This is a genomic window from Rahnella sp. 1L-D-7-B-C2 (genome assembly GCF_057290995.1).
Genome location: NZ_JBXAVQ010000001.1, coordinates 748,786 through 793,271, shown reverse-complemented (window position 1 = coordinate 793,271; position 44,486 = coordinate 748,786). Strand labels below are relative to the sequence as shown.

Below are 44,486 nucleotides of genomic sequence, written 5' to 3'. Positions count from 1 at the left end.
GTGGCATAAGAAAACGGCTCCCTGTGGTGGAAGCCGTTATAGTGCCGCAGTTTAAGGATCGGTCAACCGATCCTTAACTGATCGGCATTGCTCGCTTCGGCGGGGTTTTTTGCTTTCTGCGTAACAGACAAGCTGCCTGACGAATTGATCCGTATCGCGGAACACTCGTGTTGTGAAACAGGCAGCTTTTCGTTGTGATGAAATACATAACCGTAGTGGGCGGGCGTTAACCGCCTGACAAATTCTTAGGGCTGCCAAATTGGCGGCCTTTTTTTATGCCTCAATGACTACGCACCCAACCGGCTAACCGGAGGGGGAGATTATGAGAATGGACAAATTGACTACAGGCATTGCGTACGGAGCATCCGCCGGTAGCGTCCTGAACGGCCTGTTAAATGCATTTAGTCCGGATCAGTGGAACGCTATAGGTGTGCTGGCAGGTATATCGGTCGCGCTCCTCACATACCTGACGAATCTGTATTTCAAAATCAAAGAAGACCGCCGAAAAGCACTCAGGGGTGAATGATGACATTTCAGCCGGGAGTTAAAAGCAAACTCAGCAAAGCTGTAATTGCTATGATCATTTCTGGCGCTGGCGCATCGGCTATCCTCGGACAATTTCTTGATGAAAAGGAAGGTAATAGCCTGACGGCTTATCAAGATGGCGTGGGGATCTGGACTATTTGCCGCGGCGTTACCCGCATTGATGGACGCCCTGTTTACAAAGGCATGAAGCTGACTGCTGCGAAGTGCGCCGATGTGAACAAATTGGAATCCGATAAGGCGATAGCGTGGGTTAAAAATAATGTCACTGTCACGCTGACTCAGCCGCAAATTGCCGGTATCGCATCGTTTTGCCCCTACAACATTGGACCGGCGAAATGCTTCACTTCGACGTTCTACAAAAAACTAAATGCCGGAGATAAACGTGGTGCCTGTGCTGAGATAAAGCGGTGGGTGCGCGATGGCGGTAAAGACTGCAATGTCCGGGCAAATAATTGCCTTGGGCAGGTGATACGCCGTGATCAGGAAAGCGAACTGACCTGCTGGGGGCTGGATGAATAACAATTTATCGATTGTGCTGGCCTTCGTGGCTGGCGCTGCGATCACCTGGTGGATTGAAGGGCTGCGCTGGGATGCTGACGTATCAAAGTTGAAAGATTCACACACTGCAGAGCTGAAGAAATTCAGCGATCAGGCAGTGATTGACCTGACCAACGAGAAGAAGCACACCGAGGCGGCACAAACCGCACTGGCGGCGCTCGATGCCAAACACACGAAGGAATTAGCCGATGAACAGGCCAATAATGACAGGCTGCGCGCTGATGTCGCTGCTGGCACTCGCCGGGTGCGGATCGCAGCAGCAAACCTTGCAACCTGCGAGCTCGTCGGGAACAGCACTACCGGAACCGGCGGCGTGGGCGATGCAGCACAAGTCGAACTCTCTGGTGCTGGTGGACGGGCTGTTCTCGATCTCCGAGCCAGCGCCATCAAGGACGACAAAGTAATTCAATACCTTCAGGGCTATGCCGCTGAAGCCCAGCAGAGATGCAGAGTTAACTAAATCGTGGCTTGCTAAGGAGAAGATGAAGTTCCGAAATATCCTATTCACTGCTTACAATTAGCCTGCTAATTTTATTGTTAAGTGAATAAGGAGGTTGATATGGCAGAGAAAGACGCATACTCGATTTTATTGGAAGCATCTCATGGAAAACTTTGCTCAGCAGACCTCTACAAAGGGAAACCGATCAGCTCCGTAATCAATGTTGCGCTTGATGCGATAATTGATTTAGAGAACGAAATTGATAGATTGAAATTTTTGCTTAGACAGAAAAAAATCAAATACTAACCGCCTAAGGGCGGTTTTTTTATGCCCATCGTAGTGAGTGCTATGTGCGCTCAGTCCAATGTGCTGTAGAGTCCGTTCGTCTAATCAGCATTATCGATGGCTTTAAGTGAGAGCCATTGAAAATGCATATGTAAGTTTGATTGCTAAGGAATTGAGATGGCAGGAATAAAAGACCTATCAGCTGCTCTGCAATCTTTAAAGAAGCAAATTCCTTTTGCGACAGCGCAGGCATTAACCAGTGTAGCCAAACAAATAGCTGCTGCAGAGAAGACGGCTTTTGAGCGCAAGCTTGAGAATCCGCCCCCCTTCACTGTTAATGCCGTTGGCTCTGTTGGAGCGAGGCGGGATAGTTTGACCGCGAAGGTTTTTGTTCATGACATTGCTGCCGGTTATCTCGAACCGTTTGAGTTTGGCGGTGTGCACAAGCTCAATGGCCAGGCGCTGCTTAACCCCAAAGACATTAAGCTGAACAAGTACGGCAACCTGTCACGCAACAAACTCTCCCAACTCAAAGCTAAGTCAAACGTCTTCATTGGTGATGTCGATGGCATCAACGGCGTATGGCAGCGAGTCAAGCCTAAGAAGGGGCGCAAAGGCAAGAAGCGACAGAAGCGGTCAGCCAATGGCACACGGCGCGCCCGTGATAAAAACCCCATGCCAAAGCTGCTGATCCGGTTCGGTGATGCTCTGCCCGTTAAACCTACGCTGGGATATATGGACAGAGCTGAGAAGATGGCTGCTGCCCTGATGCCTGGCGCCATCAGCAAGGCTATCGATGAAGCATTGAAGACTGCCAAGTGAGAATGTATCTCAATAAAAAATGGGTCCTTCCCCGGTCCTTTCTATTGCACGGGCATTGCGCGCCGCGTTCTACGTCTAGCTATGAAATTTTGAAATTTGGGTAACAGGTAACAGATGAGGTAACAGATGAACCAGTCAGATTTTGCCAAACTTCACGGCGTCAGTCGTAAGACAGTAACGACGTGGAAGGCCCGCGGTTGGTTGGTTCTGGCCGGTGATGACATCGACGTTGATGCGTCAAATGCCAATATAAAACAGTACCGGAAAACTGTTACCCGACCTGAGAAAAATAATGAAAAAAATGCAGCAGGTAACAAACAGGGTAACAAGTCTCAGGGTAACAACTCAGGTAACAGATCGGGCACCTACCAGGAAGAGTCACCGACAAAAATTGTAGAGCGAATGATCGCTACGAACGGCGCCAAGATGACGCTCGATCAGGCCCGGACGCTGAAAGAAAATTTCCTCGCTTTACTTACCCGGCTCGAATACGAAATTAAATCCGGCCAGGTACTTCCCTACAAAGAGATGATTGCTGCCGTTGGTCAAGAGTATTCACGCATGCGCACACGTCTTATTGCGATTGCTCCGGAACACGGCCCCCGTTTACGGGTGCTTGCCTCAACCACCAATGATGCGGAGTTCGTTGCGGCGCTGCAGGAGGTGGTTCATGAGGCAATAGAGGAGTTGAGCCTTGATGCAGATGACAAACGAGGCGGCGACTGATTCCGTTGCGTGGGCCAATTTCGTCGGAGAGTTGAAACAACGCCGGACAGATGTTGCGCCGCCTGAGCCTCTCTCTTTAAGCCAGTGGGCCAATACATACGCGGTACTGTCAAAAGAGACCAGCGCACAAACTGGGCGTTTCCGCTCCTTTGGTTATCAGGATGGCATGATGGACGCCATTACCGATCCGCTGGTGACGCAAGTTTCTGTTATGAAATCAGCCCGCGTGGGATACACCAAGATTCTTGACCATGTCGTCGGCTATTACCTTCAGCATGACCCGTCGCCGATTCTGGTGGTTCAGCCTCGCGTCGAGGATGCAGAGGATTATAGCAAAACCGAAATTGCTCCCATGCTGCGCGATACGCCGGTTCTTGCCGCCATTGCCGGCAACAGTAAAGCGAAAGACAGTAATCAGACCATCCTGAAAAAACAGTTTCTCAACGGCTCAAACCTGACGCTGGTGGGGGCTAATAGTCCGGGTGGCTTTCGTCGTATCACATGCCGCGTCATTTTGTTTGATGAGGTGGACGGATATCCCTCCGGCGGTGCTGGTACTGAGGGTGACCAGATTGCTCTGGGTATCAAACGTTCAGAAACTTTCTGGAACCGCAAGATAGTGCTGGGTTCGACCCCAACGGTCAAAGGTATATCACGTATTGAAAAAGCGTATAGCGAAAGTGATCAGCGTAAATTCAACGTACCTTGTCCACACTGCGGTGAGTTTCAGATTCTGGAATGGGGCGGTCCCGATACACCTTATGGCATCAAGTGGGACAAGGATGAAGAAGGTAATGGGTTGCCGGAAACGGCCTACTACGTCTGCCGGCATTCCGGATGCGTGATTCATCACAACGACTTATCAGTGATGGTGAAGCGGGGAGAGTGGCGTGCTACGCGGCCTTTCAGGGGGCATGCGGGATTTCATATCTGGGCGGGTTACAGTCTTTTCCCGAATGCCGCCTGGAAACACCTGGTGGCCGAATGGCTGAGGGTGAAAGACGATGCGTTGATGCGTCAGACATTTATTAACCTTGTCTTAGGTGAAGTTTACGAAGACCGCGGTGAAAAAGCGCTGAGTGAAAGAAAACTGGTTGAACGGTGTGAGGTCTACGCCGCAGAAGTGCCTGACGGCGTAGCGGCGATCACTGCCGGTATTGATACACAGGACGGGCGCTTTGAGATTGAAGTGGTGGGTTGGGGCCGCAACGAGGAAAGCTGGTCGATTGCCTATGACGTTATCGAAGGGGATCTTGAAACTGATGAGCCCTGGAAAAGGCTTGATGCCTATCTCAAACAGGTATGGCGACGCGCCGACGGTCGCGGTTTTACTTTGATGGCAGCGTGCATGGACTCAGGCGGGCATCATACACAGAAGGTTTATGAGTTTGCCAAAGAGCGACTGGGTCGTCGGATCTGGGCAATCAAAGGTGAGTCCGCTCGTGGGGGTAAACGTTCACCGGTATGGCCGACTAAAAAGCCAACTTCTCGCAGCAAGGCGCAGTTTAGACCGATCATCCTGGGCGTCAATGCGGCAAAAGATTCGGTTAGAGCCCGGTTGCATATTGAGCCACCGGAAGCTGGTAACGCTTCTGCAGGATTTATGCATTATCCCGTGGATCGTGACCTTAACTATTTCGGCCAGTTATTGGCTGAGCGGTCGGTAACGAAAACGGCCGGCGGACAACGCTACCGCGTTTGGGAGCAGTTGCCGGGCAGGGCTAACGAAGCACTGGACTGCCGGGTCTATTCCTATGGCGCACTGTGCGGCCTGATGTATATGGGTCTGAAACTCAATGGATTAGCAGACAGTATTACTGCTGACGCCGGTAAGCTTTTACCTCCGCCGGTCGATCCAGAAGAGAAACAAAATCTGCGCCTGCCGGGCGTCATTATCTCAGAACCTGAGAAACCACCGCGTAAACCTTTGCATAAGCGCCTCGCTTAAGGACCTCTATGTTTAATCCCAACTCCAGTCTATTGGCTGGTGCGATGACGCGTGACCAATTACAGACTGCATTGACCAGCGCCCAGCAGGCTTATCTCGAACTTTCGACGGGCGCAAAGGGCGTGTCTTTCTCTTACACACAGGGAGATGGCACGCGCTCGGTCTCTTATCAACAGACAGATATTGGGCAGCTCACTGCGCTGATCCAACTTCTTCAGGCTCAGTTAGGCATCGTTAAACGTCCACGCGTGACGTTAAGGTTTCGGTATTGATGAAAAGCGGAGAGGTCAGAATTCTCGGGCCAAACGGCAGGCCATTACCCCCATCGAATCGAAAGGCATCCATGCTTAACGGATCGGGGCGCGTGCCTTATGACGCGGCGGATTCCTTCAGCGATGCGATGGCGAACTGGCAGCCCGCGCTTTGGTCGCCGGATAATGAAGTTAACATTTACCGCGACCGAATCGTTTCCCGCGTTCGCGACATGGCACGTAATGATGGTTGGGCATCAGGCAGCGTAACTCGCATTTTGGATAATGCGGTTGGGGCTAATTTTCGTCCGATAGCTAAAGTGGATTACCGCGCTCTTTCGCTTCAAACCGGCCTGAAAACCTTTGATGCCAAATGGGCCGATGAGTACGGGCGAGCCGTAGAGGCTGCCTGGCGCACCTGGGCAAATGACCCCGGACGCTATTGTGACGTTGAGAGAAAAAAAACAGTTTCCCAGATGCTGCGGTTGGCTTTCCGCCACAAGTTGGTGGACGGCGATGCGCTGGCTGTTCTGCAATATCGTACCGATCGGCTCGGGAATGGCCGCGCGCGTTACGCCACCACCATACAAATTATTGATCCCGATCGGTTGAGCAACCCACAGCAGGTGTTCGACATGCTGAACATTCGCGGCGGGGTGGAAATTGACGACGACGGCGTGCCGGTGGCGTATCACATCCGCAAAGCCCACATGGGCGACTGGTGGAGCGCTGAAAAAACCATGACGTGGGAACGCGTGAGGCGTGAGACCGCGTGGGGGCGTCCGATCGTTGTGCATGATTTTGACGGTGATCGCGCAGCACAGCATCGCGGCAGCAGCATTTTCACGCCGATCGTTCAGCGTTTGAAAATGCTGATCAAATACGATGAGGTTGAGCTGGAGTCCTCAATCCTGAATGCCGTATTTGGGGCGTACATTACTTCACCCTATGACCCAGGCTTATTCGCGGATTCACTTCAGACGGATGACGTGCTGGCTTATCAGGACATGCGTACTGAGTATCACGACGATAAGCGCATTTCTCTGCAAAGTGGCGCGCGTATGCCAATCCTTGCACCGGGTGAAAAAATCGACACGGTTAACGCGGCGCGCCCCACCAGTAATTTCGCAGCGTTCGAGAGCGCAGCATTACGCAACGTGGCCGCTGCACTGGGTATTTCCACCCAGCAGTTGACGCAGGACTGGTCTGACGTGAATTACAGCTCAGCCCGCTCCGCGATGCTGGAAGCGTGGAAAACCCTGACCCGCCGGCGTGATGATTTTGCCAGCGGCTTTGCTCAACCCATATTCAGCAGCTTTATCGAAGAACTTCACGATCTCGGTGAGGTTCCTCTTCCTGCTGGCGCGCCGGAATTTTTGGCGGCTAAAGCGGCCTATTGCCGCGCGCAGTGGATGGGACCCGGTCGCGGCTGGGTTGACCCCGTTGCTGAGAAAAAAGGCGCGATCCTTGGTATGGACTCCGGCATGTCTACGTTGGAAATGGAGGTGTCAGAGAACGTCGGCGAAGACTGGGAAGAGCTTCTCGATCAGCGAGCGCGTGAAGTCGAGGCGTTCAAAGAGCGAGGTTTGCCCGTGCCCTCATGGGGACAGGCGGACACCTTTGCTCCTGAAACAATTAAAGATCCGGAGGCACAGTGAATTTACCCCATTTAGCGCAGCGCTTGTTTAACACCCCGCTGGCGCTGCACCCCCGCAAAGCCGAAGTTGTGATGGCCGCGCTGACTGACCGTTTCGGCCTGACGCGTATTCAGTCTATGTCGGACTGGGATGACGATGACGACAGCACATTTACCCGACAGGCCCGTGATACGGGCTATGACGTGGTAGAGGGTGTCGCGGTGATCCCGATTCAGGGCACGCTGGTGCAGAAGCTGGGCACGCTGCGGCCCTACAGCGGCATGACCGGGTATGACGGCATCCGGGCCTGTTTCCTTCAGGCGTTGAACGACAGCGATGTTAAAGCCATTTGCCTTGATATCGACTCGCCGGGCGGTGAAGTGGCCGGGTGTTTTGATCTGGCCGACGTCATTTATGCCTCACGCGGCAGTAAACCCATCTGGGCAATACTGTCGGAAAGCGCTTACTCAGCAGCCTACGCGCTGGCAAGCGCCGCCGACAAAATTATCGTTCCGCGTACCGGCGGTGTGGGATCGGTGGGTGTCATCGTCATGCACGTTGACTGGTCGCAGAAGATTAAAAGTGACGGACTGCAGGTCACGATCATCACCTACGGGGACCGTAAGGCTGAGTCCAATCCGTATGAGCCATTAAGCGACACGGCACGTAAAGCCATTCAGTCAGACATTGATGAAATGGGGCGCCTGTTCGTGAGTACCGTCTCCCGCAATCGCGGGATAGCAGAAAGAACCGTCCGTGATACCGAAGCCGCCTGTTTTCTGGGCAGCGACGGTGTGCAACTGGGGCTGGCCGATCAGGTGTCCTCACCGGATGCGGCATTCCGCGATTTATTACAATTGGTTGGAGAGTGAAGATGTCAATGAAAATTAAGGGTTTTGCGCACCTGTTTGGCCATTCTGCTAAATCTTCAGAAGAAGATGAAGACGAGAAAGAAAAGTCCAAAAAGGCAAAAGGCCGTCGTGCTGAAGAGGACGAAAACGACGACGAGAAAGACAAGGAAGACAAGGGCAAGTCAAAAAAATCTAAGCGTGCAGAAGAAGAGGATGATTCTGACGACGAAGATGATAACGACAAGGAAAAGTCTAAAAAAGCCAAAGGTCGCGGTGCGGAAGATGACGATGACGACGCGGATGCTGGCGAAGGCGACGACGATGACGGTGACGATGATGAAGACGATCGTGACGTCAAAAAAGGCCGCCGCGCCGAGCGTAACCGTATCTCCCGCATTCTCGGCAGCAAATATGCAGCGGGTAAAGGTCCGCTGGCCGTTTCGCTGGCCATCACCACCGGCATGAGCTCGGCCGCCGCTATCCGCGTTCTGGCAAGCTCCGGCCCGATGCAGGCACCGCAGCAGTCTCGTCGTCTATCTCTGGACGAGCGCATGTCCAAAGTAGAAAACCATCAGTTGGGCAATGATGATGCGGGGCCGTCAGGGAATGCAAACACAGTGGTCACCCGTGCGGCCGCTCTCTATAACCAGGTTAAGGGTAAAAAATAATGACTGTGACTTCAGTGGGGCAAAATGCCTGGGTGCCGGGCGTACAGCATGACACCTTCATCCCGGATCAGTTGTTGTCCGGCCCTCTGCAGGTGGTCTCCGATACGGTGACTATCCTGACCGGTTCTACGGCAACCTATAAACGCGGTACCGTACTGGGTGTGATCACCGCTTCCGGGAAATACACCCTGAGCGTGGCGACAGCAACCGACGGCAGCCAGGTTCCGCAGGCCATTCTGGCCGATGATGTGAATGCCACCGTGGCGGACACGTTAGCCGGCGTTTATCTGATGGCCGAAATCAACAAGAACCGCATTACCTTCGATCCGAGCTGGACGCTCGCTACGCTCAAACCTGCGCTCCGTCCGTTTGGTATCTTCCTGCGCGACAGCGTTCAGGCTCCTGCCAGCTAAACACCCGTTTTAATTTAATCGCCTTCTCCGTATGCCCTTCACCGGGCAGGACGTTGTGCGTCTTTTATTTATCCCGGTCAGCAGACCGGGACACAGAGAGAACAAACCATGTCCCAAACTATTTACGATACCGTGTCGCTGGTCGGGTTGGTGCCCAATCTGATGACGTCGCAAAACTTCATCCTCGACCGATTTTTCCCCAACATCGTGACCAGTGACGATGAGTATGTGGCGATTGACGTAGACATTGGTCTGCGCCGCATGGCCCCGTTCTGCTCACCGCTGGTCGAAGGTAAGTTGGTGGAAAGCCGTCGTTACCAGACCGACAAGTTCAAGCCTGCGTACATCAAAGACAAGCGCGCCCCTGACCTGCGTAAACCGATCCGCCGCCAGATTGGTGAGCGCATTGGTGGCGAATATACCGCCGCAGAACGTGAAATGCTGAACATCCAGTTCGAGATGAGCGACCAGATTGATATTTTGAATCGTCGCCTCGAGTGGATGGGTTGCAGCGCGATTGCCACCGGTACCGTCACCATCAAAGGCGACGGATTCCCAACCACCGTCGTCGATTTTGGTCGCGACCCGGCCTTGACCATTGCGCTGAGCGGCTCCGACAAATGGCCGACCAGCGTTGCGGTGGGGGCAACTAACACCCAGCCGACGGACGACATTGAAGAATGGCAGGCGCTGATCCTGCAAAAATCTGGCGCACAGGCGACGGACATTATCTTCACAAATGCCTCTTGGCGCGCGTTCAAGCTGGATACGTCGCTGAAAGGTGCCATCATCCTGCCGGCGCAGAACCCGTCCGGCAACATCATTAACCCAGGCGCGCAGATTGCGAAGGGTGCGGTGTGTAAAGGTTACTGGGGCCAGTACACGCTCTGGCTTTACAACGACTGGTTCATTGACCCGGACACGGGCATCGAAAATCCGATGATCGCAGACGGCTCAGTGATTATGTCGGGCCCGGATCTGATGGGCACCCGTGCATTTGGCGCAATCATCGATCCCGCCTTCAATTATGGGCCGATGGCGTATGCACCAAAAAGCTGGCTGCAGCATGATCCGGCGCAGCGCTTCCTGCTGATGCAGTCTTCCCCGATTGTTATCCCGAGCCGGGTTAACGCGGCCCTTTGTGCGAAGGTGGTCTGATCATGGCAAATGAAAAAAAAACCAATCCGGCCGCTGAGGCCGCTGACCTGATCACCGTAGTGGTGCTCAAAGGAAAAAGCGTTCGGCATGACGGGGAGAGCTACACGCAGAATACCCGCGTTGACCTCTCTCAAAGTGATGCCAGCCGTCTTATCGCTTCCGGCTTTGTGAAAACGCTGGATTCGGTGAAACAGGAAATGGAAGCGGCGTCCGGTCATGAAGTCAGTATCTCTAAAGAAGACGGGCAGTCCACGATCACCTCGGACGCGCCTTCTGTCGTTAAAACCGAGAGCGGGGAAGCCTGATAATGGGGGTCAACTGGGATCGGCATTTACTCAAGCCGTTGCACGGCGTATTTGGTGACCCGGTTGATTTCCGTCCCGCGGGTGGAGCTGCCTATACCATCAGCGGGATTTTCGACCGAGCGTATACGCCGGACGTGGAACCACTGGAAGACGGCAGCACCATCAACACCACGTCACCTGTGCTTGGCGTGCTCGACAGCGAGTTTTTACTCCCGCCGAAAAGGGGCGATCGGGTTTTCATTGGCCTGGTCGGCGGTGAGCAGGTGAATACCTTGTTTACCATTTCTGATATTCAGCCGGACAGCCACGGTGGCTCAAAGCTCATTCTTAACAGGGTGAAGGTATGAATGCTGCAGCATTGCGGATACTGATTATCGGCGCGCTGATCGGCAAAACGGACGCCGCCGGGCGCGTTTATTCACCGCGGGACTGGTCGACGTCGGAAGATATGTACCCGGCTATTCTCGTACAAACTCCTTTCGATCTCAAAAACTCCCTCGGGCGCAATGTTCCGCAATTTACGACGGTGACCACTGTCCGAATTACCGGCCGGCTGCAGGAGCTTGATGAGGTTGACCAGGACAACGGGGCCGAGAAAGCGGAAGTGGCGCTCGAGAAGCTGCGCGAACAAATTGAGCGTGCTGTGATCAACAGCTATGAGCTCACCCGCCAGACTCAGCAGTTTTTACAGGTGCGCTCCACTATCGATGTCAACGCCGGTGGTGAAGGGCATACGGCCCAGTTGCTGATGGAACTGGATATCGAGTATTACCAGGGCCCGGAAGATTTCTACCCTATCGACACCACTCCGCTTGAGGGTATCGACGTCACGATTAAACAGCCCGACGGTACACCTGAAGTCTATGCGACCTTCGATCTGCCTCAATAACATTCTGGAGTCACCCATGTTTCTAAAACCGACCGCCGGGCGCACAGTGCGCGATCCGGTTAAAGGCACCCTATTGCCCGAAGAAGGGGCAGAAGTGCAGAAAAGCACCTTTTGGGATCGCCGGCTTCGCGACGGTGACGTCGTCAATGCAGATGCTGTGCCGCAGGCTAAGCCTGTGTCCACGGCAAAAGCGGCGGATACCACCACAGACGGCGATAAAACTACCGCTACAACTGATACGGGGAGTGCCCGCTAATGGATTTTCAAAATATCCCTTCCAATCTTCGCACGCCGCTTTTCTTTGCCGAGTTTGATAATTCTCAGGCGAACACGGCCACAGCAACACAGCGCACGCTGATCATCGGTCAGGCGTTAACAAACGCAGGCGTGCAGCTCAATGTTCCTGTTATTGAATCCTCCGCGTCCAATACGGCTGGGATTTACGGTGCGGGCTCAATGCTCCACAACGAGATGGTCGCGTATCTGGCGAACGACGTGGCGGGTGAAATCTATTTACTGCCGCTTGCGGACGGCGATGCCCAGACGGCAGCAACCGGAAAGGTAACCTTAACGACTGCGCCATCGGAAACCGGAGTGATCTCGTTATACATTGCAGGGCAGCGGGTGCAGGCCACGGTGATGAGCACTGACACCGTGACCGTAATGGCGGCGTCGCTGGTCGCGGCAATCACTGCGAAAACATCACTCCCTGTTACGGCCGCCGCCGCCGCCGGCGTGGTGACGTTGACCGCTAAAAATAAAGGCGCGCACGGCAACGGCATTGATTTGCGTCTTAATTATCAGGGCAGTGCGGGTGGCGAAAGTACGCCTGCCGGGCTTGGTATCACTCTCACCGCCATGACCGGCGGCGCGGGCGCACCGGATATGACCACTGCGCTGGCAAACATGGGCGATCGCACTTTTGATTTCATCGTCACGCCTTATACGGATACGACGTCTCTTGATGCTCTAAAAGGGCTGCTTTCCGACAGCACCGGCCGCTGGAGCTACGCGCAGCAACTTTATGGTCACGTCTTCGGCGCGGCATCAGGCACGTACGGTCAACTGACCACCGTCGGTGAAGCCCGTAACGATCAGCATGCTACGTTACTGGGCGTCAATGACTCTCCGACCCCGGCGCATGTCTGGGCGGCTGCGGTTACTGGCGCAGTGGCAGGCAGCTTGCGTAACGATCCCGGTCGTCCGCTGCAAACGCTGACCGTCAGTGGTGTTTTAGCGCCGCCATTAGCATCCCGCTTTGAACTGACCGAGCGTAACAACCTGCTTTACAGCGGGATCTCGACCTTTACCGTCGCCGATGACAATACGGTGCAGGTTGAAAATCTGATTACTACGTATCAGACCAACAAATACGGCGACGCAGACGACAGTTATCTGCAGGTCGAGACGTTGTTCCTGCTGATGTTTGTGACGCGCTTTATCAGAACGCAGGTGACGTCTAAATTCGCCCGTATGAAGCTGGCGGCCGACGGTACTCGCTTTGCACCGGGCTCGGCTATCGTGACGCCTAACATCATCCGTGCGGAACTCATCGCCCAGTACACGCAGCTGGAATACAACGGTTATGTGCAGGATACCAAAGCCTTCGCCGCCGGTTTAGTGGTGACCAAAAGCACCTCCAACCCTAACCGGGTCGACGTGTTGTGGGATGGTGTTCTGATCAACCAGCTGCGCGTGTTCGCTCTCCTCAACCAGTTCCGCCTGCAAGCCGCGGCATAAGGAATCATCATGGCAGATACATCTAACCGCCTCGCGGGGACAGCGTTTGTGACGACTAACGGCATCTCGATCATGGTCGCCGGCCAGTTCAAATACAGCCCTTCAAAGCTCAAGCGTGAAACCCTGACCGGGATGGACTATGTGCACGGCTACAAAGAGAAGCCGTCTGCGCCGTTCATCTCCTGTCAGGTTCGCGACAGCGGGGGCACGACGGTTGCAGATTTTACCGACATGACTAATGTGACCGTCGTGGCTGAGCTGGCAAACGGTAAAACCATTATCGGTACCGGCATGTGGACGGTTGAATCGCAGGAAGTGGACAGTGAAGACGCGGTCTTCGACGTCCGCTGGGAAGGCTTTGACGTGGTGGAGAGCTGATCGTGGAAGAACAGGATAAAACCATCCTTATCCCACTGGAAAAACCGCTGGCTGATGCCAGCGGTAAACTGGTCTGGGAAAGTATTGAGTTGCATGAGCCCGCGCTTATCGAGGTGAACCAGTTTTTTGAAAAACAAAAAACGAATGGAGCGCTGACCGCGATGGGGCACCTTATTTCACTGTTGTCTGGCATTCCACCACAGGTTGTCAAACGCATTCCGTTCACCGTTTTCAAGCGGTGTGAAGTATTTCTTCTTCGCTTTTTAAATTACACGCCTGAAACACTCGTCCCCGGCGCAGTGCCCGCGTGCAGTGTGCAAATTGCTCTGGAAACCCTGCTTGAAGACGCGTCGGGGAAACAGTCCTGGAGCCATATTGGACTGAGTGAGCCAAACCTCGAACAGGTGGATCAGTTTTACAAGGCGCAGAGTGCGACCAGCGGTTTGGCGGCAATGGCGGTACTAATCTCGGAGCTTTCAGACATCGCTCCGGAAGTGGTGAACCGGCTTAAATTTACCGATTACAAACGCTGCGAGGGTTACTTGCTGGGTTTTTTAAACTACTCCCCGACGGCGGTCGCTGGCGGGATCTGATTGCTGACGTTTCTTATTACTACGGTTGGGGGCCAGCAGATGGCTGGCGCCTGACGTGGAGTCGGTTACTTTGGTGGAAATCTCAGGCGCATCGAATTAACCGCGTGAAGGAAAAATAACCATGGCTAAGGCGTTTGATTTCCAGCTAACGGCGGACGACCGGGTTTCTGAGTCAATTCAGAGCATAGATGACGCTGTTAAAAAGCTGCTCCCACAGCTGGATAATGCGCGGACGGGATTGCAGCTTGGTGGCCGGCAGTCCTCTGAGGGGGTGGATGAAATCAGTGGGCGCCTTGGGAATTTGGCAAAAAATGCCCGAGACGGCGTTCAATTTGTCGGCGATCTTGTACCGCCCCTGAAAATGGTCGGTGGCCTGACGCTGGGGCTGGGCGGGCTGGCCACCGTCGTTAACGCGGTAAAGTCAGGCATTCAGGATTATGCGAACGCCGGTTACAAAATTGACACGACGGCCAAAAATATCAGCACAACGACCCGCGCCTATCAGGAACTGACCGGGGCAATGATCGAGAACGGGTCCGCGCGCGATGCGGCAGAGGGGTCAGTTTCTGGACTTTATCAGCGCGCAAATGATGCGCTGAATATGCGCGATGACGGCTTTCTGGCGCTGACTTCTCAGCTGGGCATCAAGATCAGCAAAACAAAGGAAGGCGTCGCGGATGTTGCGAAACTTATGGATGATCTGAATAAGGTCATGCTCCAGCAGTCTCCGGCAAGACAGGCGCTCATTGCACAGGTGGGGGGCTTCTCGCCTGAGTTGTTGAGTTTCTTGCGACAAAGTACTGACCAGGTGCAAAAACTGAAAGATCAGGCCCAGCGTGACGGGCTGATCTTTTCAGATAAAGATGTTCAAAATGCGTTGGCCTTTCGTAACCAGGTTAATCAAATTTCCGCCTCATGGGACGGGATGCTGATGAAAGGGCAGGCATGGCTAGGTCAGGCGCCGATTGTTCAAAAAAGCTTTGATGATGTCTCCCAAATGATGCAGCACGGCATGGATGCGGCGACCGTCGGCTCTTTGCTCACATGGAACAGCGGGGGAAAGCAGGCCGATCAACTGCGAAGCGCTGAACAAGACGAGAAGTTTAAAGAGACGCTTTCGATTAAAGAGAAACTGGATCTGCGACTCGGCTACGCGTCAGGTGATTTGCTGAAAAAGCTAAATAGCTACTACGGTCCGGTTGAGGCGGCGAACCAGCTTCAGCAGGATGTAAAAGGCCTTTACGTGCAACCCCCGTATTCACCAGGCACAAACTCACCACCAATGTCATATAACCAGTCCGGTGGTGGCAATGCTCGCGGTATTAGAAACAATAATCCTGGTAACTTGCGGGTTGCCCCGAACGCGGTCGGAAATGATGGCGCATTTGCCGTTTTTGATAAGCCGGATGATGGCTTAGCGGCCATGAGCCGGCAGTTACAGCTTTATGGCGATCGCGGGAATAATACCCCCTACGGCATTATTCATACTTACGCCCCCAGTAGCGAAAACAATACGCAGGCATATATCAACGCTGTCACGGGTGATACGGGATTTGGTGCTCATGAGCAACTTGACCTAAGTGACCCCGCTACCCTTAAGCGTATGATGGCCGCCATGATCCGTCATGAAAATGGGAGCCAGCCGTACAGCGAAAAGGACATCGACAGCGGCATAAATCAATCAATGACAGACCCGAAGTGGCAGGGGCTTCGCGACCCGACTCGCCTTGCTTACCAGCGCGATCAGTATTCTGATTGGTTACTAAATGGCCCGTCATCTGATGAGTCTGTCTCCATTAATCAGCCAGAAAAAGCAGATGTGCCCAACATTAACGCTCCTGCTACCGCCTCTCCGAATGGGGCTGTGCTGGATACCCAGAAACTGGGAGAAGTAATTTCTACTGCGCTGAAAGACAGTAAAAGTGAGATAGAAGTAACGCTTATCAACGGACGAACCGGAGAGCGAAAAAAAGTTTCCGGAACTGGCGGAAAAGTTACCACGGCGATGTCGCCACCATGAAACCATCAACCTGACCCGCTTCGGCGGGTTTTCCTTTTTTGGGGGATAGGATGCCACTGATTCAAGATGCGCTGTCTTCATTGCTGGGTTTTTCAGGCGACACATGGCATTGGCGAGATCATATTCATCCCGCCTCATTTCGCGGCGTGCCGTTTGCAGTCGTGGACGGTGATGGAAGCTTTGGCCGCCGGCAGGCCGTGCATGAATACCCTTATCGCGATTCGGTTTGGGTGGAGGATATGGGGCGCTCTACCCGCCGCCTGACGCTGTCCGGTTTTATTATTCAAAGCAGCCTGGTTTACAGCGCGCCGGACGTGATGACCCAGCGTGATAATTTGATTGCCGCCTGCGAAAGCCTGGGCGCCGGTACGTTGGTCCATCCGACGCTGGGCGAGCTGACGGTGAGCATTCCAGAAGGCGGGCTGCGGCTACGCGAAAGCAAAGACTCAGCGCGCGTGTTTGAATTTACCCTGACAGTTATTGAGTCGGGGCTGCGGGTGTTCGCGGTGACCGGCGCGGTTTCTGCGGCTTCGACTGTACAAACATCCTGGCTGGCGCTGGCGGCTAAATCGGCGGCCACGTTTATTGCCGAGGTCAATTCTGATATTCGCACGATAAATCAGGCGATAAAAACGCTCAAAAGTACGGTTTCTTTCTGGACCAGCATGGTAACACGCACCGCCAATGAAGCGACAAACCTCAGTAACACCCTGAAATCGACGTTCGGCAGTACCCGATATGGACGTTATAACACCGGGACGGTGGGCGGCAGCGCGTCGGGTGCAACCGCCGCCGCGTCATCAGATGCCGACACCGATGATTATGAACTGCTGGTTTCACAAAAGATGGCCGGGTCAGTGGAGGACAGAGCACAAACGCAGGCCTCTACCGCCAGTCTGCTGTCCTCAACCAGCATAGCGGCCTACGCCAGCGGCGCGCAGGCCGTGATTAACGCGTTATTGGCCAGTGAGGCAAAAGGACTGGATCTGGTTCGCATGTTCGAAGCGCTGACTGGTTTTTCTGACACAACTTACCGGCCTGACAGCAGCGACAGCAGCATCACCCGGTCAACACAGATTTACCTGATCACGCTGTCCGCGGGGGCGATGGCCTATGCCGCTTCTCAATATGAACCGGCAAGCTATGACGAGGCAACGGTATTACTTCAGCGCACGGTGACTGTGATCGACACAGTATCTTTGGCTGCAGCAGATGCGGGCTATGACGCGGTATTCAGTGAACTGACCGTGCTTAAAACGACGGTCAACACGACGTTGAAAGAAAAGGGTGCGCTTCTGGCCAATGTATCAACCGTGACGCAGGCAACGTCATTACCTGCATTGAACCTGGCAAATAAACTTTATCAGGATGCTGCCCGCACCGAGGGCCTGGTAAAAATGGCCGATCCGGTTCATCCGGCATTTATGCCGCTTTCTTTTAGGGCGCTGACATCATGAATGACGAAATGACGTTAACCATTGGCGGGAAAATACTTTCCGGCTGGGATGAGGTACGTATAACCCGCAGTATTGAGCGGATGCCCAGCGATTTTGACCTGTCGCTGATGGATGAATTTCCCGGAAGTGATGAAAAGCAGCTGGTTAAAGAGGGGGATCCGTGCGAAGTAAAGATGGGAGCGGATACGGTTATCACGGGGTATATCGACCGGTGGGCACCGATGATTTCTGCCACGCGGCATGAGGTCCGTGCGACAGGGAGAAGCAAGTGTCAGGATCTCGTGGACTGTTCAGCCAAATGGAACAACAACGTGATCACCGGCGCAACGCCGCTGCAAATTGCTCAGCGGCTGGCGGCTCCCTATGGTATCTCGGTGTCGAGTGACGTGTCAGAAATGCAGAATGTGCCGCAGTTCACGCTCAACTGGGGAGAGAGTTCTCAGGAAATCATTGACCGCATCACACGCTGGGCAGCGCTCCTCTATTACGATCTTCCCGACGGCAGTCTCTACCTGACCCGCGTTGGCACGAAGAAAGCCGCCAGCGGCGTATCGCAGGGTGTCAATATTGAATCAGCGGCGTATGAGGCATCAATAGACGAGCGATTTTCTGAATATACAGGCGTCTCAATGTCTGTCAATCCACTGGTTGATGACAGCGGATATGGTGCGGTCACGAAGGCCACAGCCAACGATCCTGATGTGGAAAAAATGCGTTACAGAAATCGCATCATCATCGTCGAAAGTACGATGAACACTACCGAGCTGGCGCAGCAGGCGATTGATTGGGAGATGAACCGCCGTTATGGCCGGTCTAAAACACTTCAGGTCACCGTTGATAACTGGCGCGACAGCGCCGGTAAGCTTTGGGAACCGAACACGCTGATCCCGGTCAATATTCCAAAAATGGGGATCAACGACGCGCTGTGGCTGCTGGCGGAGGTGACTTTTCTCAAAGACGATCGCGGAACGGCGGCGCAAATGGTGCTGATGCCGCCAGCGGCCTTCTCCGTACAGCCTTACCGTTTCTACAGCCTGATCCCGGAGTTGAACCGATGACAGCAATCAGCACGCTTTACCGCAGGGCCATGATGATGTTGGGGGTGGGGCGTTCTACGCTTACCAACGACGCGGGCGGTATTCAACAGATCCAGTATGAGACCCCTCTCGAGGTCAAAAACAATACCCCCCGGCTGATGGAGTTTGGCTTTTCATCCTCGCTGCCAGAAGGTGCTGACGTACTTATTGCCTATCTATCTGGTGACCGTTCAAACGCGGTAGTGATTGCCTCCGGGCATAAGGGCAGCCGAAAGACCGGGTTACAGCCGGGTGAATCGGTTCTCTACAACCTGTGGGGTATGCACGTTAAGTTGACGGAGACAGGACTGGAGATAGACGCAGTCGGACAGCCCGTGACGGTGATAAATTCGACGAAAGTGACGATTGTTGCTTCAGAAGAAATCTATGCCGATACGCCAGTGCTGAAGTGCGCGGGCGATATCATTGATAACGCCGGCAGTAATACCACCACCCTGAAAAATCTGCGCGATACCTACAACGAGCACGATCACGTTGTGAGAAACGTGCAGAGCGGCGGCTCATCGCCGACCAGTGAAAAACCGGGGGGAAAAGTCGAATGACGGACATTACAACGCTCTGGAATGTAGAACAATCCTTGGGGGACTGGGTTGAAGCGTCTGGCGACCTGCAAGAGGGTAACGATCTCGACACGGCGATACTGATCAGCCTTTTCACTGACCGGCTGGCGCGCGCCGACGATGACTTCGGAGGAGACGATCGCCGGGGTTGGTGGGGAGATGTCGACCAGGACTATCCGGTGGGTTCCCGACTCTGGCTTCTTCGCCGCCAAAAGCTCACGGTGGCCACGGCCAATAAGGCTGAGAATTACGCTTCTGAGGCTCTGAAGTGGCTCATCGATGATGGTGTTGTCGCCAGCATTACCCCTGTCACCCAGATAGTGTATCCGAACCGACTCAACCTTGTTATTACCTATCAAAAACCGGGATTAAGTGCCGTAACGAAGCGCTATTTCTGGGTCTGGGAGACTAAATAATGCCTTACAATCGCCCTACACTAAGCGAGTTGCGTGCGCGCAATCTCGCCGCGATCGAGTCAGAATTAAAAGGGGTAGGCGCCCCCCTGAGATTTTCAAACCTCAGCATCCTCGGAACCGCAGACGCGGGCCTAGCGTATCTGCATTACGGCTATCTCGACTGGATAGCCAGACAATCGGTCCCCTGGAGCGCAACGGACGAAAATCTGGCAGGCTGGGCGGCCTTGAAAAGCGTGATGCAGAAGGCCGCCACTGCCGGTAAAAACGCGCTCACTGTTTTTACAGGGACGGCGGGTAAAAAAGTTCCTGCAGGAACCTTACTTAACCGTGGTGACGGATATCAGTACACAACTGATGCGGAGACAATTATCGGGCAAACGGGGACGGGGACGGCTTCGATAACGGCCGTGCTGCCTGATCCTAATGATGACCCGACGGGCGGCGGCACGGCGGGTAATACTCCGGCTGGTACGCAACTCACCCTTGATGCCAGTATTCCCGGGATTGATACGGCAGTTACTATCAGCACTGCGATCACCAACGGTGCGGACATTGAAAGTGAAAGTGCTTTCCGCACCCGCATCCTGCTTGCTTATCAGAATACACCGCAGGGAGGGAACGACGAAGATTATAAATCATGGGCGCTGGACGTTTCCGGGGTCACTCGCGCCTGGACTGTACGTCGCCTAATGGGGGCCGGTACGGTGGGGATTTACATCATGATCGACGGTGTCGATACGTCTAATAATGGATTTCCTGTTGGTACCAACGGAATTTCGAATCTGGACAGTTGGTCGGCCGTCAAAGCGACGGGCGATCAGGGACGGGTTGCCGATTATATTTATCCACGTCAGCCGGTCACCGCGCTCGTCTATGTCTGCTCACCGATCAGGAAAACCGTTGATTTCGTGATCAGTGGCATGTCTGCTGCGGACAGCGTGACCACAGCCGCGATAAATACCGCCATCGACCGGGTATTTTTTGAGTCTGGCGACCCGACTGGGAGTAAAGTGTTGCTCTCTGACCTGATTATCGCGATCAGTAATGTCGCAGAAACCAGCGGGTTTATCCTGACATCTCCCTCAGCAAATATCATCACCGCGACCGGAGAACTTCCTGTACGCGGCGCGGTAATCTACACATGAGCCGGTTCTCTTTAGCAGATTACACCTCAGCACTGCAGGGGCTGATGCCAATAGGGTTAGTCTGGCCCCGCAAGTCAAGTAGCATACAGTCGGCGGTGCTGCGCGCACTGGCGCAGTCCTACCAGAAAAGCGATGATGCGGCGAATGCGCTGCTGGTAGGGGCTTTCCCTGCTACTGCCACGTTCATGCTCACCGACTGGGAAAAGACGCTGGGCCTGCCTGATGACTGCGCAATTGGCGAAAATGACAGTATTGCCCTCAGGCAAAAGGCCATTGTGTCGAAGCTTTTCAGCAACGGTGGCCAGTCAGCAGCCTATTTCATCGGGGTAGCGAAAGCACTGGGATATGACATCACCATAACGGTTTACAGACAGGCCCGAGCAGGCATGTCGGTCTGTGGTGATGCCCTAAATGGCGATGACTGGCCCTTCATCTGGCTGGTTACCGCACCCCAAACGACCATCAGCTATGCGCAGGCGGGCCAGTCTTATGCCGGAGACCCGCTGCGGTCATGGGGCAATCGCCGCCTCGAATGCCGCCTGACTGCGCTGGCACCTTCACACACTATTGTGAAATTTGGTTACTCCAACTAACCCTTCATAATTAACGCTAAATATAATGAGCGCCTTAAGTGGCGAGGAAATCTATATGCAAAAAATTGGAAGTGTTACCACTACCGCAGATGCTAACGGAGAGTGGACGAATGGTAATGTCGCGTCGGGAACGCCACCTACAATTTTAGATGCAGCCTGGCTTAATACGGTACAGCGAGAGCTCGCTAACATAGTAACAAGCGGAGGATTGACGCTAGACCCCAATAATGATGCACAAGTGTTATTGGCTTTGAAATCTATTATGGGCGCTGGACGATTAATCAATACTCGCTACATTACTTCCTCTACTACCTATACCCCCACTCCCGGCACAAGATTTATCTATGTCTATATTCAAGGCGCCGGCGGTGCTGGTGGAGGTTCACAGGCTACCACGGGAACTAACTCAGCAGCTGGCGCTGGGGGTAATTCTGGACACCTTGCCGTTTATCAATTCACTTCCGGATTCAGCAATGTGCTTGTGACAATCGGATCCGGTGGAATTGGGGGCGTATCGTCAAATGGGGCTACTGGAGGTACAACTTCCTTCGGTACGTTGGGTAATGCCCCTGGTGGCGGCGGCGGTAACTTTGGATTAGCAAAATCATCTGGAGTAACTGCATATTCAGTAACGGGTGCCAGTTATATCGGAACGCCAATGAGAGTTAAGAATTCTCAGGCTGGCGTTCCCGGAAACGTTTATTCTTCTGGAAACGCTCTGGGTGGCGCGGGTGGTTCTTGCGACTTTGGGAATGGGGCGGGTTATGGGGCAGGAGCTAATGCCAACCCGGGCCAAGATTATGGGGCTGGTGGTGCCGGATCTGCAGGATCATTTAATGCTTCGGCATTTGCTGGCGGAAATGGTGCCAATGGAATAGTTATGATTCAGGAGTATAGCTGATGACTATCGATAAATATGCGTTGATAGCAAAAGGTTCGACCTATGTTGAAAATACTATAATCGCGGAATATGATTTAATCTTGGAGGGTTACACTCTTATCGCTATCGGTGAGGATGAGTTTTGTGAGCCGGGTAATTATTATAACGCCAAGGATGGGAAATTCTACGCGGATGAGGAATTTATCATTGATCCTGCGAAGGTCGAGTTGTCAGGAAGTGTGATGCCATAACGTAAATGTCTTGACCAAATAACCTGCCTCCATTTATTTGAAACTCTAAAAAATTTTCAGGCAGAAAGGTTTTAAAAATATATTACTAACAACCACATTTCTGTTCATAGACATTAGGATATTATAGTTTCTATAGTAGGGGGATCTCCCCCTTGTGGCTGCCATTGAAATAAGATTTTTGAATACTGACATATAAATTCGGAGGCAGGGTAAAAGCAAAAATCCTACCCGTAGAGAAAGTGAATTCCAGACTGCTAAAACAACCCAAATTCCGTACTTAGGTTGAAAAAGTTACAATTAAAATAATTACGCTCTGTAATTAAATGTAAATTTTTGGTAAAAAATGTTGTTTCAGACATTTCTTTGTAATGTTGTTAGGAGTATTCTTAATGGTAATAATTTCACGTCTATTAGGAGCACTGAAGTGAAGATCAGGACGATATGTTTATACGCGGTACCACTTTTGTTAGTTGCAGGGATAGCTTACGGAAATTTCAATGGCGGCAGTGAGCCTGGCTACGTTAAGGATGCTATGAGCGCCGTAAGTAATAAGATGTCATATACCTACGGCGTAACTCGTTGCAAGGCGAGTCAGGGCACACCAGGTCAGTGGAGTATGTCATGTAGTTCAGCAAATACCCCAATCGCCCTAAGTTTCACTGTACTACCTTCAGACAAAGCACTCTCCGACGTAGCGACACCTTTTTATCTGATTGCAAGCAATGAAGTTGCTAAGAAATCTTCCGGTGAGGGATTATTGAGTTTCCTGATGATTAATACCGATGGAACTGCAGGTGAGGCAAAGCAGATAGCTGCTAACTAGCATTGTAAGTTTTAGAGAAAAGTATCCTGCTAGTAGAAGCCCTCCACTGCTGAGGGGTTTTTTTCATTTGTTGCATAATATCTTTCGCAATGAAAGTTCATCTACCACAACGCTCTCAACTCATAGCTTTTCTCCTTGCCGATAAGCGGGACAACAGAAAAAAAAGCCCGCGTTAACGGCGGGCTATCAGTAGGTAGGTATTCATGGCCTTGGCAGGCTTGCTGATCTTTTGTCAGCTGGTATGAGATTAGCGCAGGGCGGTGATTCTGCCAGATTACAGGCACAAAAAACCCGGCTCGGTGGCCGGGTTGCGATTACTTGAATGACTTCACGAGATAATTTTTTCGGTGTAGACCGAGATTTTCATTATTAATATCTGTCACTTCTACGGTGACTAATACTTGTTGTCCAACCTTATGTTTTTTCTGGATTTCACCAAGCATCTCTATAGGGAATGATGCCTTTATCTTCTCACCATCAACCTCTAATTCCATTTTACCGTACTTTGACAAAGAGGCTAACTCACCGAGGATACTCTCAGTGGTGGGGGCTGAAATTGTTGTCGCTGCAAGCCTATCATTCAGGATTTTAATTTTTGATGAGTTGACAGTTACCCTACGATCCCCATCACTAAAAGGACCAACCCATGACAAATCGAAATCTATATTGTTTCTCTCGCATTCTTCAACGATGTTTTTAAGACTCTGTGCTGAGTTATACCCGATTTCAGCTATCTGGTTCATCATGGCTGAGGCATCGTCAGTCTCTAAAAGCTGAATTATTTCTTTAATCGCTTTGCTTGAAACGGTTTCGACCAGCTCACATTGACCGGTGGAAAACGTCAGACCAAGCTTTGTTGATCCTGGCGATAATTCGGCGAGCCTCATATCTAATGAACTCTTAACAGCATAAGGTACTCTGCTCGAATCTTTTCCAGAGGAGAGCTTATGAGTGGCCCGTTGTACCAGCGCAGCAAGGTTGCTAGAAACGACCCCCAGCAGTTCAAGCGGTATGGTCCCAAAGTCAACTACAACACCTTTAAGTCGCAATTCCATAAAGTCCCGCAGCGGGTGACGAGAGTCTTCTTCGCGCTGCTCTGCCTTCAGATCGCTAAGGTATGAATCCATATTGTTGAACATGATTTTATCAGCGAAAGACATTTCATTCTTTGCTGAAATTGAGTCGAGTTTATCCTGAACGAATTGAATGCGCCCTTTTAAAGAGGTCATATGGTTGCTTGCGTTCATAAAGATATCCTCACTATACCCTTGGGGGTATCTTCTCTATCATAGCCGAATACCCCGCGCCAATGCATCCTGTCCTCATCAAGACCGCTACCTAACAGCAGTAAGTCTATGTTGTAGTTGTGCTTAATAAATGACCTATTAAGTAACTTCTCCACCTGAGGCTGGAACATGGTCGGTAAAAGATTTAGACGATCGTAGTCAATAACCAGCAGCATATCGATGTCATCTGGCTCTGGTTTTTCTGTTGTGAATGAGCCATCTATCCAAATTTCATCAAAGCATTTGAATTGCTTGTTAATACTTCTGATATCGCCCATTAGCTGTATATAATTACAGTATAGCATACCCCTTCTTTCGGAATTCGGAAATGCGTCTACGCATAATAATCTTAGAGACTCATCATCATGCGCGTGAAATCCGGAAGGGAGCAAGGGAGGGAAGCAAAGCTTTTCCATCCGAAGTCCTTTTATTAATTATTTGCGTTTACCAGAGGAATATATGTTTTTTCTAAATTTAAAACTGCGGCCGCCTCTCTGCGACCTCACCAGAACGTCTCTTTAGGTCACTTAGCCAAAGAAGCAGCCATGCGCATCAACGCGCACCATCTCAAGGGCTTCGGTCAGCGTATCGGTAGTCTCGTATAGTTCCCACTTTAGGCTTGCCCGCATCCAGTAAAGCTTCCATTCTTTCTGCGTTCGCACATAGGTGATCTTGGCTGAGGTAAGAACAGAAAACTCACCCGGCTCACCACGCCACACTGGGCGCTTCTCGCCTATCTCAATGGATTGGTCATCAATGGTGAAAACAATATCGAGTTCGTTCCTGACGTGCGCGGGCGGACGGATGCTTTCCACAAACGTCTCAACTTCTTTTTTTACCGCATGATATTCAAGGTCATTGAATGCCATCATTCCTCCGCGACTTAATCAAACTCCAACTTTTGACTAAATTTCTCGAAGCATCATAGACGTAATCGGTGACAACAAAAATACTGGGGAAATATCAGGGGGGGTAGCAAACCGGTCAGCGCATTCAACCACGAGGCCTCTGACCGGGTGCTGTCATGACGGAGAAAATATAATTTTGTGCGTTTTTGGTGTCAAGCACGACATTGCAATTCAATGATCCGGCTGAAACCAGTCATCAGCGCTTTCCCACGTGTCCTGCAGCGAGGGCGAGAGTAAGCGCTATTTTCTGAAAAACATGGGCTACGTAAAGTAAGGAGGGACTATGGGATTTCCATCACCGGCCGGTGACTACGTTGAATCGCGTATCGACCTGAATAAAGTCTGCAATTGCACCGGTCCGGCATCACGCCTGTACATCGCCGAGAGGTACCATGGGAAGCATATCAACTCCGGCACGATGCTGCTGATAGACCCGGCAATCAAACCGGTCGACGGTAATCTGCTGCTGGCACAAATCAACGGAGAAATGGATGTGTGGAGGCTGGTAACAATCCTACGTCGTGGGCTGGAGTCACTGATCGACAAGAACGTTTTCATTGAGTTCGGCGAAGCATTCACTGATGACGAGTTGGTGATCGAGGGGGTGGTGACGCATATCATCTACGATGCTAGGAACGACGTGTTCGATGATACGCCGTGCATTTGAAGGTTTATGCAAATCTGTGTGCTAATCTCAGTGAAAAACTACTTGAGGTTGATATGCAAACTAAAGAAGAGAATTTATTAGTCAGAAGAGAGATTGGCGATGCAGTGTTGGCAGTGCTTGAGCAGGGAAAAGTAGTGAGTGTTGAGAGCATCATTACATATCTTGAAAGACAACATCATGAAGTGACCCATCTGCAATACAAGAACAGGTATAGGCATGCAGTAGATTTACTGATAAAGAGCTCATAAAAAAAGCCCGCGACAGGCGGGCAATAAACATCAGTTTTTACATTGGAAATTTGTTCGGGTAGAACGTGATGAGCATAGCGCGGTAATCATTATCCAATCTATAGGATAACTACCTATAAGTGGCTGTGTTCGCTCAATGAGGAGTGTTAGGGAGTAAAAAAGCCCGCGTTAACGGCGGGCAAAAATCAAAGGTATCAACATTACTTGCACTTCAGGACGGTAGTCATAACGTCCGTTTCAAATATTAGCCTAGCTTTAGAAATTCGCCATTTTCGGGCAAAAAAGAACCCGCCTCCAGGGCGGGCTTTTGTAAGGGTATGAATGGAACTTGCCTTGGCAGGCTTGCTGATCTTATGCCAGCTGAAATGATAATAGCGCCGGGCGGTGATTTTGCCAGATTACAGGCACAAAAAACCCGGCTCGGTGGCCGGGTTGGGATATTTACCAGGTGTGGGGTCTTGACCGGAAGTGCTCACAAACGTGTTCGAGATTACCATTACGAATACGTTCATACTGATTCACATGCACTTCTTTGTTTTCATTATCAAACAGTTGATTAAGGTTATAAGTAGACATCTTCAATTACCAAGTTTAGCGAACACCATCAGTCGCTTGATAAATTTGCCCATAACCGCTAAGGTAAATACCGTTATGTATTGAACCTAGCAATGGCTCCCGCAAGGGTGGTCAGGGTTTATCAGCAGTAATGTCAGACTGGGGAGTTGGACATTACTCTGAATTTGCATTACTGAGGCCGAGCGTAAACCTTCAAAATTGAAGCGATACGTTCGGCTTCTTCGTTTGTAAGGTCTGTCGGCACGCCAGGGATCATCAAAATCAACCCATCACGAATCGGTACTGGAATGTCAATTGTGTTGGCATGGGTAGTGTTTACTAGAGATTTAAGGTTTTCTGCCTTGGGCATCGCGGATTCCTCGGGAGAGTTGATACTATTAGGATCGTTCAAAAAGGCGGTATATAAACGGATAGCTTGGTTAATACGGCTTTTATAGCTGCTCTTAGATGCATTACCAATCTGTGCACCAGTACCTTGTAAATACGCCTCAACCGTTTCATCAACATTGATGAGTTTGAAGTCTTCAGTTTCAGAGGATACGTATTCAAGCATGCGGGGTACTGTTTTCATATTTTTAAGGGTGTTAGCACCCACACCACCTAGCATTGGCAGGGTAAACAGAAAACCCTTGAAAGCTTCTATTGAGTTAACTTCTTTTTCCATGGTAATCCCCTTCATCATGTATGGATGGAGATTACACACATTGAATCTAACGATCAATCGAAACATTTCGACCGTCCGCACCTTTTTGAATCAAGATCGAGTTGACTTGTGTTGGATGGTGTTAGGTGGTGTTAGGTAGGATTAGTTGGTGTTAATTAAATCTAGCTTCATGAGAATTTGAGTGGGGCGTAGAAGTACCGGCCAGCATATTCAACTATGAAGCCTCTGACCGGTGCTATCATGCCGGTGAAAATTTAACTTTGGATTTTTGTATTTTAAGTATGGACACACACTTCATGACTCTGGCTGAAACCAGTCGTCAGCATTTTCCCACGTTTCCTGCAGCATCACATCAATCACTTCTTTGTCACGGGGCGTCCCGCCCATCACCGACATCCCATCACTGCCAGCTCGGCGAACGCTGAACGTTGCGCCTGGGTAATTCCTTTCAATCCTTTTCTCAAACTCAACCTTGAAGGCCTCGACCGCCCCGGGGGGCAGCTGCTTGGTTTTATCGATCAGCAATTCAACGTGCATAAATCCCCCTTACTCCACACCGAGCCAGTTACCGGCATCATCAAACATCTCTTCGACTATCCCCGCGAGAACTGCCTTCTGCGATTTGCTGGCATCCGTGTTGATGCTGCTGAGCGTCACCATCGGTTTAACCTTCACTTCAGCATCAGGGAAGGTGCCATGCACGCGCTTGGTAAGTTCAGCTAGGATCAGCGCGTTGGCGTTCGGCACACCGGCCATATTTCTTTTGTCATAAATCAGCTCAACAAACATGAAAACTCACCACTTGGATTCAACTGGTTATTCATACAGTGTTGCTGTTTTGAGGTTTGTTCAACAGGAAGATTTGGATTGCATGCTCTGAAAGAGGTCAATTCCCTTTTGCCTTTGTTTGTCCAAATGCTCTGCTAAATCTTGAATGTGAATCAAACGCGGGGCCTTCTGACTATCGCTTGCGCGGAAGGTGGGTACCGGAAATTGACCTATTGCAGCTTTGTTTTCAGCTATTGAAGGCTTCATTCCAAAGTAGCGTTCAGCAACGTCTGAAAGTGCGATAGTTGCAGTATCGAATTCCGCGAGAAGAAGAAATGTTGTATTCATATGCCTCCCTTCCTGATGAACATCAATAATATAGAGTTTTAATCATCTAATAGGATGGGTAATTTACGCAAATTAAAGTCTAAAATTTACAGGGCGCGTGCCAGGTGAACCTACGATGGAGCTTAATGAACCAACCCAAGGTCGGTTCAAAAATAAAAATTTATCTTATATTTATCAGTAAATTATCCACGTGAACCGACTGAACCTACCGAACCCACCACTTTCTGGTTATATATGAGGTTTTTTGGGAAAGAAAATTCGTAATCGAGAGTTAAAGTGATGGTCAAAATTGGTACGCTAGCACCATCTGAACACCAGATGCTCACTCTAATGGTATACTGCAAAGCTGTAGAGAAACCACACTTTAAGTTGAAGCGAAAACATTTGGGGGTATCATTGGGGGTATGTGTGTTTTTGTTCATAAAATAAATCGTTATTAATCAAGTTGATGTTGTTTTAATTCTGCTCCTGTATGGCGTACCATTTTCAAGTAAACAGACGTCAATCGACGTCTTTTTTTATGCCTGAAATTCAGTGAGTTGGCTGGTTTTAGCTCGTCGAAATAGGGTTTTTGCCTTTATTGACGCTGGCGTTCAGCGACAATCCATTGGCACCCTGACCGAAGTTGATGCCTACGCCTACCGACGCACCGTGGCTTTCATTCTTGCCTTCAAGCGTCTGGCTGTTCAGTCCGGAGTAAAGGTTCACGTCCCGTGCGGCGCTCAGGTCCACATCTTTCTCTGCCTGCAGCTGGCTGCCCTGAACGTTAATGTCGGTTCCGGTCGCGTGAATGTTAAGGTTATTGCCCGCCGTAAGCTGGCTGCCCTGGCTCTGGTTCTGCGCGCTGGTCTGCGTTGATTTTGACGACTGGCTGCCGTAAGAGAGGTTGACACCTATCATGCTGCCTTCACTGCCGCCCGCTTCCGCCAGAGAGGCCGCCTGCGCGGCCTGCACGCCGCTGAGCGCCGATTTCATTCCCTGCAGGGCAGCCAGACGACCGCTGCTTTCCGTACTGGCATCGTTGGCGCTCGACACCGCCGTATTAATCGCGCTGCCCACCGTACCGGACAGGGCCAGCGTCAGGCCGCTCTGTTTTTGCTCCACCGTGTGCGTCTGCGAACGCCCCAACGGCGGCAGACCGAACCCTAGCTCGCAGCCGACGATTAAAGGTAAGTGGCTGGATGAGATAGGGGTTACCGCCGGTCAGCTGGTGAGTATTACGGCTGAGAACGGGTGTCTGGTTATCAGGGCTGAGTAGTTTGGCGGGTGAGGCTACAAAGTAAAATCCCGGCGACTTGGCCGGGATTTTTCAGCATTTCAATTTGCAAAAAAAATCATCAATATCAAAAAAATACTGCCAGTGTACATACTGAGTAAATAAAGAAATTTCATGCTCAGTTCCTAATTTCCCAATATAAATATCTGGAAAATCAACCCCACGGCAGGCAAACCTAAGACAATGGGATGCTCGATAATCAAACATTGCATCAATAAGATCATCGTCATCTACGTTCACATTCTCGTAAAAACAATGTGCTTTTTTTGCTAAAGAATCTTGAGTTAAATTATCTACTGGGAAGTCAGATTTTCGTATTGCATCCTCATTTTCTATAAACCATTCAGTAAATGCTGGCAAATCAACTCGCCCAGTAAAAAAAGGACGCAGATCTCCATTGCAATCTATTGATATTTCAATAAATTGTGGCTCTTGAAGTGACGCAGATTCAAGCAAAATGATATTCAGCTTATTCATTACTATTTACCTTTAATCATTTTATTATATTCAGCTTTGCTAATATCACCTCTAGCAAGGAACTCACGTAATACTTTAGGTGGTGCTTCTGTCCCTGGCACCGGATAACCATGCCATCCACCAACATTATCTGGTTGGAATTCATAAATTTTACCATCGCTAACTCCATATTTTTGCTTACCGCCTTGAATAGAGTTATTTAATACCTCTTGGGCCTTCGAATCACTTAAATCCATTGGGGTTCCCCAGCCTCCAGCGGCATGTTTGGGGCTAGGAACATATTTACTATTCTCTGATGTATTAGCCAAGTCATCCGGATTCTGCTCTGCAATCGGTGTACTGGTGCTACTAATGCGCTGTTGCCGTTGATTTGTGCAACGACTGCGCCCACCACGGCGTGCGCCATCAGGTTGGCTTCGGTGTTCACTTTGCCGGTCATCGGGTCGGTAGTCATATAGTGTATCACTTCCGCCAGATACGGCGCACTCCCGCCCGCAATCGCCTTCGCAAGGTCGCCACCCGCCAGACCCTGTATTGCTGGCGTCGCGGCTTGCAGTCCCTGCTGAATAGCACTTCCCGTACCGTATTTCGCCATTTCGGCTTTGTAGACGTCGGTCTTGCGCAGTTCGTCGGCGGACATCTCAGGATGCGCCTTTTTCGCCTCCGTCAGCCCGTTGATATCACCCTGCGTCCTGGCGATATCCATTACCTGACTGCCGATTTCGCCAATAGCTTGCGCCTCTTTCAGCCGGTTCTGCTCCTTCTCTTTATCAAAGATAGGGGAGAGGGTCTGGTTGGCGTGCTCGACGTCGCGGCTGAGCTCACCCACGTCTTGCTTCTGATTGTCCTTATCGCGGATGGTTATCGTGCCTTCACTCACCGCCGATTTCGTTGTTGAGCTGTCGCTTCCGCTGCCGTTAACGCCCACCAGCAGGCCGTTGGCCATGTTCCCCACGAACTGCCCGCCGATGTTTCCACCCGAGCTCATCCCCACGCTTTGATGTTCGACTTCATATTCGGCGCTGTTATGGATATCGCTGAACCCTAACGTGCCGGTGTCGAGTTTGTTCAGGCTGGCATCCGCCGTCGAGCCGATAACCGCACCGTTAAGCTGCGAGTGCTCACCGACGGTGATATCAAAGCCGCCCTGACCGGCGAAGATACCCGTCTGCTCCTGCACACTCTCGTACGTGCTGTGCATTTTGTCCTGGCTCAGGTTAAGCGAACCGCTGCCGCCGCTCATGCTCACACTGCCGCCCGCGCTGGCGTTCTGCTGATTCGAGTCGTAGTTGTCGGTATCCTGCTCGCTGGTCAGGGTCAGGTTACCACAGGTCAGTCAGTGGGTATTACGGCTGAGAACGGCTGTTTAGTTATCAGGGCTGAGCTGAACGTCTGAGGCTACAAAGTAAAATCCCGGCTCGAGGGCCGGGATTTGTATTTATTGTCCGAAGTTTTTCCAAGCAATGGCATGCTTATTAGATTCGCTTCCTAAATGCTGTTCGATATCTTTCCATAATTCATCATTTCCATCAGATGCAGTCACTAGAGATTCAACTAAACCAGTCGCTACGGCGGTGGCTAACTCATCTTCATTCGAACACATACCATCTTCAATATGTTGGAATAAGAACGTTTTCTCATCATCGTTAAGCGCATCAAGCTGCTTTACAAGTACCTTACCTATAGTGGAAAACAGTAAGATTAACGGTGCTTGTTCAGGCAACCAATATTCTACACATCGATTAACTGCATTTTTTATATGATCTGATCGCTGAGTAAATACGCCTACATAATCATTTATTAACTTTGTCATTATTTACCCTTAAGAGCATTTTGCATGTCTTTCAGAACGTTCTCCGCAGCAGCCTTATCACTTGTAGAAGCCTGTGGGTTTTTATTCAACCAGTCTTGTAAGGCTTTTGAATAAGTTTCCGCTTTCTCAACATGCCCCCTTCCGCCGACTTTTTCTCCTGTGGCTATTTCGTATCTGACCGCATCAGCAGTGCTTCCACTTCCGATCTTAGCGTTTGGCCGATAGAGATCGTCGATTATATTACCAAGATTCTCATCCTGAACATTTGGCTTTTCCATTGATGCACGTAGAGAATCGACATATTTTTCATACTTCGCTCGATTTTCGGGATTAACAGAAGATTCACTACTCCTAGCCTTCTCCTCATCCTCCGGCCCCCAACCGCCCGGCGTTCCTGAACCCGTTCCACCCAGCTCCGCTTTATCTGCATCAGTCAGATCTTTTCCTATATTCGGCGCACTGCCTTTATCCGAGTCAGACTGGCTCTGCGCTGCTATTATCGCCATTATCACGCAAGCGTCATTCGCCAGGCAACCCGCGCTCAGTCCTTGTTTCGCGGCCTTCGTCAGCGCCAGTGCCGCCTGGTCATTCGGGTTTACGCTGCCTGCTTCTGCTGCGGCTGCCGAGTTCATCAGTGCCCATGCCTGCATCTGCTGAATCGCACCGATACCCGCCATATTATTACTGATTTCGTTCTGTCCTGCCTGCGCACCCGCCATCGCATCGGCTGAACTTCCGCCGGTCAGGCCGCCTGCCAGCCCTGCTGCTGCGGTGCCCAGCGTAACCAGCGTTTGTTTTTGCTCTTCGCTCAGTTGGCTGACAGGGATATCACCATACAGCGCATTTTTTATCGCTTCGCCCATCAAGGCTGTCGTCGCAGCGCCTGCTGCTCCTGCGGCGGCTGAGTTGCCCTGTGCAGCTGCTAATGCACCGGCAACCACCGCATGAGCCATCACACGACTGGATTCATCCGGCGCAACCTGCTTAATCACTTCCGCCAGATACGGCGCACTCCCGCCCGCAATCGCTTTCGCTAAATCACCGCCCGCGAGCCCCTGTATCGCCGCAGTCGCGGCCTGCAACCCTTGTTGAATGGCGCTGCCGGTGCCGTATTTCGACATCTCTGCTTTGTAGACGTCGGTCTTGCGCAGTTCGTCGGCGGACATCTCAGGATGCGCCTTTTTCGCCTCCGTCAGCCCGTTGATATCACCCTGCGTACGCGCAATATCCATTACCTGACTGCCGATTTCGCCAATAGCTTGCGCCTCTTTCAGCCGGTTTTGCTCCTTCTCTTTATCAAAGATAGGGGAGAGGGTCTGGTTGGCGTGCTCGACGTCGCGGCTCAGCTCACCCACGTCTCGCTTCTGATTGTCCTTATCGCGGATGGTTATCGTGCCTTCACTCACCGCTGATTTCGTTGTTGAGCTGTCGCTTCCGCTGCCGTTAACGCCCACCAGCAGGCCGTTGGCCATGTTCCCCACGAACTGCCCGCCGATGTTGCCCCCCGAGCTCATCCCCACGCTTTGATGTTCGACTTCATATTCGGCGCTGTTATGGATATCGCTGAACCCTAACGTGCCTGTGTCGAGTTTGTTCAGGCTGGTATCCGCCGTCGAGCCGATAACCGCACCGTTAAGCTGCGAGTGCTCACCGACGGTGATATCAAAGCCGCCCTTACCGGCGAAGATACCCGTTTGCTCCTGCACGCTCTCGTACGTGCTGTGCATTTTGTCCTGGCTCAGGTTAAGCGAACCGCTGCCGCCGCTCATGCTCACACTGCCGCCCGCGCTGGCGTTCTGCTGATTCGAGTCGTAGTTGTCGGTATCCTGCTCGCTGGTCAGGGTCAGGTTACTGCCCACGTCCATCGTCACGTTCTCACCGCTGACCTGCGCGCCGGTCAGCGTCGTGTCGCGACCGCTGCTGATGGTCAGGTTATTCCCGGCGTTGACGGTGGTCTCATCATGGCTGGTGCCGTTGCCGGTCTCAGAGCCTTTGCCTTTATTGGCGCTGGCGTTCAGCGACAGGCCATTGGCCCCCTGACCGAAGTTGATGCCCACGCCTACCGACGCACCGTGGCTTTCATTTTTGCCTTCAAGCGTCTGGCTGTTCAGCCCGGAGTAAAGGTTCACGTCCCGCGCGGCGCTCAGGTCCACATCTTTCCCGGCCTGCAGCTGGCTGCCCTGAACGTTAATGTCGGTTCCGGTCGCGTGAATGTTAAGGTTATTGCCCGCCGTAAGCTGGCTGCCCTGGCTCTGGTTCTGCGTGCTGGTCTGCGTTGATTTTGACGACTGGCTGCCGTAAGAGAGGTTGACGCCTATCATGCTGCCTTCACTGCCGCCCGCTTCAGCCAGAGAGGCCGCCTGCGCGGCCTGCACGCCGCTGAGCGCCGATTTCATTCCCTGCAGGGCGGCCAGACGACCGCTGCTTTCCGTACTGGCATCGTTGGCGCTCGACACCGCCGTATTAATCGCGCTGCCCACCGCACCGGAAAGGGCCAGCGTCAGGCCGCTCTGTTTTTGTTCCACCGTATGCGTCTGCGAACGCCCCAACGGCGGCAGACCGAACCCTACCTCGCAACTCACCATCAAAGGTAACCAACTGGAACATCTGGGTTTAGCACAAACCAACCGGTGAGTAGGCACGCTGATAAACTATTTAATTTTCGTGATTATAAAACCATCACATTTCTGCATTACTAATCTATCGGCTGAAGGCAAATCTCTAATTAACCCTTCGACTGTTCCTTTAGGGAAGCGGTTTTCGCAATAACTTTTTTCAAAATCTACTGAATAAATTAAACGATCTTCATCACCGTCAAATCCTAACCAAAAAATACAACCGTAGTCATGTAATTCTGCACCATCTAACGATATTAAGTTTTTGGGCTCTCCTTCTGAAAAATTCATTTCTTCAATAGATGTACTTCCTATATCAGGGAGTTGCTTTCTAAGACCCGATTCCAAACTATCTTTTAATGAGGAAATCACAATATAAAAATCTATTGCCACCCCCTTCCCTGGAATGATTAAGTCATTGATAATGAAATTAAAAATCCCACTAGGGGAACATAGAAAATCAAGTTGTTCCAGCTGTATGGCAATTTGATACGGATTACCAATTATCATTTAATCCTCCATCCTTCTTGCTTACGTAATTGAGCCTTTGTTTTATTGTCGAGCTGCATTGGGTTCTTTGAATCACCAGTACTTCCTGACCAATGATAGGTTCCTACATTATCAGGGAAGAAGCGATGGATAGAGCCATCAATACCCATACTATAACGAGCTTTATTTCCATCAACTGATATTGAATTACCAAATAGTTCTAAAGAATTCCTTGGCTCAATACCGGCACTCGGCCGGAACCCTTGTGCACCCGGTGTGTGCTTGGTATTAGATTCAACTGTTAATCCATTATTCGCTACGGTAGGTTCAGGAATGGGTAATCGGTTATCCTTGCCACCGGCAAGATAAGCCAAATCATCCGGATTCTGCTCCGCAATCGGCGTCGTTGTAGTATTCCCCCCCACATCCGGTGCGCCATCAGTATTACCGGTATTCGTTGAATCCTGTTCTGACGGCTGATTATTACCAGTATGACTGATACTCGGATCAACCTGCTGATCTCCACCTGTATTCTTTGGAGATTGATCCGCGGTCTGGTCACCACCGGTGTTACTCGGTGCTTTGGGCTGATTCTGCGCCTCAATGATCGCCATCATCACACAACTGGTATTTGCCAGACATGCTGCACTCAGCCCCTGTTTCGCGGCTTTTGTCAGCGCCAGTGCCGTCTGGTCATCTGGATTTTGGCTGCCTGCTTCTGCCATGGCCGCTGAGCTCATGATGGCATGCGCCGTCATTTGCTGGATCAGCCCGATACCCGCCATATTATTGCTGATTTCGTTCTGACCTGCCTGCGCACCCGCCATGGCATCTGCTGAACTGCCGCCGGTCATACCGCCTGCCAGCGCTGCCGCAGCGGTGCCCAGCGTAACCAGCGTTTGTTTTTGCTCTTCGCTCAGTTGGCTGACAGGGATATCACCATACAGCGCATTTTTTATCGCTTCGCCCATCAAGGCTGTCGTCGCAGCGCCTGCTGCTCCTGCGGCGGCTGAGTTGCCCTGTGCAGCTGCTAATGCACCGGCAACCACCGCATGAGCCATCACACGACTGGATTCATCCGGCGCAACCTGCTTAATCACTTCCGCCAGATACGGCGCACTCCCGCCCGCAATCGCTTTCGCTAAATCACCGCCCGCGAGCCCCTGTATCGCCGCCGTCGCGGCCTGCAACCCTTGTTGAATGGCACTGCCGGTGCCGTATTTCGCCATTTCGGCTTTGTAGACGTCGGTCTTGCGCAGTTCGTCGGCGGACATCTCAGGATGCGCCTTTTTCGCCTCCGTCAGCCCGTTGATATCACCCTGCGTCCGCGCAATATCCATTACCTGACTGCCGATTTCGCCAATAGCTTGCGCCTCTTTCAGCCGGTTCTGCTCCTTCTCTTTATCAAAGATAGGGGAGAGGGTCTGGTTGGCGTGCTCGACGTCGCGGCTGAGCTCACCCACGTCTTGCTTCTGATTGTTCTTATCGCGGATGGTTATCGTGCCTTCACTCACCGCTGATTTCGTTGTTGAGCTGTCGCTTCCGCTGCCGTTAACGCCCACCAGCAGGCCGTTGGCCATGTTCCCCACGAACTGCCCGCCGATGTTGCCACCCGAGCTCATCCCCACGCTTTGATGTTCGACTTCATATTCGGCGCTGTTGTGGATATCGCTGAACCCTAACGTGCCGGTGTCGAGTTTGTTCAGGCTGGCATTCGCCGTCGAGCCGATAACCGCGCCGTTAAGCTGCGAGTGCTCACCGACGGTGATATCAAAGCCGCCCTTACCGGCAAAGATACCCGTCTGCTCCTGCACGCTCTCGTACGTGCTGTGCATTTTGTCCTGGCTCAGGTTAAGCGAACCGCTGCCGCCGCTCATGCTCACACTGCCGCCTGCGCTGGCGTTCTGCTGCTTCGAGTCGTAGTTGTCGGTATCCTGCTCGCTGGTCAGGGTCAGGTTACGCCCCACGTCCATCGTCACGTTCTCACCGCTGACCTGCGCGCCGGTCAGCGTCGTGTCGCGACCGCTGCTGATGGTCAGGTTATTCCCGGCGTTGACGGTGGTCTCATCATGGCTGGTGCCGTTGCCGGTCTCAGAGCCTTTGCCTTTATTGGCGCTGGCGTTCAGCGACAGGCCATTGGCCCCCTGACCGAAGTTGATGCCCACGCCTACCGACGCACCGTGGCTTTCATTTTTGCCTTCAAGCGTCTGGCTGTTCAGCCCGGAGTAAAGGTTCACGTCCCGCACGGCGCTCAGGTCCACATCTTTCCCGGCCTGCAGCTGGCTGCCCTGAACGTTAATGTCGGTTCCGGTCGCGTGAATGTTAAGGTTATTGCCCGCCGTCAGTGTGCTGCCCTGGCTCTGGTTCTGCGCGCTGGTCTGCGTTGATTTTGACGACTGGCTGCCGTAAGAGAGGTTGACACCTATCATGCTGCCTTCACTGCCGCCCGCTTCAGCCAGAGAGGCCGCCTGCGCGGCCTGTACGCCGCTGAGCGCCGATTTCATTCCCTGCAGGGCGGCCAGACGACCGCTGCTTTCCGTACTGGCATCGTTGGCGCTCGACACCGCCGTATTAATCGCGCTGCCCACCGTACCGGAAAGGGCGAGGGTCAGGCCGCTCTGTTTTTGCTCCACCGTGTGCGTCTGCGAACTCTGGTTATCTGCCGCCAGAATGTTCACGTCTTTACCGGTCAGGCTCAGGTCTTTTCCTGCCAGCACGTCTGAGCCTTTCACGGTCAGGCCGTTACCGGCCGTCAGGTTAACATTGCCCTGCGTGCTGCCGACGGTGCTGCCCGTGCTGCTCAGGGTTTTGCCATCGTCGGTGGTTTTCAGGCTGTTGGTTCCTACGCTCACGCCTATGCCACCGGTGCCGGAAAGGCCCGATTTTTTCTCGCTGTAGAGGTGTGATTCCTGCTGCTCAGTGGTCGCAGCCTGAATGTTTAGGTCGTTGCCTGCGGCAAGGCTGACATCCTGTGTACCGACCACGTTGCTGCCGGTGACGGTCAGGTCATGCCCAGCTTTCACGTTTACGCTGTCTCCGCTCAGCTGGCTGCCGCTGGCGGTCTGGTTATTGAAGCTGTCCCGCACTTCGGTGGTGGTTTTCGAGCCCAGGCTGCTGCTGCCCGTGGCTTTATAATGCTGATCGAAGGTCTCAGTATCGGTGCCGTGCTGAATGCTGATGTCATTGCCTGCGGCCACGCTGAGCTGCTGGCCGGCGGAGATATTACCCGCCGTCACATTCACATTATGTCCGGCGACCATTTGTACATCACCCGCGCCTATCACCTCACTGCCCACCTGCTGGCGGGTGGACTGGTGCAGCCAGTTATCGCCCCAGTTGAGGTTATCCGTGCTGCCGGTGGTCACCGTGTTCAGATTGAGGTCACGGCCTGCCACAACGGACGTCATGCCTCCATCGCCACTATTGATAACCTGCGCACCCGTCAGGTTGACATCGCGACCGGCCTGCAACGCGAGGGTGCCATCCGGTTGCTGAACGTAGAAACCGGCCACGCGGTCAATGGTGTTGCGGGCAAAATCGCCACCGGCACTCTCTGCGCTGCGCGTGGTGGTGAGGGCGTTAATGTCGCGACCGGCAAGAACGGACAGACTCTCGTTGCCCGAGAACATGCCGCCCACGTTGTTGATGTCGGTGCGCGCCTGCACGGCGACATCATTCCCCTGGATAAGCCCGCCCAGATTATTGATATTGTCCGCCAGGATTTGGGTGTTTTGCTGTCCGGTGATCCGGCCGCTGTTGGTCAGATCGCCGCTCAGGTTCAGACTGACATTTTTACCGGCCAGCAGTGCGCCGCTGCCATCCACATCGCCCGCCTGAACCATGGCGTACACCTGCGGAACCAGCACCTGTTGCGTGCTGCCATCGGAAAGACGGACGGTTTGCGCGACCATCCAGACCATGTCGCCGGTCATATGGCTCATCTGTTCGGCGGTCAGCGCCACGCCCAACGTCAGGTTATATTTTTGACCAAAGGCGATACCTTCGTTCATCAACGCTTTGTACTGCTCCTCATCATTTTGCGCACCCTTAAGATAGCGCTGTCCCGTCAGGGCAATGACTTGTTCGCGGATAAGGCGCTGCTCATAATACCCGTCGCCCAGACGTTTAAGCACATTGTCAGTATTGCTGGTAAAGGCATCCATCATGTAATCGGAGCCCAGCCATTTTTTCTGGTCAGTAAAGCGCGGATCGGTTTCCACCAGATAGGGGCTGGTGCTTTCCGGATGCGTGCGAAACAGGCTGTTATCCGGCAGGCGGGTGTTTGGCCCGATGGCGCGAACAACGCTTTCCGAACTCCCGGTTTTCACTTCGAATGTTTTACCGGCGGGCAGGGTAATAGCACCCGATGGTACAGACTGCAGGCTACCCGCGTTCGGCCCGGCATTCTGCATAATATTCAGACTGTCTGCACTTTGAATATTGCCGTTAATATCTACGCTCTGGTGATCCGAAACGCTCAGACCACTGCCTTGCCCCTGAGTATATTCCTGCACCGTGCTGGGTTTAAGGGTGATGGCCTGGATCACCGTCGGCGGGGCATAATCTCTGGTATCAACTTTTGACGAGTCGCCGCCTTTGCTTTGATGACGGGAATAAAAAATCGCTTTACCCACATCGTTTGTCTGCCGGTTTGCTTCGACCTCCACGTTATTAACGGTAGTCCCCTGAAGTGCCAGTGCGCCGCCGGCCACAATCTGACTCTTATCGTTAAGTACATTTTCGGCATTGATGCTGAGGTTGCCACCGGAAATGATCTTCGCCGGGTCAGTCTCTTTGACCCGGTCTTCCGTGATGGTGCGGGTGTAGGCGTAGTGGGTGAAGCGGTCACCGTCGGTGGTATGACAGATAACACCTTCAATACAAAGAATATTAACCTCATCCTGATAGATGTAGATGGTGTAATCTTTGTCGTTATAGCGCACGCCATTTTTCAGACGAGAGACCTCGTACTCAGAAATGTCTTCCTGAGAAACCAGCACATTCTCCAGTGAGAAGTGGTCATTGATATTGTTAATGTTGGCAATGTTCAACGCCATGTTACCCGCAGATTCGAGGGTTGCGCTGTGGTTGTTCAGCGTCGTGGCCTGACCGGTGGCCTGATAATCACCATTGAGTGCGCCGCCGACGGCCATCAGCCCGTCGCTGTAGATCAGTGCGTGATCGCGGTTATTGATGGTCGTCGCGCCGATATCCAGCCGCTGCCGTGCCGCAATAGTTGCTGCCTGCCCATTCTCCGCCAGGTTGTTCAGCGTGCCGGTGCCAATGGCCAGCGCGTCCCCGTAGATGCGCCCGCTGCCGATATTACTGACGGTCTGTCCGTTGATGCGGGTGTAAAAACCGTCAATAAGCCCGTAGTTGGTGACCGTCTGCGCCGCATTCACCTGCGTGGTGCCTGCGTTGATTTCTGCCGCCGCGCCATTGAAGATGTTGTTTGCCGACAAGGTGAGGGCGCTGCCAGCCTGGATCAATGACTGGTTGGTGAGATCGCCTTGTGTCGTCAGACTCAGATTGTTGTTGGCCTGGATGCTGCCGGTGTTGAGGAAGTCTTGCGCCAGATTGAGGGTCAGGTCGCCCAGCGATAAGAGTTTACCGTCGCCGGTCATTGCGTCGCCGGACAGGCGGATAAGTTTGCCCGCCTCAATATCCCCGGCGCTGTTAATAATTTGCTGAGCCTGTGCGTCCAGATTGTTTTGCGAACTGAGCAGGCCGGTGCTGTTATTGAGTACGCCGCCGAGGTTCAGATTAAGGCCGTCATCGGCCAGCATTTGCCCGTTACTGTTGTCCAGATCGGTGCCATTGAGAGTCAGCGTGTTGCCCTGGATCCCCAGCCCTGCGGCACGGGTATTTTGATTGAGCACTTGTACTGCGTTGAGGGTGACATTGGCCGCACCTTGAATGAGCCCTGCACCGTTATCAATCACCGATTGCGCCGCGCTGAGGACCATATCCCCCAGTGACTGGATTTGCCCCTGCTGGTTATTAATATCGCCTGCCGTAAGACTCAGTGCACCTTTGCTGGCAACTTGCCCTTGCTGGCTGTTATCGAAAGCGGCAGTGGTGAGTGACATTGCACCGCCGGATGCCAGCAAGCCCTGCTGGTTATTGAGGCTGGCACTGTCGAGGGTCAGAGTGTCCTGTGCGCTCAGCGTGCCGCCCCGATTATCCAGCGTAAAACCCTGCGTATTCCACTGGACGTTTTGCCCGGACTGTAATGTGCCCCATTGATTGTCCAGCGCGTGGCTCATGGCAACGATATCGCCCAGCGCCACAATCTGACCCTGCTGATTATTCACGTTCTCCGCACTGAGAGTCATTTGCCCGTTGCCAATCATCGCGCCTTGCTGGTTGTCCAGCGCACCGGCTTTTACGGTCAGATTGCCCTGACTGGTGATGCCGCCCGCGCTGCCGCTGCGGTTGTTACTCAGGGTTGCCCCCTGCGTATCCATCAGCAGATTTTTAGCGCTCTGAATAAGCCCGCCGTCGTTGTTTTGCAGGCCGTGGTTGGTCAGTGAAAGATCGCCCAGTGCGGAGATCTGACCGCCATTATTATTGAGCAAAGACGTTTGCAGCGAGGTATCGCTGCCAGCCACAACTTTGCCGCTTTGATTGTCGAATTCGCCGCTGTTAACCGATAACCTCCCCGAAGCTACAATTTGCCCCGATGAGGTGTTATCGATGCGCTGGCCGTGGGTATTAAGCGTTAATACTTCGCCGGACTGCAGTAAGCCCCCCTGATTGTTGAGCGCGCCGCTGCTCAGGGAAATAGTTTTATCGGCCAGCCATTTCCCCGCCTGATTATTCACATTGCCGGTGGTGGCCGTCAGCGATTGCGCCGCAATTTGCCCGTTGTGGTTATCAATGTCACCCGTCGCAAGCTGCATGCTGCCCGCGCTGATAATACCGCCCTGAGCACTGCTGTCAGCATTGAGTACGACTGCGCCCCGGCTGTTAAGATTTAACTCAGCCCCTGACTGGATCAGGCCGCCGCTGTTATCCACCGCGCCGCTCAGTGAGGTTAAATTCCCTCCGGCGGCAATAATGCCAGCGCTGTTGTTGAGTGTACCGTCGAGCGTCAGTTGCAGGTTATTCTGGTCAGATGCAATCAGCCGCCCTTGCTGGTTATTCAGCTGCGCGGCGCTAAGGGACAATGCGCCTTTTGAGGTGACAGCACCGCCCAGGTTATCGAACAGGCCGGTGACGTTCAGATTCATCGGCCCGCTGCCGCTTTGCGTCATCTGACCTGAGTGGTGTGAAACCGTATTAGCATTCAGCGTAATTCCTGCTGCCTGCGTCACCGCATTATCAAGGTTCAGGGCCGAACCGTTCAGGCCTAATGCACCGTTGCTGACCAACGTGCCCTGTGCGCCGTCCATCTGGCCGGTGTTAACCGTCAGCTGGCCGTCTCCGGCATGCAAAATTGTTCCCTGCTGGTTGTCCAGCGTGGCGCTGGTTAAGGTCAGATTTTTGCTGTTACTGGCGAGTGTGCCTTCACGGTTGTTAATCCCCCCGGCATGCGAGAGCTGCAGGTCCTGTTGCCCCAGTTGCTGCAGCGTGCCTTTCTGGTTAGAAAGGCGGTTCGCAGTCAGGTTAAGCTGGTCGGCGACAATTTTCCCGCCGTCGTTGTTGAGCGTTCCCCGCGTGCTGGCTGTCAGCTGATGCGTGGCGGAAAGATTGCCATTCGCTGTGCTGATATCACCGGTGCTGGCCTGCAACGTAATCGTGTCGCCATAGGTCTGGCTGCCGCTGAGATCGACAGACGTGGCACTGGCGTTCAACTGACCACCGGCCATATTTTTCCCGCCGGCCTTTAATTCACCACGGCTGGTCAGCGTTACATTCCCGGACGATGCCAGCTTGCCGTCGCTGGCGACACCGGCCGCGAGCACGCTCTGCGCGCCGCTGTTAATATTGCCTGCCGAAATTCGGGTGTCTGCGCCTGCGGCAATAAGGCCGGTGTTACTGAGGCTTGCCTGGCTTGTGATATCCGTATTGCCTGCCGCATAAACTTTGCCCTGGTTATCCACCGTCGCCGATGCGGCCAGCTGGATATTTTGCGACGCATTAATTGCGCCGCTGTTGGTCAGCGTGCCGTCTGCATTGACCACCACATCACCGGCCGACGCGCCCAGCGCACCGGCATTGTGAACGCCGACGCCGGATTCCGTCCCCATCAGGCGAATTTTGTTGGCATACATGCCGCCAAGCTGCGAAACGTCAACGGCCAGTTGTGGGCGGACGCTGCCGTCATCCGCTTTTTTATCAATGCGCTGGTGCGAAGCATCGACCTGATTACGCCCGGTCGTCACGTTCAGTTCCTTCGCCCAGATACCGGCGTTCACTTTAACGGCGCGGGAAATCAGATCAGTACTGTCCTGCTGGCTGCTATCGAGCCCGTTGCCCTGAATAACAATTTCGCCCCGGTCAACGTTGTATCCCGTCAGCTGGCCATTACTCATCTGCACCTGACCGGTGGTCAGCGTGGCGCGGTTCGCGTTAATAAAGCCGCAGCCGTTACAGGTAATGCCCGAGGGGTTGGCAATCACCACCTGCGCCTTTCGCCCGGCGACTTCAATAAAACCGTTGAGCTGGCTGGGGTCGCGTGCATTCACCTCATTGAGAATGACCTTCGCTTCGCCTTTTGCCAGCCACGGATTGCCATTAACCATCCCGGCAATTTGCGATTGGGTGTTGGCGTGTGAGTTATTGAGCACCACGCCTTTTTTATCCACATCGAACTGGCTGTAGACATTGCGTGAAACACCGGCCGCGCTGGGGGTCTGGATATTGACCTGCGGCGTGCCGTTGGCGCTGTTAATAATGGTGGGTTGCTGGCCGCCCGGCGCACTACCATCGGCGACGACACCCGCCTGCACCGGCTGGA

At 52.6% G+C, this 44,486-nt stretch carries 45 protein-coding genes and 3 pseudogenes (1 of these 48 running past the window's edge); 33 read left to right on the top strand and 15 right to left on the bottom strand.

Features of this window, described 5'->3' with window-relative positions; all coding sequences use genetic code 11:
* The first annotated feature begins 319 nt into the window (after window positions 1–319).
* The 30 genes from AC0Z7K_RS03600 (at window position 320) to AC0Z7K_RS03455 (ending at window position 23,449) form a co-directional block, all read left to right on the top strand.
* Window positions 320–526, top strand: a complete 207-nt coding sequence (locus AC0Z7K_RS03600; protein WP_095921518.1) for a class II holin family protein — start codon at window positions 320–322, stop codon at window positions 524–526.
* On the top strand, window positions 526–1,065 hold the full coding sequence (locus AC0Z7K_RS03595) for a lysozyme (protein ID WP_485612887.1): 540 nt from the start codon (window positions 526–528) through the stop codon (window positions 1,063–1,065). Before AC0Z7K_RS03600 ends, AC0Z7K_RS03595 begins: the two co-directional genes overlap by 1 nt.
* Window positions 1,058–1,564, top strand: coding sequence for a lysis protein (locus tag AC0Z7K_RS03590; RefSeq protein WP_485612843.1), 507 nt, complete (start codon window positions 1,058–1,060; stop codon window positions 1,562–1,564). Before AC0Z7K_RS03595 ends, AC0Z7K_RS03590 begins: the two co-directional genes overlap by 8 nt.
* Window positions 1,565–1,663: 99 nt before the next feature.
* Window positions 1,664–1,849: a hypothetical protein gene (locus AC0Z7K_RS03585; protein WP_485612841.1), complete on the top strand. Its 186-nt coding sequence runs from the start codon at window positions 1,664–1,666 to the stop codon at window positions 1,847–1,849.
* A gap of 156 nt (window positions 1,850–2,005) precedes the next feature.
* Entirely contained in the window at window positions 2,006–2,650 is a 645-nt protein-coding gene (locus AC0Z7K_RS03580) for a hypothetical protein (RefSeq protein WP_485612840.1), read from the top strand.
* Between the two features lie 126 nt (window positions 2,651–2,776).
* On the top strand, window positions 2,777–3,376 hold the full coding sequence (locus AC0Z7K_RS03575; protein WP_485612838.1) for an RNA polymerase subunit sigma-70: 600 nt from the start codon (window positions 2,777–2,779) through the stop codon (window positions 3,374–3,376).
* Complete coding sequence (locus tag AC0Z7K_RS03570; RefSeq protein WP_485612885.1) at window positions 3,348–5,324, top strand: phage terminase large subunit family protein; 1,977 nt, start codon at window positions 3,348–3,350, stop codon at window positions 5,322–5,324. Before AC0Z7K_RS03575 ends, AC0Z7K_RS03570 begins: the two co-directional genes overlap by 29 nt.
* An 8-nt stretch (window positions 5,325–5,332) precedes the next feature.
* Window positions 5,333–5,596, top strand: coding sequence for a gpW family head-tail joining protein (gene gpW / locus AC0Z7K_RS03565; RefSeq protein WP_414059176.1), 264 nt, complete (start codon window positions 5,333–5,335; stop codon window positions 5,594–5,596).
* Window positions 5,596–7,233, top strand: a complete 1,638-nt coding sequence (locus AC0Z7K_RS03560; protein WP_485612835.1) for a phage portal protein — start codon at window positions 5,596–5,598, stop codon at window positions 7,231–7,233. The genes gpW and AC0Z7K_RS03560 overlap by 1 nt, the downstream gene beginning before the upstream one ends.
* Entirely contained in the window at window positions 7,230–8,084 is an 855-nt protein-coding gene (locus AC0Z7K_RS03555) for a S49 family peptidase (RefSeq protein WP_485612833.1), read from the top strand. The genes AC0Z7K_RS03560 and AC0Z7K_RS03555 overlap by 4 nt, the downstream gene beginning before the upstream one ends.
* A gap of 2 nt (window positions 8,085–8,086) precedes the next feature.
* Window positions 8,087–8,731 (top strand): DNA primase, encoded by a 645-nt coding sequence (locus AC0Z7K_RS03550; protein WP_485612831.1) that lies wholly within the window; start codon window positions 8,087–8,089, stop codon window positions 8,729–8,731.
* Complete coding sequence (locus AC0Z7K_RS03545; protein ID WP_485612830.1) at window positions 8,731–9,144, top strand: head decoration protein; 414 nt, start codon at window positions 8,731–8,733, stop codon at window positions 9,142–9,144. Before AC0Z7K_RS03550 ends, AC0Z7K_RS03545 begins: the two co-directional genes overlap by 1 nt.
* Window positions 9,145–9,252: 108 nt before the next feature.
* Complete coding sequence (locus tag AC0Z7K_RS03540; RefSeq protein WP_485612828.1) at window positions 9,253–10,302, top strand: major capsid protein; 1,050 nt, start codon at window positions 9,253–9,255, stop codon at window positions 10,300–10,302.
* Window positions 10,303–10,304: 2 nt separating this feature from the next.
* Window positions 10,305–10,607 carry a hypothetical protein gene (locus tag AC0Z7K_RS03535; protein ID WP_485612827.1) on the top strand — a complete coding sequence of 101 codons (303 nt, stop codon included), beginning with the start codon at window positions 10,305–10,307 and terminating at the stop codon, window positions 10,605–10,607.
* 2 nt (window positions 10,608–10,609) lie between these two features.
* Window positions 10,610–10,954: a head-tail joining protein gene (locus tag AC0Z7K_RS03530; protein ID WP_485612825.1), complete on the top strand. Its 345-nt coding sequence runs from the start codon at window positions 10,610–10,612 to the stop codon at window positions 10,952–10,954.
* Window positions 10,951–11,496 carry an ATP-binding protein gene (locus AC0Z7K_RS03525; RefSeq protein WP_485612823.1) on the top strand — a complete coding sequence of 182 codons (546 nt, stop codon included), beginning with the start codon at window positions 10,951–10,953 and terminating at the stop codon, window positions 11,494–11,496. The genes AC0Z7K_RS03530 and AC0Z7K_RS03525 overlap by 4 nt, the downstream gene beginning before the upstream one ends.
* Before the next feature lie 16 nt (window positions 11,497–11,512).
* Window positions 11,513–11,752 (top strand): DUF2635 domain-containing protein, encoded by a 240-nt coding sequence (locus AC0Z7K_RS03520; RefSeq protein ID WP_485612822.1) that lies wholly within the window; start codon window positions 11,513–11,515, stop codon window positions 11,750–11,752.
* Window positions 11,752–13,236 carry a phage tail sheath subtilisin-like domain-containing protein gene (locus AC0Z7K_RS03515; RefSeq protein ID WP_485612820.1) on the top strand — a complete coding sequence of 495 codons (1,485 nt, stop codon included), beginning with the start codon at window positions 11,752–11,754 and terminating at the stop codon, window positions 13,234–13,236. The genes AC0Z7K_RS03520 and AC0Z7K_RS03515 overlap by 1 nt, the downstream gene beginning before the upstream one ends.
* A gap of 9 nt (window positions 13,237–13,245) precedes the next feature.
* Window positions 13,246–13,614: a phage tail tube protein gene (locus AC0Z7K_RS03510; protein WP_485612818.1), complete on the top strand. Its 369-nt coding sequence runs from the start codon at window positions 13,246–13,248 to the stop codon at window positions 13,612–13,614.
* 2 nt (window positions 13,615–13,616) lie between these two features.
* Complete coding sequence (locus tag AC0Z7K_RS03505; RefSeq protein ID WP_485612816.1) at window positions 13,617–14,207, top strand: phage tail assembly protein; 591 nt, start codon at window positions 13,617–13,619, stop codon at window positions 14,205–14,207.
* A 121-nt stretch (window positions 14,208–14,328) separates the two neighbouring features.
* The gene (locus AC0Z7K_RS03500) at window positions 14,329–16,227 is read left to right on the top strand and encodes a hypothetical protein (RefSeq protein ID WP_485612815.1); all 1,899 of its coding nucleotides are present in this window, start codon (window positions 14,329–14,331) and stop codon (window positions 16,225–16,227) included.
* 50 nt (window positions 16,228–16,277) lie between these two features.
* Window positions 16,278–17,684 (top strand): DNA circularization protein, encoded by a 1,407-nt coding sequence (locus AC0Z7K_RS03495; RefSeq protein WP_485612813.1) that lies wholly within the window; start codon window positions 16,278–16,280, stop codon window positions 17,682–17,684.
* Window positions 17,681–18,742: a phage baseplate assembly protein gene (locus AC0Z7K_RS03490; protein WP_485612811.1), complete on the top strand. Its 1,062-nt coding sequence runs from the start codon at window positions 17,681–17,683 to the stop codon at window positions 18,740–18,742. The genes AC0Z7K_RS03495 and AC0Z7K_RS03490 overlap by 4 nt, the downstream gene beginning before the upstream one ends.
* Entirely contained in the window at window positions 18,739–19,323 is a 585-nt protein-coding gene (locus AC0Z7K_RS03485) for a phage baseplate assembly protein domain-containing protein (protein WP_485612810.1), read from the top strand. Before AC0Z7K_RS03490 ends, AC0Z7K_RS03485 begins: the two co-directional genes overlap by 4 nt.
* Entirely contained in the window at window positions 19,320–19,757 is a 438-nt protein-coding gene (locus AC0Z7K_RS03480; protein WP_485612808.1) for a phage GP46 family protein, read from the top strand. Before AC0Z7K_RS03485 ends, AC0Z7K_RS03480 begins: the two co-directional genes overlap by 4 nt.
* On the top strand, window positions 19,757–20,902 hold the full coding sequence (locus AC0Z7K_RS03475) for a baseplate J/gp47 family protein (RefSeq protein ID WP_485612807.1): 1,146 nt from the start codon (window positions 19,757–19,759) through the stop codon (window positions 20,900–20,902). The genes AC0Z7K_RS03480 and AC0Z7K_RS03475 overlap by 1 nt, the downstream gene beginning before the upstream one ends.
* Window positions 20,899–21,495 (top strand): YmfQ family protein, encoded by a 597-nt coding sequence (locus AC0Z7K_RS03470; protein WP_485612805.1) that lies wholly within the window; start codon window positions 20,899–20,901, stop codon window positions 21,493–21,495. The genes AC0Z7K_RS03475 and AC0Z7K_RS03470 overlap by 4 nt, the downstream gene beginning before the upstream one ends.
* A 55-nt stretch (window positions 21,496–21,550) precedes the next feature.
* Window positions 21,551–22,396, top strand: a complete 846-nt coding sequence (locus tag AC0Z7K_RS03465) for a glycine-rich domain-containing protein (protein WP_485612804.1) — start codon at window positions 21,551–21,553, stop codon at window positions 22,394–22,396.
* Window positions 22,396–22,626 (top strand): hypothetical protein, encoded by a 231-nt coding sequence (locus AC0Z7K_RS03460; protein ID WP_485612803.1) that lies wholly within the window; start codon window positions 22,396–22,398, stop codon window positions 22,624–22,626. Before AC0Z7K_RS03465 ends, AC0Z7K_RS03460 begins: the two co-directional genes overlap by 1 nt.
* Before the next feature lie 532 nt (window positions 22,627–23,158).
* Window positions 23,159–23,449, top strand: a complete 291-nt coding sequence (locus tag AC0Z7K_RS03455) for a hypothetical protein (protein WP_485612802.1) — start codon at window positions 23,159–23,161, stop codon at window positions 23,447–23,449.
* Window positions 23,450–23,763: 314 nt separating this feature from the next.
* On the opposite strand, the gene AC0Z7K_RS03450 is transcribed toward AC0Z7K_RS03455, so the two are convergent.
* The 3 genes from AC0Z7K_RS03450 to AC0Z7K_RS03440 all read right to left on the bottom strand — a co-directional run bounded on the left by AC0Z7K_RS03450 (window position 23,764) and on the right by AC0Z7K_RS03440 (window position 25,607).
* A complete protein-coding gene (locus AC0Z7K_RS03450) occupies window positions 23,764–24,696 on the bottom strand; it encodes a hypothetical protein (protein WP_485612801.1) in 933 nt (310 codons plus the stop codon).
* A complete protein-coding gene (locus tag AC0Z7K_RS03445; RefSeq protein WP_485612800.1) occupies window positions 24,693–25,151 on the bottom strand; it encodes a DUF6932 family protein in 459 nt (152 codons plus the stop codon). The genes AC0Z7K_RS03450 and AC0Z7K_RS03445 overlap by 4 nt, the downstream gene beginning before the upstream one ends.
* Before the next feature lie 111 nt (window positions 25,152–25,262).
* Window positions 25,263–25,607 carry a DUF3024 domain-containing protein gene (locus AC0Z7K_RS03440; RefSeq protein ID WP_485612799.1) on the bottom strand — a complete coding sequence of 115 codons (345 nt, stop codon included), beginning with the start codon at window positions 25,605–25,607 and terminating at the stop codon, window positions 25,263–25,265.
* A 319-nt stretch (window positions 25,608–25,926) separates the two neighbouring features.
* On the opposite strand from AC0Z7K_RS03440, the gene AC0Z7K_RS03435 reads away from it, so the two are divergent.
* Both AC0Z7K_RS03435 and AC0Z7K_RS03430 read left to right on the top strand, forming a co-directional pair.
* Window positions 25,927–26,310, top strand: coding sequence for a S24/S26 family peptidase (locus AC0Z7K_RS03435; RefSeq protein ID WP_485612798.1), 384 nt, complete (start codon window positions 25,927–25,929; stop codon window positions 26,308–26,310).
* 53 nt (window positions 26,311–26,363) lie between these two features.
* Window positions 26,364–26,558 carry a hypothetical protein gene (locus AC0Z7K_RS03430; protein ID WP_485612796.1) on the top strand — a complete coding sequence of 65 codons (195 nt, stop codon included), beginning with the start codon at window positions 26,364–26,366 and terminating at the stop codon, window positions 26,556–26,558.
* Between the two features lie 745 nt (window positions 26,559–27,303).
* Here the strand turns inward: AC0Z7K_RS03430 and AC0Z7K_RS03425 are convergent.
* The 5 genes and pseudogenes from AC0Z7K_RS03425 to AC0Z7K_RS03405 all read right to left on the bottom strand — a co-directional run.
* A complete protein-coding gene (locus AC0Z7K_RS03425) occupies window positions 27,304–27,798 on the bottom strand; it encodes a hypothetical protein (RefSeq protein ID WP_485612794.1) in 495 nt (164 codons plus the stop codon).
* A gap of 294 nt (window positions 27,799–28,092) precedes the next feature.
* On the bottom strand, window positions 28,093–28,335 hold the full coding sequence (locus tag AC0Z7K_RS03420; RefSeq protein WP_485612793.1) for a DinI-like family protein: 243 nt from the start codon (window positions 28,333–28,335) through the stop codon (window positions 28,093–28,095).
* Between the two features lie 9 nt (window positions 28,336–28,344).
* Window positions 28,345–28,587, bottom strand: coding sequence for a DinI-like family protein (locus AC0Z7K_RS03415; protein WP_485612791.1), 243 nt, complete (start codon window positions 28,585–28,587; stop codon window positions 28,345–28,347).
* A gap of 60 nt (window positions 28,588–28,647) precedes the next feature.
* Window positions 28,648–28,914, bottom strand: a complete 267-nt coding sequence (locus tag AC0Z7K_RS03410) for a pyocin activator PrtN family protein (RefSeq protein WP_485612789.1) — start codon at window positions 28,912–28,914, stop codon at window positions 28,648–28,650.
* Window positions 28,915–29,487: 573 nt separating this feature from the next.
* A pseudogene (locus AC0Z7K_RS03405) lies at window positions 29,488–30,030 on the bottom strand (hemagglutinin repeat-containing protein); the annotation flags it as partial.
* Between AC0Z7K_RS03405 and AC0Z7K_RS03400 the strand changes: the two are divergent.
* Window positions 30,020–30,172 (top strand): SymE family type I addiction module toxin, encoded by a 153-nt coding sequence (locus AC0Z7K_RS03400; protein WP_485612787.1) that lies wholly within the window; start codon window positions 30,020–30,022, stop codon window positions 30,170–30,172. The pseudogene AC0Z7K_RS03405 and the gene AC0Z7K_RS03400 sit on opposite strands and share 11 nt — an antisense overlap.
* Window positions 30,173–30,223: 51 nt before the next feature.
* Here the strand turns inward: AC0Z7K_RS03400 and AC0Z7K_RS03395 are convergent, their stop codons facing one another.
* From AC0Z7K_RS03395 to AC0Z7K_RS03365, 7 genes and pseudogenes are all read right to left on the bottom strand, one after another.
* Window positions 30,224–30,667 carry a hypothetical protein gene (locus AC0Z7K_RS03395; RefSeq protein WP_485612785.1) on the bottom strand — a complete coding sequence of 148 codons (444 nt, stop codon included), beginning with the start codon at window positions 30,665–30,667 and terminating at the stop codon, window positions 30,224–30,226.
* Between the two features lie 2 nt (window positions 30,668–30,669).
* Window positions 30,670–30,903, bottom strand: a complete 234-nt coding sequence (locus AC0Z7K_RS03390) for an SHOCT domain-containing protein (protein ID WP_485612784.1) — start codon at window positions 30,901–30,903, stop codon at window positions 30,670–30,672.
* Window positions 30,904–31,016: 113 nt separating this feature from the next.
* Window positions 31,017–31,991, bottom strand: a pseudogene (locus AC0Z7K_RS03385) (hypothetical protein); the annotation flags it as partial.
* Window positions 31,992–32,105: 114 nt separating this feature from the next.
* On the bottom strand, window positions 32,106–32,480 hold the full coding sequence (locus AC0Z7K_RS03380) for a hypothetical protein (protein ID WP_485612782.1): 375 nt from the start codon (window positions 32,478–32,480) through the stop codon (window positions 32,106–32,108).
* Between the two features lie 677 nt (window positions 32,481–33,157).
* Window positions 33,158–35,017: pseudogene (locus tag AC0Z7K_RS03375) on the bottom strand (hemagglutinin repeat-containing protein); the annotation flags it as partial.
* A 114-nt stretch (window positions 35,018–35,131) separates the two neighbouring features.
* Entirely contained in the window at window positions 35,132–35,605 is a 474-nt protein-coding gene (locus AC0Z7K_RS03370; RefSeq protein WP_485612781.1) for an Imm42 family immunity protein, read from the bottom strand.
* On the bottom strand, window positions 35,602–44,486 hold the 3' portion of the coding sequence (locus AC0Z7K_RS03365) for a hemagglutinin repeat-containing protein (protein ID WP_485612779.1). Its footprint extends 187 nt past the window's final position; 8,885 of the gene's 9,072 nt are visible here — the last part of the coding sequence; the start codon falls outside the window, past its right edge; it ends in the stop codon at window positions 35,602–35,604. Before AC0Z7K_RS03365 ends, AC0Z7K_RS03370 begins: the two co-directional genes overlap by 4 nt.

Bases quoted from the DNA above. Each gene is read 5' to 3' on its own strand.
- AC0Z7K_RS03595 (WP_485612887.1), top strand. From the start codon at position 526: ATGACATTTCAGCCGGGAGTTAAAAGCAAACTCAGCAAAGCTGTAATT.
- AC0Z7K_RS03590 (WP_485612843.1), top strand. From the start codon at position 1,058: ATGAATAACAATTTATCGATTGTGCTGGCCTTCGTGGCTGGCGCTGCG.
- AC0Z7K_RS03585 (WP_485612841.1), top strand. From the start codon at position 1,664: ATGGCAGAGAAAGACGCATACTCGATTTTATTGGAAGCATCTCATGGA.
- AC0Z7K_RS03580 (WP_485612840.1), top strand. From the start codon at position 2,006: ATGGCAGGAATAAAAGACCTATCAGCTGCTCTGCAATCTTTAAAGAAG.
- AC0Z7K_RS03575 (WP_485612838.1), top strand. From the start codon at position 2,777: ATGAACCAGTCAGATTTTGCCAAACTTCACGGCGTCAGTCGTAAGACA.
- AC0Z7K_RS03570 (WP_485612885.1), top strand. From the start codon at position 3,348: ATGCAGATGACAAACGAGGCGGCGACTGATTCCGTTGCGTGGGCCAAT.
- gpW (WP_414059176.1), top strand. From the start codon at position 5,333: ATGTTTAATCCCAACTCCAGTCTATTGGCTGGTGCGATGACGCGTGAC.
- AC0Z7K_RS03560 (WP_485612835.1), top strand. From the start codon at position 5,596: ATGAAAAGCGGAGAGGTCAGAATTCTCGGGCCAAACGGCAGGCCATTA.
- AC0Z7K_RS03550 (WP_485612831.1), top strand. From the start codon at position 8,087: ATGTCAATGAAAATTAAGGGTTTTGCGCACCTGTTTGGCCATTCTGCT.
- AC0Z7K_RS03545 (WP_485612830.1), top strand. From the start codon at position 8,731: ATGACTGTGACTTCAGTGGGGCAAAATGCCTGGGTGCCGGGCGTACAG.
- AC0Z7K_RS03540 (WP_485612828.1), top strand. From the start codon at position 9,253: ATGTCCCAAACTATTTACGATACCGTGTCGCTGGTCGGGTTGGTGCCC.
- AC0Z7K_RS03535 (WP_485612827.1), top strand. From the start codon at position 10,305: ATGGCAAATGAAAAAAAAACCAATCCGGCCGCTGAGGCCGCTGACCTG.
- AC0Z7K_RS03530 (WP_485612825.1), top strand. From the start codon at position 10,610: ATGGGGGTCAACTGGGATCGGCATTTACTCAAGCCGTTGCACGGCGTA.
- AC0Z7K_RS03525 (WP_485612823.1), top strand. From the start codon at position 10,951: ATGAATGCTGCAGCATTGCGGATACTGATTATCGGCGCGCTGATCGGC.
- AC0Z7K_RS03520 (WP_485612822.1), top strand. From the start codon at position 11,513: ATGTTTCTAAAACCGACCGCCGGGCGCACAGTGCGCGATCCGGTTAAA.
- AC0Z7K_RS03515 (WP_485612820.1), top strand. From the start codon at position 11,752: ATGGATTTTCAAAATATCCCTTCCAATCTTCGCACGCCGCTTTTCTTT.
- AC0Z7K_RS03510 (WP_485612818.1), top strand. From the start codon at position 13,246: ATGGCAGATACATCTAACCGCCTCGCGGGGACAGCGTTTGTGACGACT.
- AC0Z7K_RS03500 (WP_485612815.1), top strand. From the start codon at position 14,329: ATGGCTAAGGCGTTTGATTTCCAGCTAACGGCGGACGACCGGGTTTCT.
- AC0Z7K_RS03495 (WP_485612813.1), top strand. From the start codon at position 16,278: ATGCCACTGATTCAAGATGCGCTGTCTTCATTGCTGGGTTTTTCAGGC.
- AC0Z7K_RS03490 (WP_485612811.1), top strand. From the start codon at position 17,681: ATGAATGACGAAATGACGTTAACCATTGGCGGGAAAATACTTTCCGGC.
- AC0Z7K_RS03485 (WP_485612810.1), top strand. From the start codon at position 18,739: ATGACAGCAATCAGCACGCTTTACCGCAGGGCCATGATGATGTTGGGG.
- AC0Z7K_RS03480 (WP_485612808.1), top strand. From the start codon at position 19,320: ATGACGGACATTACAACGCTCTGGAATGTAGAACAATCCTTGGGGGAC.
- AC0Z7K_RS03475 (WP_485612807.1), top strand. From the start codon at position 19,757: ATGCCTTACAATCGCCCTACACTAAGCGAGTTGCGTGCGCGCAATCTC.
- AC0Z7K_RS03470 (WP_485612805.1), top strand. From the start codon at position 20,899: ATGAGCCGGTTCTCTTTAGCAGATTACACCTCAGCACTGCAGGGGCTG.
- AC0Z7K_RS03465 (WP_485612804.1), top strand. From the start codon at position 21,551: ATGCAAAAAATTGGAAGTGTTACCACTACCGCAGATGCTAACGGAGAG.
- AC0Z7K_RS03460 (WP_485612803.1), top strand. From the start codon at position 22,396: ATGACTATCGATAAATATGCGTTGATAGCAAAAGGTTCGACCTATGTT.
- AC0Z7K_RS03455 (WP_485612802.1), top strand. From the start codon at position 23,159: ATGAGCGCCGTAAGTAATAAGATGTCATATACCTACGGCGTAACTCGT.
- AC0Z7K_RS03450 (WP_485612801.1), bottom strand. From the start codon at position 24,696: ATGAACGCAAGCAACCATATGACCTCTTTAAAAGGGCGCATTCAATTC.
- AC0Z7K_RS03445 (WP_485612800.1), bottom strand. From the start codon at position 25,151: ATGGAAAAGCTTTGCTTCCCTCCCTTGCTCCCTTCCGGATTTCACGCG.
- AC0Z7K_RS03440 (WP_485612799.1), bottom strand. From the start codon at position 25,607: ATGATGGCATTCAATGACCTTGAATATCATGCGGTAAAAAAAGAAGTT.
- AC0Z7K_RS03435 (WP_485612798.1), top strand. From the start codon at position 25,927: ATGGGATTTCCATCACCGGCCGGTGACTACGTTGAATCGCGTATCGAC.
- AC0Z7K_RS03430 (WP_485612796.1), top strand. From the start codon at position 26,364: ATGCAAACTAAAGAAGAGAATTTATTAGTCAGAAGAGAGATTGGCGAT.
- AC0Z7K_RS03425 (WP_485612794.1), bottom strand. From the start codon at position 27,798: ATGGAAAAAGAAGTTAACTCAATAGAAGCTTTCAAGGGTTTTCTGTTT.
- AC0Z7K_RS03420 (WP_485612793.1), bottom strand. From the start codon at position 28,335: ATGCACGTTGAATTGCTGATCGATAAAACCAAGCAGCTGCCCCCCGGG.
- AC0Z7K_RS03415 (WP_485612791.1), bottom strand. From the start codon at position 28,587: ATGTTTGTTGAGCTGATTTATGACAAAAGAAATATGGCCGGTGTGCCG.
- AC0Z7K_RS03410 (WP_485612789.1), bottom strand. From the start codon at position 28,914: ATGAATACAACATTTCTTCTTCTCGCGGAATTCGATACTGCAACTATC.
- AC0Z7K_RS03395 (WP_485612785.1), bottom strand. From the start codon at position 30,667: ATGAATAAGCTGAATATCATTTTGCTTGAATCTGCGTCACTTCAAGAG.
- AC0Z7K_RS03390 (WP_485612784.1), bottom strand. From the start codon at position 30,903: ATGGATTTAAGTGATTCGAAGGCCCAAGAGGTATTAAATAACTCTATT.
- AC0Z7K_RS03380 (WP_485612782.1), bottom strand. From the start codon at position 32,480: ATGACAAAGTTAATAAATGATTATGTAGGCGTATTTACTCAGCGATCA.
- AC0Z7K_RS03370 (WP_485612781.1), bottom strand. From the start codon at position 35,605: ATGATAATTGGTAATCCGTATCAAATTGCCATACAGCTGGAACAACTT.